The organism is Haloplanus vescus (genome assembly GCF_900107665.1).
Taxonomy (GTDB): domain Archaea; phylum Halobacteriota; class Halobacteria; order Halobacteriales; family Haloferacaceae; genus Haloplanus; species Haloplanus vescus.
This window is the reverse complement of sequence record NZ_FNQT01000001.1, coordinates 660,398-714,761: the sequence shown is the minus strand read 5'-3', so window position 1 is coordinate 714,761 and position 54,364 is coordinate 660,398. Positions and strand designations below refer to the sequence as shown.

55 protein-coding genes (1 of these 55 only partly in view) are annotated in these 54,364 nt (G+C 66.2%); 28 read left to right on the top strand and 27 right to left on the bottom strand.

What is annotated here, in order from left to right:
- The 6 genes from BLU18_RS03785 to BLU18_RS03760 form a co-directional block, all read right to left on the bottom strand.
- Positions 1-322 carry the start of a 5-methyltetrahydropteroyltriglutamate--homocysteine methyltransferase gene (locus tag BLU18_RS03785; RefSeq protein WP_092631691.1) on the bottom strand. The gene continues 665 nt to the left of window position 1, outside the view, so the window shows 322 of its 987 coding nt (coding positions 1-322); the start codon lies at positions 320-322; its stop codon lies off the left edge, out of view.
- Between the two features lie 59 nt (positions 323-381).
- Entirely contained in the window at positions 382-966 is a 585-nt protein-coding gene (locus BLU18_RS03780) for a HemK2/MTQ2 family protein methyltransferase (RefSeq protein ID WP_092631688.1), read from the bottom strand.
- Positions 959-2,062, bottom strand: a complete 1,104-nt coding sequence (locus BLU18_RS03775; RefSeq protein WP_092631684.1) for a mechanosensitive ion channel family protein — start codon at positions 2,060-2,062, stop codon at positions 959-961. The genes BLU18_RS03780 and BLU18_RS03775 overlap by 8 nt, the downstream gene beginning before the upstream one ends.
- Positions 2,055-2,906, bottom strand: coding sequence for a 16S ribosomal RNA methyltransferase A (locus BLU18_RS03770; RefSeq protein WP_092631681.1), 852 nt, complete (start codon positions 2,904-2,906; stop codon positions 2,055-2,057). The genes BLU18_RS03775 and BLU18_RS03770 overlap by 8 nt, the downstream gene beginning before the upstream one ends.
- A gap of 64 nt (positions 2,907-2,970) precedes the next feature.
- Entirely contained in the window at positions 2,971-3,579 is a 609-nt protein-coding gene (locus BLU18_RS03765) for a DUF655 domain-containing protein (RefSeq protein ID WP_092631677.1), read from the bottom strand.
- Positions 3,580-3,638: 59 nt separating this feature from the next.
- Complete coding sequence (locus tag BLU18_RS03760) at positions 3,639-4,511, bottom strand: hypothetical protein (RefSeq protein ID WP_092631674.1); 873 nt, start codon at positions 4,509-4,511, stop codon at positions 3,639-3,641.
- Positions 4,512-4,602: 91 nt separating this feature from the next.
- Between BLU18_RS03760 and mvaD the strand changes: the two genes are divergently transcribed.
- On the top strand, positions 4,603-5,571 hold the full coding sequence (gene mvaD / locus BLU18_RS03755; RefSeq protein WP_092631671.1) for a phosphomevalonate decarboxylase MvaD: 969 nt from the start codon (positions 4,603-4,605) through the stop codon (positions 5,569-5,571).
- On the opposite strand, the gene BLU18_RS03750 is transcribed toward mvaD, so the two are convergent.
- On the bottom strand, positions 5,568-6,095 hold the full coding sequence (locus BLU18_RS03750; protein ID WP_092631668.1) for a hypothetical protein: 528 nt from the start codon (positions 6,093-6,095) through the stop codon (positions 5,568-5,570). The two genes, mvaD and BLU18_RS03750, sit on opposite strands and share 4 nt — an antisense overlap.
- 74 nt (positions 6,096-6,169) lie before the next feature.
- Here BLU18_RS03750 and BLU18_RS03745 point away from each other — a divergent pair, with 74 nt between their 5' ends.
- Both BLU18_RS03745 and BLU18_RS03740 read left to right on the top strand, forming a co-directional pair.
- A complete protein-coding gene (locus BLU18_RS03745) occupies positions 6,170-7,297 on the top strand; it encodes an NAD(P)/FAD-dependent oxidoreductase (RefSeq protein ID WP_092631665.1) in 1,128 nt (375 codons plus the stop codon).
- A 162-nt stretch (positions 7,298-7,459) separates the two neighbouring features.
- The gene (locus tag BLU18_RS03740) at positions 7,460-8,125 is read left to right on the top strand and encodes an RAD55 family ATPase (RefSeq protein WP_092631661.1); all 666 of its coding nucleotides are present in this window, start codon (positions 7,460-7,462) and stop codon (positions 8,123-8,125) included.
- 2 nt (positions 8,126-8,127) lie between these two features.
- Here BLU18_RS03740 and BLU18_RS03735 read toward each other — a convergent pair whose 3' ends face one another.
- A complete protein-coding gene (locus BLU18_RS03735; protein ID WP_092631658.1) occupies positions 8,128-9,843 on the bottom strand; it encodes a hydantoinase B/oxoprolinase family protein in 1,716 nt (571 codons plus the stop codon).
- A complete protein-coding gene (locus BLU18_RS03730) occupies positions 9,840-11,873 on the bottom strand; it encodes a hydantoinase/oxoprolinase family protein (RefSeq protein WP_092631655.1) in 2,034 nt (677 codons plus the stop codon). Before BLU18_RS03730 ends, BLU18_RS03735 begins: the two co-directional genes overlap by 4 nt.
- Before the next feature lie 91 nt (positions 11,874-11,964).
- Between BLU18_RS03730 and BLU18_RS03725 the strand changes: the two genes are divergently transcribed.
- The 3 genes from BLU18_RS03725 to BLU18_RS03715 are packed head-to-tail and all read left to right on the top strand — an operon-like array spanning position 11,965 to position 13,638.
- Positions 11,965-12,339, top strand: coding sequence for a YlbF/YmcA family competence regulator (locus BLU18_RS03725; protein ID WP_092631652.1), 375 nt, complete (start codon positions 11,965-11,967; stop codon positions 12,337-12,339).
- Positions 12,340-12,370: 31 nt separating this feature from the next.
- Positions 12,371-12,994: a MinD/ParA family ATP-binding protein gene (locus BLU18_RS03720; RefSeq protein ID WP_092631649.1), complete on the top strand. Its 624-nt coding sequence runs from the start codon at positions 12,371-12,373 to the stop codon at positions 12,992-12,994.
- A 20-nt stretch (positions 12,995-13,014) separates the two neighbouring features.
- Positions 13,015-13,638, top strand: coding sequence for an RAD55 family ATPase (locus tag BLU18_RS03715; protein WP_092631646.1), 624 nt, complete (start codon positions 13,015-13,017; stop codon positions 13,636-13,638).
- Here BLU18_RS03715 and BLU18_RS03710 read toward each other — a convergent pair whose 3' ends face one another.
- Positions 13,639-13,899 carry a DUF8049 family protein gene (locus BLU18_RS03710; protein WP_092631643.1) on the bottom strand — a complete coding sequence of 87 codons (261 nt, stop codon included), beginning with the start codon at positions 13,897-13,899 and terminating at the stop codon, positions 13,639-13,641.
- Positions 13,900-13,942: 43 nt separating this feature from the next.
- Positions 13,943-14,929, bottom strand: a complete 987-nt coding sequence (locus BLU18_RS03705) for an FKBP-type peptidyl-prolyl cis-trans isomerase (RefSeq protein WP_092631640.1) — start codon at positions 14,927-14,929, stop codon at positions 13,943-13,945.
- Positions 14,930-15,021: 92 nt separating this feature from the next.
- Between BLU18_RS03705 and cyaB the strand changes: the two genes are divergently transcribed.
- The 4 genes from cyaB to BLU18_RS03685 are packed head-to-tail and all read left to right on the top strand — an operon-like array spanning position 15,022 to position 18,557.
- The gene (cyaB, locus tag BLU18_RS03700; protein ID WP_092631637.1) at positions 15,022-15,564 is read left to right on the top strand and encodes a class IV adenylate cyclase; all 543 of its coding nucleotides are present in this window, start codon (positions 15,022-15,024) and stop codon (positions 15,562-15,564) included.
- Positions 15,565-15,623: 59 nt separating this feature from the next.
- Positions 15,624-16,850 (top strand): methionine adenosyltransferase, encoded by a 1,227-nt coding sequence (locus tag BLU18_RS03695; protein ID WP_092631634.1) that lies wholly within the window; start codon positions 15,624-15,626, stop codon positions 16,848-16,850.
- A gap of 37 nt (positions 16,851-16,887) precedes the next feature.
- Positions 16,888-18,078, top strand: coding sequence for a tRNA sulfurtransferase (locus BLU18_RS03690; protein ID WP_245697873.1), 1,191 nt, complete (start codon positions 16,888-16,890; stop codon positions 18,076-18,078).
- A 23-nt stretch (positions 18,079-18,101) separates the two neighbouring features.
- Positions 18,102-18,557, top strand: coding sequence for a DUF5804 family protein (locus tag BLU18_RS03685; RefSeq protein ID WP_092631631.1), 456 nt, complete (start codon positions 18,102-18,104; stop codon positions 18,555-18,557).
- Here BLU18_RS03685 and BLU18_RS03680 read toward each other — a convergent pair whose 3' ends face one another.
- A complete protein-coding gene (locus tag BLU18_RS03680; protein ID WP_092631628.1) occupies positions 18,558-19,457 on the bottom strand; it encodes a PLP-dependent cysteine synthase family protein in 900 nt (299 codons plus the stop codon).
- 48 nt (positions 19,458-19,505) lie between these two features.
- Positions 19,506-21,545 carry an NAD-dependent DNA ligase LigA gene (gene ligA, locus BLU18_RS03675; protein ID WP_092631625.1) on the bottom strand — a complete coding sequence of 680 codons (2,040 nt, stop codon included), beginning with the start codon at positions 21,543-21,545 and terminating at the stop codon, positions 19,506-19,508.
- 97 nt (positions 21,546-21,642) lie between these two features.
- On the opposite strand from ligA, the gene BLU18_RS03670 reads away from it, so the two are divergent.
- A complete protein-coding gene (locus BLU18_RS03670; RefSeq protein ID WP_092631623.1) occupies positions 21,643-22,005 on the top strand; it encodes a thioredoxin family protein in 363 nt (120 codons plus the stop codon).
- On the opposite strand, the gene BLU18_RS03665 is transcribed toward BLU18_RS03670, so the two are convergent.
- Positions 22,002-24,170: a thioredoxin domain-containing protein gene (locus tag BLU18_RS03665; RefSeq protein WP_092631620.1), complete on the bottom strand. Its 2,169-nt coding sequence runs from the start codon at positions 24,168-24,170 to the stop codon at positions 22,002-22,004. The two genes, BLU18_RS03670 and BLU18_RS03665, sit on opposite strands and share 4 nt — an antisense overlap.
- A gap of 112 nt (positions 24,171-24,282) precedes the next feature.
- Between BLU18_RS03665 and BLU18_RS03660 the strand changes: the two genes are divergently transcribed.
- Positions 24,283-25,359, top strand: coding sequence for an ATP-binding protein (locus BLU18_RS03660; RefSeq protein ID WP_176791172.1), 1,077 nt, complete (start codon positions 24,283-24,285; stop codon positions 25,357-25,359).
- Between the two features lie 13 nt (positions 25,360-25,372).
- Here the strand turns inward: BLU18_RS03660 and BLU18_RS03655 are convergent, their stop codons facing one another.
- Positions 25,373-26,683: a hypothetical protein gene (locus BLU18_RS03655; RefSeq protein WP_092631614.1), complete on the bottom strand. Its 1,311-nt coding sequence runs from the start codon at positions 26,681-26,683 to the stop codon at positions 25,373-25,375.
- 52 nt (positions 26,684-26,735) lie between these two features.
- Complete coding sequence (locus BLU18_RS03650; RefSeq protein WP_092631611.1) at positions 26,736-26,981, bottom strand: hypothetical protein; 246 nt, start codon at positions 26,979-26,981, stop codon at positions 26,736-26,738.
- Between the two features lie 71 nt (positions 26,982-27,052).
- Here BLU18_RS03650 and BLU18_RS03645 point away from each other — a divergent pair, with 71 nt between their 5' ends.
- Positions 27,053-28,651: a phospholipase D-like domain-containing protein gene (locus tag BLU18_RS03645; protein ID WP_092631608.1), complete on the top strand. Its 1,599-nt coding sequence runs from the start codon at positions 27,053-27,055 to the stop codon at positions 28,649-28,651.
- Between the two features lie 21 nt (positions 28,652-28,672).
- Here the strand turns inward: BLU18_RS03645 and BLU18_RS03640 are convergent, their stop codons facing one another.
- Positions 28,673-30,592 (bottom strand): Hef-associated nuclease, encoded by a 1,920-nt coding sequence (locus BLU18_RS03640; RefSeq protein WP_092631606.1) that lies wholly within the window; start codon positions 30,590-30,592, stop codon positions 28,673-28,675.
- A 174-nt stretch (positions 30,593-30,766) separates the two neighbouring features.
- Here BLU18_RS03640 and BLU18_RS03635 point away from each other — a divergent pair, with 174 nt between their 5' ends.
- Positions 30,767-31,192 (top strand): FAD synthase family protein, encoded by a 426-nt coding sequence (locus BLU18_RS03635; protein ID WP_092631603.1) that lies wholly within the window; start codon positions 30,767-30,769, stop codon positions 31,190-31,192.
- Between the two features lie 21 nt (positions 31,193-31,213).
- Here BLU18_RS03635 and coxB read toward each other — a convergent pair whose 3' ends face one another.
- The gene (coxB, locus tag BLU18_RS03630) at positions 31,214-32,011 is read right to left on the bottom strand and encodes a cytochrome c oxidase subunit II (protein WP_092631600.1); all 798 of its coding nucleotides are present in this window, start codon (positions 32,009-32,011) and stop codon (positions 31,214-31,216) included.
- Positions 32,012-32,201: 190 nt separating this feature from the next.
- On the opposite strand from coxB, the gene BLU18_RS03625 reads away from it, so the two are divergent.
- From BLU18_RS03625 to BLU18_RS03610, 4 genes are all read left to right on the top strand, one after another.
- Positions 32,202-33,560, top strand: coding sequence for a heme o synthase (locus BLU18_RS03625; protein ID WP_092633609.1), 1,359 nt, complete (start codon positions 32,202-32,204; stop codon positions 33,558-33,560).
- A gap of 61 nt (positions 33,561-33,621) precedes the next feature.
- Positions 33,622-34,773, top strand: a complete 1,152-nt coding sequence (locus BLU18_RS03620; RefSeq protein ID WP_092631597.1) for a thiolase family protein — start codon at positions 33,622-33,624, stop codon at positions 34,771-34,773.
- 2 nt (positions 34,774-34,775) lie between these two features.
- Positions 34,776-35,129 (top strand): OB-fold domain-containing protein, encoded by a 354-nt coding sequence (locus tag BLU18_RS03615; RefSeq protein ID WP_092633608.1) that lies wholly within the window; start codon positions 34,776-34,778, stop codon positions 35,127-35,129.
- A gap of 115 nt (positions 35,130-35,244) precedes the next feature.
- Positions 35,245-35,730 carry a hypothetical protein gene (locus BLU18_RS03610; RefSeq protein WP_092631594.1) on the top strand — a complete coding sequence of 162 codons (486 nt, stop codon included), beginning with the start codon at positions 35,245-35,247 and terminating at the stop codon, positions 35,728-35,730.
- Here the strand turns inward: BLU18_RS03610 and BLU18_RS03605 are convergent, their stop codons facing one another.
- Positions 35,731-36,369: a MaoC family dehydratase gene (locus tag BLU18_RS03605; RefSeq protein ID WP_092631591.1), complete on the bottom strand. Its 639-nt coding sequence runs from the start codon at positions 36,367-36,369 to the stop codon at positions 35,731-35,733.
- A gap of 152 nt (positions 36,370-36,521) precedes the next feature.
- Here BLU18_RS03605 and BLU18_RS03600 point away from each other — a divergent pair, with 152 nt between their 5' ends.
- The 5 genes from BLU18_RS03600 to BLU18_RS03580 all read left to right on the top strand — a co-directional run bounded on the left by BLU18_RS03600 (position 36,522) and on the right by BLU18_RS03580 (position 39,653).
- Positions 36,522-36,845 (top strand): AbrB/MazE/SpoVT family DNA-binding domain-containing protein, encoded by a 324-nt coding sequence (locus BLU18_RS03600; RefSeq protein ID WP_092631588.1) that lies wholly within the window; start codon positions 36,522-36,524, stop codon positions 36,843-36,845.
- A 44-nt stretch (positions 36,846-36,889) separates the two neighbouring features.
- Positions 36,890-37,312 (top strand): hypothetical protein, encoded by a 423-nt coding sequence (locus BLU18_RS03595; RefSeq protein ID WP_092631585.1) that lies wholly within the window; start codon positions 36,890-36,892, stop codon positions 37,310-37,312.
- A gap of 40 nt (positions 37,313-37,352) precedes the next feature.
- Positions 37,353-37,895, top strand: coding sequence for a poly(R)-hydroxyalkanoic acid synthase subunit PhaE (locus BLU18_RS03590; RefSeq protein WP_092631582.1), 543 nt, complete (start codon positions 37,353-37,355; stop codon positions 37,893-37,895).
- The gene (gene phaC / locus BLU18_RS03585) at positions 37,892-39,259 is read left to right on the top strand and encodes a class III poly(R)-hydroxyalkanoic acid synthase subunit PhaC (RefSeq protein ID WP_092631579.1); all 1,368 of its coding nucleotides are present in this window, start codon (positions 37,892-37,894) and stop codon (positions 39,257-39,259) included. Before BLU18_RS03590 ends, phaC begins: the two co-directional genes overlap by 4 nt.
- 148 nt (positions 39,260-39,407) lie before the next feature.
- On the top strand, positions 39,408-39,653 hold the full coding sequence (locus tag BLU18_RS03580) for a helix-turn-helix domain-containing protein (RefSeq protein WP_092631575.1): 246 nt from the start codon (positions 39,408-39,410) through the stop codon (positions 39,651-39,653).
- Between the two features lies 1 nt (position 39,654).
- On the opposite strand, the gene BLU18_RS03575 is transcribed toward BLU18_RS03580, so the two are convergent.
- Entirely contained in the window at positions 39,655-40,254 is a 600-nt protein-coding gene (locus BLU18_RS03575; RefSeq protein ID WP_092631572.1) for a DUF7547 family protein, read from the bottom strand.
- Between the two features lie 42 nt (positions 40,255-40,296).
- Positions 40,297-41,229 carry a PGF-CTERM sorting domain-containing protein gene (locus BLU18_RS03570; protein WP_092631569.1) on the bottom strand — a complete coding sequence of 311 codons (933 nt, stop codon included), beginning with the start codon at positions 41,227-41,229 and terminating at the stop codon, positions 40,297-40,299.
- An 88-nt stretch (positions 41,230-41,317) separates the two neighbouring features.
- Here BLU18_RS03570 and BLU18_RS03565 point away from each other — a divergent pair, with 88 nt between their 5' ends.
- Positions 41,318-42,544 (top strand): HEAT repeat domain-containing protein, encoded by a 1,227-nt coding sequence (locus BLU18_RS03565; protein ID WP_092631566.1) that lies wholly within the window; start codon positions 41,318-41,320, stop codon positions 42,542-42,544.
- Positions 42,545-42,574: 30 nt separating this feature from the next.
- Here BLU18_RS03565 and BLU18_RS14485 read toward each other — a convergent pair whose 3' ends face one another.
- Genes BLU18_RS14485 through BLU18_RS03535 form a run of 5 tightly spaced genes read right to left on the bottom strand, consistent with a single transcriptional unit; the run spans position 42,575 to position 48,172 of the window.
- Entirely contained in the window at positions 42,575-43,543 is a 969-nt protein-coding gene (locus tag BLU18_RS14485) for an oligopeptide/dipeptide ABC transporter ATP-binding protein (protein ID WP_176791171.1), read from the bottom strand.
- Positions 43,540-44,607 carry an ABC transporter ATP-binding protein gene (locus tag BLU18_RS03550; protein WP_092631563.1) on the bottom strand — a complete coding sequence of 356 codons (1,068 nt, stop codon included), beginning with the start codon at positions 44,605-44,607 and terminating at the stop codon, positions 43,540-43,542. The genes BLU18_RS14485 and BLU18_RS03550 overlap by 4 nt, the downstream gene beginning before the upstream one ends.
- Positions 44,604-45,515, bottom strand: a complete 912-nt coding sequence (locus BLU18_RS03545) for an ABC transporter permease (RefSeq protein ID WP_218124052.1) — start codon at positions 45,513-45,515, stop codon at positions 44,604-44,606. Before BLU18_RS03545 ends, BLU18_RS03550 begins: the two co-directional genes overlap by 4 nt.
- 39 nt (positions 45,516-45,554) lie before the next feature.
- Positions 45,555-46,517: an ABC transporter permease gene (locus tag BLU18_RS03540; protein ID WP_092631557.1), complete on the bottom strand. Its 963-nt coding sequence runs from the start codon at positions 46,515-46,517 to the stop codon at positions 45,555-45,557.
- A gap of 2 nt (positions 46,518-46,519) precedes the next feature.
- Complete coding sequence (locus BLU18_RS03535; RefSeq protein WP_143025220.1) at positions 46,520-48,172, bottom strand: ABC transporter substrate-binding protein; 1,653 nt, start codon at positions 48,170-48,172, stop codon at positions 46,520-46,522.
- Between the two features lie 278 nt (positions 48,173-48,450).
- On the opposite strand from BLU18_RS03535, the gene BLU18_RS03530 reads away from it, so the two are divergent.
- Positions 48,451-49,440 carry an acetamidase/formamidase family protein gene (locus BLU18_RS03530; protein WP_092631551.1) on the top strand — a complete coding sequence of 330 codons (990 nt, stop codon included), beginning with the start codon at positions 48,451-48,453 and terminating at the stop codon, positions 49,438-49,440.
- Positions 49,441-49,452: 12 nt separating this feature from the next.
- On the opposite strand, the gene BLU18_RS03525 is transcribed toward BLU18_RS03530, so the two are convergent.
- Positions 49,453-50,064, bottom strand: coding sequence for a class I SAM-dependent methyltransferase (locus tag BLU18_RS03525; RefSeq protein WP_092631548.1), 612 nt, complete (start codon positions 50,062-50,064; stop codon positions 49,453-49,455).
- Positions 50,065-50,140: 76 nt separating this feature from the next.
- Here BLU18_RS03525 and BLU18_RS03520 point away from each other — a divergent pair, with 76 nt between their 5' ends.
- The 3 genes from BLU18_RS03520 (at position 50,141) to BLU18_RS03510 (ending at position 53,518) form a co-directional block, all read left to right on the top strand.
- Positions 50,141-51,052, top strand: a complete 912-nt coding sequence (locus tag BLU18_RS03520; RefSeq protein ID WP_092631545.1) for a DMT family transporter — start codon at positions 50,141-50,143, stop codon at positions 51,050-51,052.
- 470 nt (positions 51,053-51,522) lie between these two features.
- Positions 51,523-52,284 carry an MBL fold metallo-hydrolase gene (locus tag BLU18_RS03515; RefSeq protein WP_092631542.1) on the top strand — a complete coding sequence of 254 codons (762 nt, stop codon included), beginning with the start codon at positions 51,523-51,525 and terminating at the stop codon, positions 52,282-52,284.
- Positions 52,285-52,510: 226 nt separating this feature from the next.
- Positions 52,511-53,518, top strand: coding sequence for a tyrosine-type recombinase/integrase (locus BLU18_RS03510; protein ID WP_092631539.1), 1,008 nt, complete (start codon positions 52,511-52,513; stop codon positions 53,516-53,518).
- Positions 53,519-54,364 lie beyond the last annotated feature (846 nt).

The window sequence follows — 54,364 nt, the reverse complement described above, 5'->3', positions numbered from 1 at the left end:
CCTGCACCTGCGGGTCGCGATAGAAGTTGTTGTTGTCGTAATACCGGACGATGCCGCCCGTCTCGACGTTGTCGTGAACCGTCAGCGGATGGGCGAGCATGTCGTCCCAGCGGAGCTGCCCCTCGACGACGCGGTCGAGTCCGGCGTCGGTCTGTGCGTCGACGACGTCGTTCCGAGCGCGCTGGTACGCGTCGACGATTTCCGGCCCCTCGTCGCCGCTGATGAGGTCGCCCTTCTGATGCCCTTTCAGCTCCGAAAGTTCGTCTTTCGCCCAGTCGGGAAGCGGATAGAGCCCCGGCGTCGTGGCGATTAAATCGGTCATCACGTCAGCGTTCGTAATGCCGTCGCTTAATATTTGCTAAACCAAATTATTCCCTACAGTTATTCGAGACACAGAATCGACAGCGTCTCGAAGGGATATGACTCCTGTCGGACCGTCGAAACGGCGAAGCCGTTCGACTCCGCGCGGGCGACCACGTCGTCGAAGCCGGTGAGGCTACTCACCAGTAAGAGGACGATGCCGTCCGCGCTGAGGACGCGGCCGACTGTATCGAGGAAGGGATTGATGACTGCGCGCCCAGACTCGCCGCCAGACAGTGCGCGCTCCATCCGGTCGTCCCACTCGTTGTCGGGGTCGGTGGGGAGATAGGGTGGGTTGAACGCGACAGTGTCGAGCGCCGCATCGCGAAACGGCGCCACGAGGTCGGCGCGAACGACCGCCAGGCCGCGCTCGCGGGCCTGTCGGCAGGCTTCGAGGTTGTAGTCGCTCGCGACCACCGTCGCGTCCGTCTCTCGGGAAATCTGTTCCGCGACCCACCCCGAGCCAGTCCCCACCTCCAGCGTCCGCCCGCGGGCGTGTTCGACCGCCGCTTCGGCGAGGAGGCGCGAGTCCTCGGCCGGTTGGTACACGTCTCGCTCCAGTCCGCGGCGGTCCGCGAGGTCCTCGCGGGTATCCTCGTCAGTCACCGTCGCCTCCGGCGGGTGCGTCCCGCCTGCCGTCGGCGACGGCGAAGCCGCCCTCCTCCGTCCGGCCCATGAGTTCGCGCTGGGGGAACGGAATCTTGATGCCGGCCTCGTCGTAGGCGTCGGTGACGGCCTCGATGACCGCCGTCCGCGCGCGCCACATCCGGCGGGCGCTGGGGTTGTCTATCCAGACCCGAACCCCGAGGACGATGGCGGAGTCGCCGAAGCGCTTGCCGACGACCTGCGGCGTCGGCACCTGCAACACCTCGTCCAACTCCTTGACCGTCTCGCGTGCGAGTGCCGCCGCCTCCTCGGGGTCGTCGTCGTAGTCGATGCCGACCTCGACTTCGATGCGGAGGCGGCCCTTGCGCGTCCGGTTGATTATCGGCTGCCCGCTCACCTCGTCGTTCGGGAGCATCACGTACTCGCCGTCGAAGGTCTGGATTCGTGTGGTGAAGATGGTGATATCGGTGACGATGCCCTCCCGCTCACCGATTTCCACCCAGTCACCGATTTCGAAGGGACGCGAGAACATGAGGACGAAGCCCGCGAGGATGGCGCCAAGCGTCTGGCGTGCCGCCATCCCGACGACGATTCCGAGAAAGCCCGCCCCGACGAGCAGGCTGCCCAGGTCACGCGTGAACAGGCCGATAACGACCAGCAAGGCGAGCGTGTAGAGGCCGACCTGCGTGAGCCGATAGATAATCTCTCGCTGGTGTTCGCTGATGCTGGAGCGCTTGCCCGTGAACTCGCCGATGATGTGCCCCACGAATCCCGTCAGGGCGTAGGTCGTCGCGAGGATGACCACCGCGAGCAACACCCGTCCCGCCATGTCCTGGAGTCCGAGACTCTGATACGACCGCTGGAGCGGGCCGACCAGGTCCCACAGGAGGACGATGCCGACGATGCCCGCCGCGGTCGTCAGCGTCACGCCGCCCGACACGGCAAGGTTCGCTATCGAGCGCCCGGCGCCCGATTCGTGGCGACGCCGCCAGCGCCGTGCGGCGATCCGAATCCCGACGACGACGCCCACGACGACGAGTGTCGCGACCAGCCGTGTCAGCGTCGTCGCGTCCGCGACCGCCAGCGGGTCAGCCATTCCCGCCCTCCACGCCGTGTTCGGCCGCGAGACTCGCCAGTTCGGCGAAGTCGTCGGGCGCCAAATCGCCCGCTCGCTTCGAGAGGAGGGCCTCCGGCGCCGCGTCGACGACGGCGTCCGGGGTGTCCAGTCCCGAGATGTGGGCCGTGTTTCGAATCGCGTTACGGACCGTCTTCCGGCGCTGGGTGAAGACGGCCTTCACGAACCGCAGGAAGAAGTCCTCGTCGTCGACTTCGTAATCGGGGTCGCGCGGCGTCGTGCGGACGACGGCGCTGTCGACGGCCGGCGGCGGCGAGAACGCCGTCGGCGGCACGGGTTCGACTACCTCGACCGCCGCGTAATGCTGGGCGCTCACCGACAGCCGTCCGTACTCGCTCGTGCCCGACTCGGCGGCCATGCGCTCCGCGAACTCCTTCTGAAACATCAGGACGGTCGGAATCCCGAGCGGCAGAAGTCGGAACGTAATCTCGCTGGAGACGCCATACGGGAGGTTCGAGACACTCGCCGTCGCGTCGTCGGGCAAATCGACTTCGAGTGCGTCGCCGTGGACGACCGTCAACCGGTCGGCGTCGATTTCGGCTGCGAACTCCTCGCGGAGGAACGCGGCGAGGTCGGGGTCGCGTTCGATGACCGTCACTCGCTCGCTCGCAGCCAGCAGTCGGTCGGTGAGTGCGCCCGTCCCCCCGCCGATTTCGAGGACGTGGCTCCGGTCTGCGTCCTCGGGGAGGTACCCCGGGACTCGGTCGAGAACGCGCTCGTCGATCAGAAAGTGCTGATCGCGGTCGGGGTTGCCGCGGACCCCCGCCCGTTCGAGTAACCCTTCCGGTGAACGCGTCCCTGTCATCGTCCTCGATAGCGAGCGAGTCGGGGTAAATTTCCCGTTTTCCGGGGCCGCGCGGCGCGTGCCGTCACTCGACGAACGTCCGGTACTTCAGGTCCTCGTCCCGCAGTTCTTCGAGAATCCGCTCGACGAGGACGCCCTTCGGGTCGTGGAGCCCCGCGATGCGCTCCTCGAGTTCCTCGAAACTCTCGAAGGGCTGGCGCTTGCGTTCGTCCAGCACGTCGTTGCGGAGTTTCTTCCCGATGCCCGGCAGGAGGTTGAGCTGGTGGAGTCGGAGGGTGATGGGCTGTGCGTCGTTGTAGTAGTCCACGAACCGCCGTTCGTGGCGGTCGACGATCTCCTCGACGCCGTATTCGAGTTCCGAGTTGGCGGCGTTCGAGAGGTCGTCGTACTCGACTTCGCGGATGCGCGTGACCGCCTCGCGCTCCGAGTCGGGCGCGAGGACGATTCGGTCACCGATGCTCACGTCTGCGTCGTCGTCGAGGGTGAGTTCGAGCAGTCGGAACTCCGACTCCCCGAGTGCGTACGCCAGCGGCGACTTCTTGTACTGGGGGCGGTCGTCGCCCGGCCGCCCGTGGGGCAGGTGGTCGAGTACGACCGCGTAGGTCCGCTCTGCTTCCTCCGCGGCGTCGACGCCCTGGTCGTCGCTGGCCTCTCCGCTCTCGGAGGTCGTCATACTACACGTGTACGGCGACGGGATATTTAAACGGTCGGCCGGCCCGCGTCGCGACGCCGTCAGCCGAAGTCCTCGCCGAAATCCGTCGCGCGGAGCTCGCCCGCAATCTGCGTCCGGAAGCGACGCTCGACACGCTCCCACGACGGCGACTCGCGGTTCGTCCCGTACTGCAACACGCCGACCGGGTAGCGATACGCGCCGTAATCGACCGCGATGCCCGCCGCGTAGTCGCCCGGCACCGACCGCTGGACGACGCGGTAGTTCCCCGACTCCTGTGCAGCTCGGGACACCGCCTCCCGGTCGACGGCGTCGAGGTGGTCGACGAGCGGGTCGGTCTCGGTCGCCGCCACCAGTTGCTCGACCAGCGTCAGCGCCGGGTCGCTCACGATAATCCACTGCCGGTCGCCGACTGCCGCCCCGTAGCCACCGCCCGTGAGTAGGTCGTACCCGTCCACAGTGCCCTCCTGTCCCCACCCGTCGCCGACCATCCCCTCGACCGCCGCGGTTGCGTCGTAGTCCCCGCGCCCGAACGTCACGTTCGAGAGGCCGCCCGGTTGGACGTGGACGAGTTCGAAGGCGTCGCTGTCGGCGTACTTCGGCGGCCCCGCGCCGAGCCATCCGTTGCGGAGGCGGCTCTCGATGTTCTCGTCCTCGACGCTCGCGAACACGCCCGCGGAGTTCAGGTAGCGCGCCCAGACGTACGACTCGTCTGCCATCTCGGGATGTGTCGGGGTTCGCTCCAGCATCGCGGCGAATCCAATCGTCTCGTCGGGGGCGGCCCGTGGCGTCGCTGTCGCCGTGGCTGTCGGCGTCGCTGTCGTCGTTCCCATTTGCGTCGCCGTCGTCTCGCCGTCGGTCGAACAGCCCGCGAGCGCGGCACCGCCGACGGCGCCCATCGCCGCGAGCAACTGCCGGCGCGAGACGTGTGACATACCTCTCGCTGGGACTGGGGCGATTTATAATCTCGGCTGCCCGCTCGCCCGTTCCGGGACGTTTATCCGCCCGTCCGACGCCCGTTCAGGCATGAAAGCGACCGCGACGGCCCACCCAATTCAGGGGTTGGTGAAGTACCACGGGATGCGCGACCCGGAGCTTCGGCTCCCGTATCACGACAGCATCAGCGTCTGTACGGCACCCAGTCGCACGACCACCACCGTCGAGTTCGGCGCGACCGACGAGGACGTCTACGTCGTCGACGGCGACTCCGTCGAGGGGCGCGGCGCCGAGCGAATCGACGCCGTCGTCGACCACGTCCGAACCCTCGCCGACATCGACGACCCCGTCCGCCTGGAGAGTGAGAACTCCTTCCAGTCGAACGTTGGCTTCGGCTCCTCGTCGTCTGGCTTCGCCGCCGCGGCGATGGCGCTCTGTGCCGCCGCCGACCTCGACATGACGCGCCCCGAAATCTCGACCGTCGCTCGCCGTGGCTCCTCCTCGGCCGCCCGCGCCGTCACCGGCGCGTTCTCGCAGCTCTACACCGGCCTCAACGACGAGGACTGTCGCTCCGAGCGCATCGAGACGGACCTCGAAGACGACCTGCGCATCGTTGCCGGCCTCGTCCCGTCCTACAAGGAGACGGAACAGGCCCACGAGGAGGCCGCGGACAGCCACATGTTCCAGGCACGCCTCGCCCACATCCACGAACAGATTGCCGAGATGCGTGACGCGCTCCGCGCGGGCGACTTCCAGCGGACGTTCGAACTCGCCGAACACGACTCGCTCTCCCTCGCCGCGACGACGATGACCGGGCCCGCGGGCTGGGTGTACTGGCAGCCACGCACGCTCGCCGTGTTCAACGCCGTCCGCGCGCTCCGCAAGGAGGACGTGCCCGTCTACTTCTCGACCGACACCGGCGCCAGCGTCTACGTCAACACGACCGAGGAGTACGTCGACCGCGTCGAATCCGCCGTCGCCGACTGCGGCGTCGAAACCGAGGTGTGGGAGGTCGGCGGCCCCGCCGAGGTGCGCCCCGAGAGCGACGCGCTCTTCTAACGCTCTTCCCACTCGGTGTGGTGTTCGTAGGCGGCGTCCGTCCCGCGGAGCCACAGGATGCCGTTGGAGACGTTCGGCTTTCGCTCCTCGCCGTGACTCGGGTCCCGCGAGCGGTAGTTGAGTTCGACCGTTGCCCCCGAGGGGTACTCCTTGGCGACGTTGACCGTGTGATACGAGCGGTCGTAGCGGTCTATCGAGGGCGTAATCGACTCGAACCCCTCGGGAATGGCGTCGGGTTCGAACCGTCGTCCCTCTTCGGCCGCCGTGTCGAGTCCGTCGAGCAGCGCCGTGAAGTCGGCGATGGCGTCGGTCGGTCCCGACATCGGGAGGCCGCTCTGTTCGGCGAACTCGTGGGCCGCAGCCAGTCCCGGCGCGCGGAGTCGCGTCCCCTCCAGCAGTCCCGCGCTCTGTGCGTCGGCGACGGCGCGGCTCCCCGCCGGCAACTGGGCGTCAAGGACGCGCCGCAACTCCGCCGAGTCGTCGACTGCGTGCGCCGTCCAGCAGACGAAGCCGTCGATAGCCATTAGTTCGGTCCTGACGCCGGCCGCACATAAACCCCGCTCCGACCCTTCTTTGCCCTGCGGTCCAAGCGTCCAGTATGCGCGTTGTCGTCCTCGGTGCCGGATATGCCGGCCTCACGCTCGCTCGTCGCCTCGAACGCCGCCTCCCCGAGACGGCCGACATCGTCATTGTCGACGAATCCGACAGCCACCTCGTCCAGCACGAACTCCACCGCGTCGTCCGATACCCGTCCGTCGCCGACGCCATCACCGTCCCCCTCGACGAAGTACTGGACCGCGCGACGATTCGAACCGCTCGCGTCGAGCGACTGGACCGCGACGAACGACGGGTCCACCTCGCCGGTGGAGACGCCATCGACTACGACTACGCCGCGGTCTGTCTCGGCGCCGAAACCGCCTTCTACGACCTGCCGGGCGTCGCCGAACACGGACTGCCGCTCAAGCGCCTCGACCACGCTCGCGCCGTCCGCGACGCGGCCCTCGACGCCTGTGACGCCGACGGCCGGGCAGTCGTCGGTGGCGCCGGCCTCTCGGGCGTCCAGGTCGCCGGCGAACTCGCGGCCCTTGCCGACGACGAGGACGCCGCCCTCGACGTGACGTTGCTCGAACAGCAACCGACGGTCGCGCCGGCCTTCCCCGAGGCGTTCCAGACGGCCGTCCGCGACGCTCTCGACGCCGCCGGGGTCACCGTCCGCACGGGCACGAGCGTCAGCGGCGCCACGGCAGAGGCCGTCGAACTCGGCGACGAGACGATACCCTACGACGTCTTCGTGTGGACCGGCGGCATCCGCGGCCCGGACGCCACCGACGGCGACCGGCCGGTCGTCCGGCGTGACCTCCGTCTCGACGACCACACCTTTGCCGTCGGCGACGCAGCCCGCGTCGTCGACGCCGACGGCGAGGCCGTCCCCGCGAGCGCCGCCGCCGCCATCCGCGAGGCACGCGTCGCTGCGACGAACATCGACCGTCTCGTGCGCGCGTCGCTGGCCGACGCCGACGGCTTCGAGCCACGACTCGACCCCTTCCGGTTCGACGCGCCGGGATGGATTGCGTCCGTCGGCGACGACGCCGTGGCCACCGTCGGCCCGAAGGTGTTCACTGGCGCGGCGGCGCGCGCGATGAAAGCCTCCGTTGGCGCCGGCCACCTCTCCTCTATCGGTGCTGTCAGCCGTGCGGCCGAACTCGTTACGGAGGAGCTCGGCTGACGCCACCGCATGCCCGTTCCGACCTCCCTGGTGGCAAGAGGGTTTAATTGTGCGCGTCCCGCCTAGAGTGGTAGGTGCCGAACATGAATTGGACAGAGGGTGGGACTGTTCGGGGGGCTGACGACCGGCAGGTATCAGCGGCGGCGCTACGGGGGCCGCGCGATGGCTGACGGCGACGCCCAGCCCGGTCCCTACCCGGTTTCCGACGCCCTCCCGGCCGGCGTCGACGAACTCGACCCTGGCTTGAACGTGCTGGTGTCCGGCCCGTCAATGTCCGGGAAGCGACAGCTCGTCTTCGACTTGCTCGCCCCCGACTCCGACGCGATGGACCCTGTCGTCGTGATGACGACGGACGACCCCGCCCAGCGCATCCAGACGCAGCTCGGCGACCGCGGAGTCTCGTTCGCCCCCGACGCCGTCCGCGTCGTCGACGCCACGGGCGCGCCGGGCGACGACGACCCCGCGATTCACCGCGTCAACTCGCCCGCCGACCTCACCGGCATGGGCGTCGCGTTCACCCAAGCGGTCGAGCAGATGGGGACGCCGGACCGCCTTCGACTGGGGTTTCTCTCCATCTCGACGCTCCTCCAGTACGTCGATAGCGAGCGCACGTTCTCGTTCATGCACGTCCTCTCTCGTCGGACGAGCGCGGCCGGCTATCTCGGCGTCTTCACGCTCGACCCCAGCACACACGACGAACAGTTCGTCAACGTCGTCACCTCGATTTTCGATGTCGTTATCGAGCTTCGAGAGACCGACGGCGACCGCGAACTCCGCGTCCGCGGGCTACCGGGCGTCGACACCAGTTGGACCGACTTCCCGCACTGAGTTCACTCCGACCCTGCGGCGTCGAACTCCGCCGGGTCCAGCCCGTACGCCGTTCGAACCGTTTCCGCGGACACGACGCCCAGCCGATAGTCTCGCGCCACCGCCTCGGGGTCGCGGTCCGCCGGGTCGCCGTACCCGCCGCCGCCGGGCGTCCGCACGCTCACCACGTCCCCGGCGTCGAGGTCGTGTGTCGATTTGGCCAGGATGCGCTCGGTCTCGCCAGAAGCCTTCTGCAGGTAGTCCTCGCCCGGAGCGCCGTCGCCCCCACCCGCGAGGCCGTACGGCGAGTGGCGCCGCCGGTCGGCGAGGAGGCTGAACGCCACGTCGTCGACGAGGGCCTCGATATCTCGACGCAGGCCGAGGCCGCCCCGGAACTCGCCATCGCCGCCGGAGTCCTCGCGGAACGCGTACGCTCGGACCCGGACGGGATAGGTGGTTTCGAGCACCTCCGCGGGCGTGTTGAGCGTGTTGCTCATGTGAGCGTGGACGCCGTCCATCCCGTCCCCACTTGCTCGGCCGCCGTAGCCGCCGCCGATGGTCTCGTAGAAGGCGAACGTCTCGCCGTCGCGGTCCGTCCCGCCGAAGGTGACGCTGTTCATCGTCCCCTGCGCGGCGGCGACGGAGCGCTCCGGGGCCTCCTCGCCGAACGCGCCCAGTAACGCGTCCGTCACGCGCTGAGAGACTTCGAGGTTGCCGCCGACGACGGCAGCGGGCGGCGTCGCGTTGACGACGGTGCCCGCCGGCGCCCGAATCTCGACGGGGCGATACGTCCCCGCGTTCGGCGGCACGTCGGGGTCGGTCACACAGCGCACCGCGTAGTACGTCGCACTCGCCGTGACGGCCAGTGGCGCGTTGACGGCGCCCCGAACCTGCTCGCTCGTCCCCTCGAAATCCACGACGAGCTCGTCGCCATCGACGGTCACCGCGACGGCGATGCGCACGTTCTCGGTCCCCTGCCCGTCGTCGTCGAGGCAGTCCTCGAAGGTGACGGTGCCGTCGGGGAGCGCGTCGATTTCGGCGCGCATCCGTCGCTCGCCGTACTCTTTGATTTCGTCCGTCGCCGCGCGGACCGTCTCGAGGCCGTGACGTGAGACGATATCCCGGATGCGACGGACCGCCGTCTGGTTGGCCGCTCGCTGGGCGCGGAAGTCGCCCCGGCGCTCGTCGGGCGTCCGCACGTTCGTCAGGAGGAGGTCGAACACGTCCTCGACGGGGTCGCCGCCCTCGTACAGTTTCACGGGCGGCACGCGAAGCCCCTCCTGATAGATTTCGGTCGAGTCGGCGGCGACGCTGCCGGCGCGCCCCCCGCCCACGTCCGCGTGGTGGGCGCGGTTGGCCGCGACGGCGACCAGCTCGCCGTCGACGAAGACTGGCGTCACGAGCGTCATGTCTGGCAGGTGGGCGCCGCCGTGGAAGGGATCGTTCAGGAGGATGGCGTCGCCGGCGTGCAGTTCTTCCGGCGGGAACGCCTCGATGGCCGCGGCGACGGAGTAGGGCATCGCCCCGAGGTGGACCGGGATGTTCTCGGCCTGGCTTATCATCTCGGCGGCCGGCCCGTCGCCGTCGTCCACCACGTCGAACAGCGCACACGAGCAGTCCTTGCGGTCCTTGATGTTCGGCGAGTAACTCGTCCGCACGAGCGTCGCGTTCATCTCCTCGGCGACGGCGACGCAGGCGTTGCGAAGTACCTCCAGCGTCACGGGGTCGACGGCCGTCATGGCTCCACCACCACGTTCCCCCAGTCGTCGACGTGTGCGCTCGCCGCTGGCGGCACGACGACGGTCGTCTCGCCGCCCTCGACGACTGCCGGCCCGTCGAGGGTCGCACCGGGTGCGAGCGTCCCGCGGTCGTACACCGGCGTCTCGATTGCGTCGCCGTCGAACCTCGCCGTCCGCGTCGTCCCCGGGTCGGGCTCTGTCTCACCGTCTCCCGTCACCGCCAACTCCGGGGGGTCGACGACGCCCCGCGAGCGCAGGCGGACCGTCACGAGTTCGACGGGTTCGTCCGGCGAGGCGTGCCCGTACCGTCGCTCGTGGCGCTCGTGGAAGCGGTCGGCGACGGTCGAGAGCGCGTCGGCGTCGAGTCGGCCCTCGGGCACCGGCACCCGAAGGTCGAAGGACTGGCCGCGGTACCGAAGGTCGACCGCGCGCTCGAAGCGCCGCCGGTCGGGCGGATACCCCTCCGCAGCCAGACGCTCCCGTCCTTCCGCTGCCATCGACTCGAAGCGTTCCGTCAGGTCGGCAGGGTCGACCTCACTCCACGGGCGGACCGCGGAGACGCCCTCCTCGTAGACGGCGTCGCTGATGAGGAGGCCGTGCGCGGAGAGGACGCCCGCCGTCTGCGGAACGACGACCCGCGGCACGTCGAGTTCGGCCGCGAGTTCTGCGGCGTGAAGCGGGCCCGCGCCGCCGTAGGCGACGAGGGAGAGGTCCCGCGGGTCGTGGCCGCGTTCGACCGACACCACCCGCAGAGCGCGTTCCATGTTCGCGTTGGCGATGTCGACGATACCCTGGGCCGCCTCCGCGACGCTCAGGCCGAGGGGGTCGGCCACCTGCGCCGCCACTGCGTCGCGGACCGCCGCCTCGTCGGCGCTCCCCTCGAAGAAGGCGTCGGGGTCGATGCGCCCGAGGAGGCAGTGGGCGTCCGTGACTGTCGGCTCCGTCCCGCCCCGACCGTAACAGACCGGGCCGGGGTCGGCGCCCGCGGACTTCGGCCCGACGCGGAGGCTCCCGCCTTCGTCGACCCACGCGACCGAGCCACCGCCCGCACCGATGGTGTGCACGTCGACCATTGGGACGGTGACGGGGTAGTCGCCCACCTGCCCCTCCGTCGTGACGACGGGGTCGCCGTCCCGAACCAGCGACACGTCACACGAGGTGCCGCCCATGTCCATCGTGAGTACGTCGTCGAACCCCGCCGCGCCGGCGACGTGGGCGGCGCCCCGGACGCCCGCTGCCGGCCCCGAGAGCAACGTGTTCACCGGGCGATCTCGCGTGGCCGCCGCCGAAGCGACGCCGCCGTTCGACTGCATCACCTTCACCGGCGCGGGCACGCCAGCGTCGGCGACGCCCTCCTCCAGTCGGCCGAGATAGCGGTTCATCACCGGCTTGAGCGCCGCGTTGATGGCCGTCGCGAGCGTGCGTTCGTACTCCCGAATCTCGGGGAGCACCTCACTCGACAGCGATATCTCGCCCTCGACGCCCGCCTCGACCAGCAGGTCGCGCATCCGTCGCTCGTGGGCGTCGTCCTCGAACGCGAAGAGGAAGGCGACGGCGACGCTTTCGGCGTCGCCCTCGGCAATCCGCTCCGCTACCTCGCGGGCCGCCGACTCGTCGAATGGCGTGACGACTTCGCCCCGTCGGTCGAGGCGTTCTGGCACCTCGTGTCGGCGGTGGCGTTCGACGATTGGCGCCGGTTTCTCCGCGTTGAGGTCGTAGAGACTCGGTCGAGTCTGGCGGCCGATTTCGACCGCGTCGCGAAAGCCCTCGGTCGTCACGAGCGCCGTCTCGGCCCACTCGCGTTCCAAGAGCGCGTTGGTGGCGACGGTGGTTCCGTGACCGAAGAAGGTCACGTCCGACGGGTCGACGCCGGTGGTGTCGCGCGCGGCGTCGAGGCCGTCGAGGACGCCGCGGTCCGGGGCGGCCGGCGTCGACGGCACCTTCAGCATCGAGAGGCCCGACTCGGTGGCGACGACGACGTCCGTGAACGTCCCGCCGACGTCGACCCCGATTCGAGTGTCGGCTTCCATATCGAGGGGCCACGGCAGTGGGGCTGATAAATCCGGCTTCCCCGGCCAGCGAGGCGGCAAATTGAAGCGACTGGCGCGACGAGAGAGAGACATGAGCACGAACGTCTCGAAGCTCGAGGACCTCGGTCACGAACTCGGCGAGGAAATCGCCGACACGCCCGCGTACCAGCGATTCGAGGAGGCGAAGGCAGCCGTCGAGAACGACGACGAAGCCCAAGAGAAGATTGCAGAGGTCGAGCGACTCCGCGACGAATTCGTCGCCGCCCGCGAGACGGGCGAGGCGACCCAATCCGACATCGGCAAACTCCAGCAGGCCCAGAACGAACTCCACACCATGCCTGTGATGGAGGAGTACCTGAACGCACAGGAGGCGCTCCAGAACCAGCTCGAAGCCGTCAACCGCGCCATCTCCGAGCCGCTGGCGGTCGACTTCGGCGGCGAGGCCGGCGGCTGCTGTCACGACTAGCTTCTTATCCGGTCGGGCGGCCACCCGCCCCATGCTCGCTATCGCCGGTGGCAAGGGCGGCGTGGGGAAGACGACGACGGTACTCGGCCTGTCGACGGCGCTTGACGCGCCGGTCGTCGCCGCGGACGCCGATCCCGACATGCCGGATCTGCACGCGCTCGCGGGCGTCGACCGCACGCCGACGCTCGCCGCCGTCCGCGAGCACGACGTTCCGACCGTCGCCCAGCCACACCCCGACGACTCGGCCGTCACGCTCCTGCCGGCGCCGCGACTCGGCGATGCCGACGCAGTCGACCAGTCGCTCGACCGGTTGGCCCGGAGCGACCGGCGGGCCATCGTCGACTGTCCGGCGGGCGCCGGCCCGGACGCCGCGGCACCGCTTCGCCGGGCCGACGCGACGCTTCTCGTCAGCACGCTCTGTGCGCCCGCGCTTCGCGACGCCGCGAAGACGGCGGCCATGGCCCGCACGCTCGACGCGCCACCAGTCGGGGTGGTGTTGACGCGCACGCGGGCGTCGCCCGAGGCCGTCACCGAGTTGCTCGGCTGTCCGGTCGTGGCGTCCGTTCCGTCCGCCGAACCGCCGATTCTCGACGACGAGGCCGCTCGGGCGGCGTATCGGCAGCTCGCAACCTCCTTTGGCGAAGACATATTATGATGCCGTCCGTATGAGGAATGATGGCTGACCGTCTTCCGACGGGTATCTCCGTTCTCGACCGGCAGCTCGACGGCGGCATCCCGCCGGGGAGCATCTTGCTTCTGACTGCCGACCCGGCCAGCCAATCCGAATCCCTGCTCTATGAAATCGCCGCCACGCGCGGGACGCTGTACGTGACGACGGTCCGCTCCGAGCAGGCGGTCCGCGACGCCGTCGACCGCTACAGCGGCGGCCTCGACCGCCTGACGATTCGCGACGCGGGCGACTACCCGCCCATCGACAACGCCACCCGTCTCGTCAAGGACCTCCCCGAGAGTTCGAACTTGCTCGTCGACGTGGTCGACCCCCTCGAAGAGGCCGACCCCACCCGATACCGGGCGTTCCTCAACGAACTCCAGACCCACATGGTCAACACGGGGTCGATAGCGGTGTTGCACGCGATGCATCGCGACGCACCGGAGAATCGGGCGCTCACCGAGCACATGGCCGACGTGGTGTTCGACCTCAAGACCGACACCGACGGGTCTCAAATCGTCAACCGACTGGCTGTCCCGAAGTTCCGTGGCGGTGGCTCGCTCGAAGAGACGATCAAGCTCAAACTCACCGACGGCGTCACCATCGACACCAGCCGCGACATCGCCTGATTACGTCGCGAGGTAGGCACCGGTCGCAACCGTCACGACGGCGGTCAGCACCATCCAGAGCCGCGGGTTCTCGAACGCGCTTCCGGTCGACCCCTTGCCCAGAAACAGGTAGCCGAAGTAGACGGCGATGGGCGAGAGACGAAGGAGGGGGCTAGCGGCGATACCGAGTCCGTACCGAAGCACGAGGGAGAGCGCGACGGTACAGCCCGCCGCGACCGCCGCGACGCGGAGGTCCGCCGCCACGTCCGCTGAGATATTCATGGTCGACCGTCGGTCGGCCGATACAAGAACGCGCTGATGTCGACTACTCGTCGAGGTCTTCTTCGAGTTCGTCGACGATTTCGTCGGCGTCGACATCGACGTCTTCGAGGGCTTCCTCGACGTCAGCGCCGCCGGCGCCGCCCATACCGCCCATCATACCGCCCATGCCGCCCATCATGCCGCCCGTGCCGTCGATGGTCTCCTGGACGATGACGCGGTCGAGGCCGAGTCGGTCCATGACCTGTTGGGCGATCTGCTGTTTCTGGAAGAGCCACTGCTGGTTCATCGTCATCTGCGGCGTGGCTTCGATGTACAGCGTCTCTTTCTCGACCGTCTGGGTCTCGGTCTCGTACTCGGGCTCTGCGTCCTCGTCGTCGCTCTCGACTTCGACCTGAACCTCCTCTTCGACCTCGTCGGTCTCGATCCAGACCTCGGGCGCGTGGTCGAGGTGCATGCCGAGCAGGCCCTGCGCCTGTTCCTCGGGGTCGTCGACGACGTCGACGATTTCGTACTCGTATTCGAGGTCCTCGCCGGCGAGGGGGTGGTTGAAGTCGACGCGGGCGCGCCCGCCGATGATGGTCTCGACGTGGCCCTGCTGGCCGTCGACGTTGACGTGGGCGCCGGGGTAACGGTCGTCCTCGTCGATCTTGTTGGCGCTGACGGTGCGCACGTCGTCGGGGTCGAACTCGCCGAAGGCGTCGACGGCGTCGATGTGGACGGAGCCGGTGTCACCGACGTCCTTCCCGATGAGGTCCTCGTTGACGTCTTCGAAGACGTGGCCGGCGCCGACGACGATGATGCGCGGACTGAACTCGTGGTCCTCGTCGTCGATACCGGCTTCTTCCGCGACGTCCTCGTAGGTCGTGTCGACCACGGTGTCGTCGTCGACCGTGCGGACGGTGTAGTCGATACGGACGAAATCGCCGTCCTGAAGGCCGGACTCCGCGGCCTCGGGTTCGGTCTCCGTCGCTGTCTCCTCGGGGTCATCGGCCGCGTCGGAATCGACCGATTCGGCCTGTTCGTCACTCATACTGGCTACAACTCCCGTGCGACCCTTAAGAATCACGTTTCCTGTCGGGCGCTCGTCGCGGGGCTTTTGTCGCCCGCCAACGACCCCCGGGTATGTACGAAGTCGAGTTGAAGGTCCGAGCGAGTCACGACGCGGTCCGCGACCGACTCGCGGCGCTCGGAGCCGACGCCGTCGAAACCGTCGTCCAAGTCGACACCTACTACGACGCCCCCCACCGCAACTTCGCGGCGACAGACGAGGCGCTCCGCATCCGCCGCGAGACCCACGACGACGAGTCGACGACCCGCGTCACGTACAAGGGACCGCTCGTCGAGGAAGCTTCGAAGACGCGCCGCGAGATAGAGACGGGCGTCGACGACGCCGACCGACTCGACGACATCTTCGAAGCGCTCGGCTTCTCGCCCGCCGCGGTGGTCGAAAAGGAGCGGGAGCGCTACGCGCTCGACGAGTTCACGGTCACGCTCGACACTATCGACGACCTCGGTGAGTTCGTCGAAATCGAACGCGAAGTGCCCGAAGACGCGGTCGAGACCGTCCGCAACGAGGCCATCGACCGCCTCCGTGACCTGAATCTCGACCCCGACGACCAGATTCGCACGTCGTACCTCGGACTACTATTAAATTCCTCTGAGTAATACTTCTGCGTCGAAAGGTTTCCGCAAGTTATAGCACCCGGTGGCGCGAAGTACCGTCGATGAGCGATCGGAACATTCGTATCGAGTCCGTCGACCGCCGTGCGGTCGAGGACCAAGAGGTGGAAATCGTCGAGCGGAAGGGAATCGGACATCCCGACTCTCTCTGTGACGGCATCGCTGAGAACGTCTCGCGTGCCCTTTCGAAACTCTATCTCGACCGTGTCGACAAGGTACTGCACTACAACACGGACGAGACGCAGTTGGCTGCGGGGAGCGCCACGCCCGCCTTCGGTGGCGGCGAAGTCGTCGAACCGATTCACGTCCTCATCGTCGGGCGCGCGACCCGACACTACGTGGACGAGGACGGCACGGAACACACCCTGCCCGTCGACTCGGTGGCCCTCTCGGCCGCCCGTGACTACCTCGCCGAAACCGTCCCGGAACTGGACTTCGGCACCGACGTGGTGGTCGACGTCCGACTCGGCGAGGGGAGCGGCGACCTCCAGACCGTCTTCGGCGAGGAGGGCGCCGCCGTCCCGATGGCCAACGACACGAGTTTCGGCGTCGGACACGCCCCCCTGACCGAGACGGAACAGATAGTCCTCGAAGCCGAGGAACACCTCAACGGCCCCTACGCCGAGGACCACCCCGAACTCGGCCCCGACGTGAAGATTATGGGCAAGCGCGAGGGCGACCACATCGACCTCACCGTCGCGGCAGCGATGGTCGACCGCTACCTCGACGACGCCGACGACTACCACGACGCGGTGGCGTCCGTCCGCGAAGCGGTCACGGACCTCGCGGAAGCCTCGACCGACCGCACGGTCGGCGTCGAGGTCAACACCGCCGACAATCCCGACAAGGGGAAAGACGGCCTCTACCTGACGACGACCGGCACCAGCGCCGAACAGGGCGACGACGGCTCCGTCGGCCGCGGCAACCGCGCGAACGGCCTCATCACCCCCAATCGACCGATGAGCATGGAGGCCACGAGCGGTAAGAACCCCGTCAACCACATCGGCAAAATCTACAACCTGCTCAGCACGCGCATCGCCGAGGCCGTCGTCGAAGAGGTGGACGGCATCCGCGATTTCCGCGTGCGCCTCCTCAGCCAAATCGGCCGCCCTATCGACCGCCCGCACGTCGCCGACGGCTTCGTCGTCACCGACGACAGCGTCACCCTCGCCGACATCGAAGCCGACGTCGAGGCCATCGTCGACCGCGAACTCGCCGCCGTGACGGACGTGACCCGCGACGTCATCGAGGGCGACATCCGCACCTTCTAATCGAACCAGTCTAGTACGCCCGCGGTCTACACGGTTCGTGACCGTGGCCGACACCCACCCGACGACCGTCCTCGCCAGTTTCGGCGAACTCGCCACGAAGAGCCGCGAGGTCCGCGGGAAGATGACGCGCCGCCTCCGGGACAACGTGGCCGCCCTCCTCGACGCCCGCGGCGTCGACGCGACGGTCGAGCGAGAGTGGGCCCGCATCGTCGTCCACCCCGCCGACCCCGCCGACACCGACCGCGCCGCCCGGGTCACCGCCGACGCGATGGGCGTCGTCTGGGCCCGCCCCGTCGTCCACCGCCCCGCGCGTCTCGACGCCATCCGCGAGACGCTCGCCGCTCTCGCCCGGGACGCCTCACCCGTCGACACCTACGCCGTCCGCGCCACCCGCGCCGGCGAAGCCGACGAACACGACTTCTCCAGTCGCGATGTCGAACGCGAGGCGGGCAGCGCTGTCGGCGACGCCACCGACGCGACCGTCGATTTGGACGCCCCCGACCGAACCTACTACGCCGAGGTGCGCGACGGCGACGCCTACCTCGCGGCGACGAGCTACGAGGGGCCGGGCGGCCTCCCCCTCGGCACGCAGGACCCCCTTGTCGCCCTCGTCAGCGGCGGGCACGACTCCCCCGTCGCCGCCTACGAGATGATGCGCCGCGGGGCGCCAATCGTCCCCGTGTACGTCGACCTCGGCGTTTACGGCGGCCCCGACCACGAGGCGCGGGCCGTCGCCACCGTCGGTCGCCTCGCCGCGTACGCGCCGAACTTCGACTTCCGGGTACACGTCGTCCCCGGCGGCCCCCTCGCCGAGACGCTGGTCGAGTCAGTCAACGACACGCGGATGCTCTCGTGGCGGCGGGCGCTCCTCCGCATCGCCGAAACCGTCGCCGAACGCGAGGGCGCCGTCGGCATCGTCACGGGTGAGGCGCTGGGACAGAAGTCGAGTCAGACGGCCGCCAACCTCGCCGCGACCGACGCGGCGGTCGACCTGCCCGTGCATCGCCCGCTAATCGCGTGGGACAAGCCCGACGTTCTCGAACGGGCGCGGGCCATCGGGACCCACGAGGACTCGTCGGTCCCCGTCGGCTGTGAACGCCTCGACCCGCCCTTCCCCGAGACGGGCGCGACGCTGGAGGCCGTCGAAGCAGCCGAACCGGACGACTTCCTCGACCGTGCGGCCGCCGCCGTCGACGACCGGCGACTCGTCGACCCCGAATCGCTTTAGGCCCCCGCGCCGACTGTGTACCCGTGACGCAGGTGTGTCTCGTCGGTGACGACGCCGTCGACCTCCGGTACGAACTCCTCTCGCGGGAGACGGCGCGGGCGGCGCTCGCCACCTACGACCTCCACGAGCCGTTCGCCAATTCTGTGGCCGTCGACACCGTCAGCCTCGGCGCGGCCGTCTCCCTCCTGAACGACCTGAACTGGTATCTGGTCCGCTTCGCCGACTACGCGCTCGTCCGCGAGCCGAGCGTCTCGACCGAGGAGTGGCTCTCCCGTGACCTCGCGGAGCGGATTCGCGACGGCGACTGCGACCCCGAGGCGACCGACGCCTATCTCCGCATCCACGGCATCGACGGCGACGACCTCGTCGAGCCGATGTACGCCACGCGCGTCGAGGGCACCATCCCGGAGTACGACCTCCGCGACGTGGACGACACGCTCGTCGTCCGCGTGACGGAAGCCGAATTCGGCGGCGCGTAACTACTCGTCGTCGAACAGCCCCGTCGACATGTAGCGCTCGCCGCTGTCCCAGAAGACGGTCACGACAAGCGGGTCGTCGAGCGTCTCGGTCAGGCGCTCCGCGACGCGTTTCGCGCCGAGACTCGACGCGCCGCTCGACTGCCCGACGAGGATGCCCTCCTCGCGAGCGAGGCGCCGACACTCCGCTTCGGCGTCGGCGAGCGTGACGTTCTCCACGTCGTCGAGCAGGTCCATGTCGACGTTGTCAGCGATGAACTCCGGACCCATCCCCTGGAAGTCGTTCTCGCCCGGATTCCCGGTCAGGAACTGGTTGGATTCGGGCTGGACGCCGACGACCGAGAGGTCGGGATATTCCTCTGTCAGCCGTCGCCCCGTCCCCGAGATGGTACCGCCGGTGCCGACGCCACAGACCAGCGCGTCGACGGGGCGGTCGGTCTGCTCTATAATCTCGGCGCCCGTCGTCTCGTAGTGAGCCTGCGGGTTCGCGGGGTTCTCGAACTGGTGCATCTGGACCATCCCCTCCGCTTCGAATTCGTCCGCTCGCGCCTTCGCCTCATTCATCTCGCCGTCGACGAGTTCGAGTTCGGCGCCGTACGCTTTCATAATCTGTCGGCGCTCCGGCGACTTCGAGGCCGGCATCACGATTCGCACGTCGTAGCCCTTGGCGGCGCCGACGACGGCCAACCCGATGCCCGTGTTCCCGCTCGTGGGTTCGACGATGGTGTCGCCGGGTTCGAGTTCGCCCGCTTCCTCGGCGGCTTCGACCATCGCCAGCGCCGGGCGGTCCTTCGCGGACCCGCCCGGATTCTTCGACTCGATTTTCGCTGCGACGGTCGCGCCCGCCGGCGACTCGATTTGCACCAGCGGCGAGCCGATGGCGTCGAGAACGCTGTCGTACATGGAACCTGATTCGCGGCGGGCGCCTAAATCGGTGGTGAATGTTTGGAGCTACAGCTGCGAGAGAATCCGCTCCTCGAACGCGTCGGGGTCGAGCGTCGCCACGCCCTCCTCGGCCGCCTGCGACTGCTTTCGTGCCCCCGGATTCTCGCCGACGACGAGGTAGTCCGTCTCGCCGCTGACCGACGACGTGACGTTCGCGCCGTGGGTTTCGAGGAGCTCTGTCAACTCGGCGCGGGTGTAGCCGGGGACGCTCCCCGTGAACACGAGCGTCAGTCCCTCCAGTTCCTCCCCCCTGTCGCGGCGCTCGGGGGTGACGCCCGCATCGAGGAGTCGCTCGACCATCTCGACGTTCGACTCGATGTCGAAGAAGGAGACGACGGCCTCGGCCACCTCGGGGCCAACGTCCTCGACGGCCTGCAGGTCCTCGACGCTCGCGTCCAGCAACGCGTCGAGCGAGAACGCGCCCGCGAGCGCCCGCGCTCGCTCGGTGCCGACGTGCCGAATGCCGAGGGCGTAGACGAACGTCGCCAGCGCCACGTCCGTGCTCGCGTCGAGTTCATCGAGGAGGTTCCCCGCGGAGCGTTCGCCCCACCCCTCAAGCGCGACCAACTCGTCACGGTTGAGGTCGTAGAGGTCCGCGGGCGACTCGACCAGTCCGGCGTCGACCAACTGGTCGGCGGCCTCCGCCCCGAGTCCCTCGATATCCATCGCGTCGCGCGAGCAGAAGTGTTCGAGCGAGCGCCGCAACTGCGCGGGACACGACGCGTTCGTACAGAAGTGGTGTTCGCCCTCTTGCACCACCTCGCTGTCACAGACGGGGCAGGTGTCGGGCATCTCGAAAGCGCCAACCTCGCCGCCCTCGACCACCTCGACGACTTCGGGAATCACGTCGCCCGCTCGCTCGATTTCGACGCTCGCACCCTCGGTGACGCCCAGTTCGCGGGCTTGGCCGGCGTTGTGGAGCGTCGCCCGACTGATGGTCACGCCCTGTACGTCCACGGGTTCGAGGAGGACGACCGGCGTCAGCTTCCCCGTTCGCCCGACTTGGACGACGATTCGCTCCACGGTCGTTCGTCCCGTCCGCGCGGGGAACTTGTACGCGAACGCCCACCGGGGGTGGCGGGCGGTCGACCCCAACTGCTCGCGCGCGTCGAAGTCGACCACCTTGGCGACGATGCCGTCGATTTCGTACTCCAAGTCGTCGCGCTCGGCCATGAGGCGGTCGCGGTAGTCGAGGACGGCGTCCACGTCGTCGACGACGGTCGTCTCGTCGTTGACGCGAAAGCCCAAGTCACGGAGTAAGTCGAACGCTTCCGTCTGCGAGCCGAGGTCGGCGGACGTGTCGATGACGTCGTAGAAGAAGGCGTCGAGCGGTCGGTCGGCGACCGTCTCGGGATCGAGCAGGCGGACCGTCCCCGCCGCCGCGTTGCGGGGGTTGGCGAAGGGGTCGTCGCCGCGTTGGACACGGCGCTCGTTCAGTTCCTGAAAGCCCGTCCGGGGCATGTACACCTCGCCCCGGACGGCGAGGGAGTCCGGCGCCGACGCCGGCAGGTGGAGTGGGACGCTCCCGATGGTCCGGACGTTCGCGGAGACGTCTTCACCTTGCTGGCCGTCGCCGCGGGTGACCGCTCGCTCGAAGGCGCCGTCTTCGTACACCACCTCGACGGAGAACCCGTCGAACTTCGGCTCCGCGGAGTAGTCCACGTCGCCCACCGCCTCGCGGATGCGACGGTCGAACTCTCGAATCTCCTCGCGCTCGCCCGACGACTGTAGGCTCAGGAGGGGCGCGACGTGGTCGACCGTCTCCAGTTCGTCCAGCGGTTCGCCGCCCACACGCTGGGTCGGCGAGTTCTCGTCGTGCAGGTCGAAGGCGTCTTCGAGGCGGTCCAACCGCGCGAACAGCGCGTCGTAGGCGGCGTCCGAGACGACGGGGTCGTTCTCGACGTAGTAGCGGTAGTCGTGATACTCGACCGCCGCGCGCAACTGCGACACCTGCTCGCGGGCCGCCGACGCGTCCAGTTCCTCGACCGGCGTGAATGACGTGTCCGGGGCGTGTACGTACGGGTTGTCCGCTGGTTCCTCGACCATCTCGCTGTCGGGAGAGGGGGCGCCGGGTAGGAATAGCCAGCGACTCGGTAGCCGCGCGAACGCGAGGGTTAAACCCCCGGGCGTGGTAGTGACGCGCATGTCTCTGGAAACGATGGAGCCGACTGGCGAGTGGAGCGGCAGCGACGACGTTCTCGACGCCCTCGGGCGCGAGGGCCTGACCTACCTCGTCTGGGGTGGCGACTGGTGCGGTGACTGCCAAGACCAGCTCCCGACGTTCGCGGCCGCTCTCGACGCCGCGGGCGTCCCCGACGACCGAATCGAGGAATTCGCGCTCGACGAGGACAAACAGGGCGAGGGCGTCGAGGCGTACGGCATCGAGTTCATCCCCACCGTCGTTGTCGAGCGAGACGGCGAGGAGATTGCCCGATTCGTCGAGGAGGAACCGGAGGGCATCGCCGCCCACCTCGCCGACAAGATTGCCGCCGAGTCGACGGCCTAATTAAACCAGTCGAGCGCCGCGTCCAGGTCCGTCTGGGGCGGCGAACACGTGAAGTCACGGCAGACGTAGGCCGTCGGCTGTCCGTCTTCTGCGTCGCGATTCGCCCAGATGGGCGGCGCCTCGTCCAGTCCGAGTTCGTCCAGCCACGCCGTCAGGTCGTCGTCACTCGCCGGACGAGGTGCGACGACGCCCGTCGGGAGCGGTGTATCGGCCAGCGTCTCTCGCCACGACGCCGGAATCTCGTCGGCGGCGAGCGTCAGTTCGACCGGGCCGCGAGTGTGGGCGTCGGCCGCGAGGACGAGCGACGCGTGTTCGAGCGGGCCGCTCCGAATCCGGTCGGCGTGGGTCGCCAGTAGGTCCTCGGCTATCTCGTCGAATCCCTCGTCCGGGGCGAAGAGCGCGAGTTCGTCGAACAGTTCCGCGGCGGCGCCGAGACTCGACGGCGTCGACTGGTCGGTCAACTCCTGTGGTCGCGTCACCAGTCCCTCGCCGCTCGCTGGCGTGTAGTAGAGCGTCCCCGCCTCCGCGTCCCAGAACTCCTCCCGAATCACCCGCGCCAAGTCGAGCGCGAACGCGAGATGGCTCACCTCGCCCGTCACCTGATAGCAGTCGAAGGCGCCTCGCGCGAGGAAGGCGTAGTCGTCGAGGTAGCCGTCCACCTGCACGTCGCCGCCCTTGAACCGTCGGAACAGCCGTTCATCCTCCGCGTCCCAGAGGGTGTCGCGGACGAAGGAGAGTGCGTCCGTCGCGGTGTCGACGAGCGCCGGGTCGAGCGTGCGCGCCCCCGTGGCGATGGCGGAGATGGCGAGGCCGTTCCACCCCGCGAGTATCTTCTCGTCGCGGGCGGGGCGCGGGCGCGACGACCGGGCGTCGAACGCTCGCGTCCGGGCGGTCATCAGCGTGCGTTCGACCGTCTCGACCGACAAGTCGTGCGCCTCGGCGAGTTCGTCGTACCCCATCGCGACGGTGAGGACCGTCGTGCCCCCCTCGAAGTTGCCGCCGGTCTCGACGCCGTAGCGGTCACAGAACAGGTCCGCCGCCGTCTCGGCGTCGACGCCGTCGATTGGCTCCTCGCCCATCGCCTCGCGCACCTCCTCGGGCGTCCAGACGTAGAACGCGCCCTCCTCGTCTTCGGGGTCGTCGCCCTCGTTGAGGCGGGACGGCGGCGTCTCGCTCTGGGCGTCGAGCGTGCTGTAGAAGCCACCCTCTGGGTGCTGGAGTTCGCGTTCGAGGAAGGCCACCGTCTCCGTGGCGACGCGGGCGTAGCGGTCCGCGTCCATCATTTGGGCCGCCTCGAAGTAGACGCGCGGAATCTCCGCGTTGTCGTAGAGCATCTTCTCGAAGTGCGGGACCGTCCATTCCTGGTCAGTGGCGTAGCGATGGAAGCCGCCGCCGACGTGGTCGTAGAGGCCGCCGGTGGCCATGGCGTCTAACGTCTCGCCCGCCACCGTCGCGGACGTGTCGTCGCCGTCGAGCGTCGCCGCCCGAAGCAAGAGGTCGAGGCGTCGGGGCTGGGGGAACTTCGGGCCGCCGCCGGTGCCGAACCCGCCGTGCGTGCGGTCGGCGCTCCGCACCACCGCCGCCGTCGCCGACTCCAAGAGGTCGGACTCGGGTGGCTCGCCCACCGACTCCGGCGTCGATTCGAGTTCGTCCGTGATGGCCTTGGTCCACTCGTCCGCCCGAGTCTCTATCTCCTCGCGGTCCGTCTGCCACGACTTCGTGATGTCTTTCAGCAACTGCAGGAAGCCGGGGCGGCCACGCTGTGGCTCTCGCGGGAAGTACGTCCCGACGTAGAAGGGTTTGCCCTCGGGCGTGAGGAAGACGGAGAGGGGCCACCCGCCGCCGCCGGAGACGAGTTGGCAGATGGTCTGGTAGACGCTGTCGACGTCCGGTCGCTCCTCGCGGTCGACCTTGATGGGGACGAACTGCTCGTTGAGAACGGTCGCCACCTCCTCGTCTTGGAAGCTCTCGGACTCCATGACGTGACACCAGTGACAGGCGGCGTAGCCGACAGAGAGGAAGATGGGCACGTCGTGTTCGCGCGCGGCCTGGAGCGCTGTCTCGTCCCACGGCTGCCAGTTGACGGGGTTGTCGGCGTGCTGTTCGAGATAGGGGCTGGCCTCCTCGTTGAGGCGATTGCGGTCCGTCGGCGTCGGCGCGGTCATAGTCGCGAGTCGGCCCCCAGACAGGTATACTCTCGGCTCTCGACTCGCCCTCCCGTCACCGAATAGAAACGATATGGCCAACCGTTTTGTAGGAGCTTACCGATTTCGGGGCATGGACGTACCGGCGTGGGAACGACGACTCGCCGGTCACGCACCGTCGCTGATTGCCGTCCTCGGTGGGTTGGTGGCCGTCGTCGCCGTCGCGCAGTTCCTTCGCGATATCGAAACGTTGGGCGTCGGCGTCTTCCCCGTCGTCGCTCTCGGCCTCTGTCTCTCGCTCTCGGCCGGCCTGTTCGGACTGGGTCGCTGGCTCGCAAACAGCGACCTCCCCGTTGCCGACACGTGGACCGTCGCCCGCTGGTGTCTCGGCGGGATGGCCGGATTCGGCGCGCTCGCCGCGCTGACGATAGGTATCCGCCTCGCCGAGGGACAGGTCGTCGACGGCGCGGCGCTGACCCTCGTCGTCATGGCGTCGGGTGGGGGCATCGGCGGCGGCGTCGCCGGGATTTACTACGCTCGAGCGACACTCGCGGCACGAGAAGCCGACCACCGCCGCGACGCCCTCGTCTTCCTGAACAGCCACCTCCGACACAACGTGTTGAACGCTGCGCAGGTGATTCAGGGCTACACGGACCTGCTTGCCGACCGCACTGACGAGTCGAGGTATCTCGACCCCATCGAACGCCGGAGCGCCGCCATCGCGTCGCTCATCGACGACATGAAAGAACTGGCCGACCTCTTCTCGGGCGAGCACACGCCGACGGCGCTCGACATCTCGACCGTCATCCTCCGCGAAGTCGAACACGCCCGCGAAACCCACGAGTCGGCGACGTTCGACGTGGATATCCCTCCGGAACTGTACGTGCAGGCGACCGGCGCCGTCTCTGCCGTCTTCGCGAACCTCATCCAGAACGCCGTCGAACACAACGACGCCGAGTCGCCGTCCGTCACCATCCGCGCCGACCGCCACCCGCGGACGGTGTCGGTCCACATCGTCGACGACGGCCCTGGCATGCGCGACGAGGTGAAGGCGACCCTCTTCGACTCGGCCATCGAATCCGGCGAGGGCCGGGGCATCGCACTCGTGAAGACGGTGATGAACCACTACGGCGGCGACGTCCGCGCTCGCGACAACGACCCGCGGGGCACGGAAGTCGTCGTGGAGTTCCGCCGGCCGCCATCGCGCTGACGCCGTGGTGGCTTCAGGGACCCAGATACCCCCACGCGAGCAAGCGGTCGCCGTCGCCGTCGATCCATCGCTCGCCGATGTCGTCGCGGTAGTACAGGTTCGGCATCACGATGTCGTCGAGTCGGCCGTACGCCTGCTCTCGGGCGGCCTGCATCGTCTCGCCCTTCCCGGTCACGACGACTGGCATCCCGTTCTCGCCGGCGACGCGCCACTGGTCGTCGACTCGCTTCGCGTCTTCGAGGTGGATTCCCTCGCGGCTCTCTGTCTGGAACACGACGGCTGCGTTGCGAGAGTTCTCGTCGTACGTCTTCTCGTCGTCGAACGGGAACGGCGGGAGCACGACACGGACCCCGATCTGGTAGCCGTCGTGGGTCTCCAACTCAGGGTCGTTGCCGTGGGCGAGATCGTGGAAGAACTCGGCCGTCGAGGACTCGAAGGACTCCTCTTGGAGCGCGATGGTCGGATAGCCAAAGCGTGGCGTGAACTCCAGCGGATAGATACCGCTCTCGTTGACGATGCAGTTGAGGTCGATGCTGCCGACGTAGCCCTCCTCGGCCAGCCATCCCTCCAACTCCCCGAGTGTCTCCTCGAACAGGTCGTTCCGGCCCGCCCAGAACATCGAGGTGCCCATCTCGCCCGTCGAGGGTCCGATGTTGCCCGGGAACAGCTTCTTGTGCTCGAAGTTGAAGTTGACCTGATCGACGAATCGCTCGCCGTCGAAGAAGCCACAGACCGCGACTTCGACGCCCTCGACTTTCCGCTGGAGTTGGAAACCCTTCATCCGGTGGCCCCACGCTTTCTCGTACGCGCGAAGGACGTCCACCACGTCGCTCCCGTCGTCCTCGTTGCCGACGTAGAGCAGGCGCTTCACGTTCTGGACCTCACCGAGCGGTTTGATGACGTACGGTGCCGGGTGCTCCCGAACGTGCTGGATTCCCGCCTCGAAGTCGTGGAAGACGTGATGTTCGACGGTGTTGACGCCGTGTTCTTCGAGCACGTCCATCGCGTAGCCGCGGTCCTCTTCGAGGCGGTCGGTGTTCGGCGTGCCACCGACCACGGCCTTCCCTCGCTCCCGGAGCTCGTCGGCGATGGCTCCCGTGCCGATATCTGACCCGACCCAGATGTCGTCGAAGATTATCACGTCGGCCCACTCCACCTCCGCGCGCCAGTCGTCCGTCTTGGGTACGAACCCGTCGCCGATTTCCTGGTCGGTGTCGGCTTCGATGTAGTATCGCACCTCGTGGCCCTCGCGGTGGACTTGCCACGCGAGGTCGGTTATCAGGGCCGCGTCCAGCGAAACGAAGAGGAACCGTCGGGTCTCCATACGTCACCGACACGCGGCGGCGACAAAATCTCTCCGCCGGCTTTCGTCGTGCCTATCGACCCAGAAACGTCGCGACGAACAGGAGCGCGAACCCCAGCGAGACGCAGAGACCGCCGATGCGTCCGAGCCACGTGTGTTCGCGGATTCCGGCGTCGCTCGCGTCGAGGCGGTAGTCCTGAAACTCCGGACTGTACTGCACGTAGCTCGGATACTGGAAGAACTCGACGAAGACGAGCGCACCGCCGAGGGTTCCGAGCGCGGTTCCGAGCAGTCGAAGCGTGTTCGCGACTGCGACCATACTCGTAGGGCGGGCCGAGTGACGGCAAAAACCCACCGACGTTTATCCGTGGTGACGCGGCCACCACGCCCGTGTCCCGAGCGCGCTCACTCGCCGCGTTCGTCTGCGTGCTGTTGCTCGTCGTCCCCGTCGCGAGCGGCGTCGGGGGCGCAGCGTCCCAGACAGACCCCGCCATCGTCGCCGCCGTCCCCAACCCCGTCGCCGACGGCGACGCCGGCGAATTCGTCGTCCTCGACGTGCCGAAGACGGGAGGCAACTGGACGCTCGGCGACGGCGAACGCATCGTCTCCCTGCCCGCCGACCGCCCAGCGACCAGAGTCGCCGTCACCGCCGACCCGAACGCGACACGGCGACTCACCGACGAGCCGGTCGTCGCCGTCCCCCACCTCGCACTGGCGAACGGTGGCGAGCGTCTCCGCCTCCGGCGTAACGGGACCGTCGTCGCGTCGCTTGACTACCGGGACGCCCCCGACGGCGAGCGACTCGTCCGCACCGACGACGGGACTCGGTGGCGCCCCGCCGGCTACCAGCCACGCGACGTGACTCGTCACGGCCCCGCATGTGTCACCGGCTTCGTCCTGCCGGACTCCCCGGACGTTCCCCTACAGACGCTCCGCGACGCCGAGCGTCGCCTCTATCTCGCCGGCTACACGTTCTCCAGCGAGCGGGCCACCGACGCCCTCGTCGCCGCGGAGCGACGCGGCGTCGACGTTCGCGTCCTCGTGGACGCCGACCCTGTCGGTGGCCGGACGGCCCGCGGCGCCAAGGCACTCGACCGCCTCGCCGCCGCCGGCGTCGACGTGGCGGTGCTTGGCGGGCCGCGCGCCCGCTTCGATTACCACCACCCGAAGTACGCCGTCGTCGACGACCGGGCGCTCGTCTTGACGGAAAACTGGAAACCCGCCGGCGTGGGCGGGCAGAGTAGTCGCGGGTGGGGCGCGCTCGTCGACTCGCCCACCGTCGCCACCGACCTCGCCGGCCTGTTCCGCGGCGATTCCGGGTGGGTCGACGCCGTGCCGTGGCGCCAGTACCGACAGGGCCGGACCTTCGAATCCGGCGCGGCCGCCCAGGGGTCCTACCCCTCGCGGTTCGACCCGACGACTGCGACGGCCAGCGAGGTTCGCGTCCTGACTGCGCCCGGCAACGCCGGGTCGGCCCTCGTCGGTGTCATCGACAGCGCCGACGAACGGGTGGACGTGATTCAGCCCACCGTCGGCGGACGACAGGAACCACTCTTGCGCGCGACGATTCGTGCGGCCGAACGCGGCGTCGACGTGCGTGTCCTCCTCTCGGGGGCGTGGTACGCCGCCGAGGAGAACGCCGCACTCGTCGAGTGGTTGAACGACCTCGCCGAGCGTCGCGGCCTCCCGCTCACGGCCCGCGTCGCCGAGCCAGACGGTCGCTTCGAGAAGATTCACGCGAAAGGCGTCGTCGCCGACGACGTGGTGGTCGTGGGGAGCCTCAACTGGAACGCGAACGCGCGCACGGAGAACCGCGAAGTCGCACTCGCGATTCGGAGCGAGACGCTGGCGACGTACTTCCGCGAGACGTTCGTCGCGGACTGGCGCGGCGGCGGTGGCGGCCGCTCGGTCTGGCTGGTGGTCGCGGGCGCACTCGCGGCGCTGGTGCTCGCCGTCGTCGTCGCCCGCAAAACGATTCGATTCGACTGACGGTGATGACTACAACCCGTCTCAGTCGGAGCCGTGCGCGTCGAGCGCCGAGGCACTCGACAGGGCTTCGTCGAGTTCCGCGTCGGCCATCTTCTCCACGAGGCGGTCGATGACCTCGCTTCGCATCCCCTTCACGAACTTGATGGAGCCGACGACGAGGTGGCCGCCGCCGGAGACGCCGCCGCCGACGACTTCCTCGTCGAGTTCGGCGACCATCTCCGGGATGTCGAGGCGCACGCCGTCGGAGCGAAGGACGGCGAAGTCAGGCCCGTAGCCGATGGTGATGACGGGGTCGCCCGTCTCCTCGACCTTCCGGTCGTGGAGGTTGCCCGTCGTCTTGCCCGGCGCGGGGTAGGTGAATCGGTGTGCGAAATCGTCGAGGTCGACCCGGTAGAGGTGGGCGTCGTTCGACAGTCGCTCGTGTTCGACGTGGGGGTCGAGTGCGGCGAGCTGGCGGTCGATGTCACGCTCCGCGCGGTCGGCGAGGAAGTCGACGAGTTCCTCGTGGCGCCCCGCCTCGTCGCAGTCGACGTTGAGCACGTCGCTCACGAGCGTCTTGCCCTCGCTGTAGCGGAGCCAGTGAGCGGCGTAGTCGAGGGCCTCGCCGATGCGGACGAGCGCCGAGCGGTCGTAGCCGGCCTCGTTCGCTAGGTCGACGAACTCGGACATCGCCTCGGCTTTCGACCGGTCGGCCAGTCCCGCGACGGCGGGGACGTGCCGCAGTTCGTCGGTCATCTCGGGGTCGATCATCCGCGCGAGTTCGACACACATCATGCCCGTCGTGATGCGGTAGTCCTCGTCGCGGAGGTAGGGGTTGACGTGGGCGTCGAGGAGGTGGTCGACCGCATCCGGGTCGGGGTGGTGGTGGTCGACGACGACGATGGGCACGTCGTAGTGAGCGAGGTTCTCGTAGGCGGGCACGTCCTCCTCCGTGCTGCCGTTGTCGAGCATGAGCAGGAGGGGAAGCTTCTGCCCGTGTCGCTCGCGGCCTTCGAGCGCGAAGTTAAGGTCGCGAGTCACGTCCTCCATCTCGTAGTACGGCGCCTTGCTCGGCAGGCGCTTGATGAGGTGACGGGGGGCGTCCTCGTCGTCGTGGACCGAGCGGATGAAGCGCTCGAGTGCGACCTGGACCGGCAGCGAGGCACACATGCCGTCGCCGTCGGCGTGGTGACGGACACGAATCGGGCGCCCTTCGAGGACGGTCCGGCGGAGCTGTCGGGCCACCTCACGGAGGTCCGGCCGGAGCTTGTCGAAGGCCTCCCACTCGACGATGGGGTCGACCTCGTGGGGGGTGGCTCGCTCGGCCAGTCCGGCATCGATTCGCTCGCGCACCTCGTCGGCCGTCTCGCCGTCGAGCGGGGTGAGCGACGACACTTCTATCTGCGGACTTCCTTCGTGTTCCTCGACGGTCCCCGAGATTCGGACGGGGTCGTCGAGTTCCACGTCGGGGTAGGCGCGGACGCCCGCGTCTTCGAAGGCAGTACAGGCGACGATGCCCGTCTCGTCACAGCACCGGAACACGGTCGGGCCGGCGGTCTGTTTGATCTGGCTCACGGTCGCCTCGATGGTGGCTGTCTCGCCGATTTCGAGTTCTTCGATGGGCGTAATGCTCGGCTGGTGGTCGACTGCTACCGTGCGGTAGTCGTCGAGCGTTGCCTCTTCGAAGGCCATATCGCCGTTGTCTCGAATCTCGTCGAGGCGGACGAGCAAGCGGTCGCCGACGTCGTACTCGCCGGACAGATTCGACTCGTGGACGAGGCCGGACACCTCGTCGGAGAGGTCGACGAAGACGCCGTAGGCGACGACGCCGTTGACGACGGCGTGGTAATACTCGCCGACCTCGACGTCGTCGGCCGTGCAATCGGGCGCGAGATCGTAAACGACGGGACGGGAATCCTCGTCCGCGTCGATGCCGGAATCCCCGGCAGTCCCTGCGGTCATACCTCTGTGTGACGGGCGCCCGAAGTTAAGCCTTGCAGAATCCGTGTCTGTCCACGCTCGCCAGCGCGTATCCGGAACCCTTAGAAGGCGACGCGACCGACTCGGAGCCATGCGGCTCCGCCGGTCGACACGCTCTGTCGGCACCGTCGAACGACTGCGTCTGGGGGCCGACCGATGACGACGGTCGTCGCACAGGGGACCTTCGACCTCCTCCACCCCGGCCACGTCCACTACCTCTCCGACGCCGCGGCCATGGGCGACGAACTGCACGTCATCGTCGCTCGCGGACAGAACGTCACCCACAAACCCCAGCCAATCCTGCCCGACCGACAGCGTCGAGAGATGGTCGGCGCCCTCGCCGTCGTCGACGAGGCCCACCTCGGCCACCCCGACGACATCTTCGTTCCGATAGAGCGCATCGACCCGGACATCATCGCCCTCGGCTACGACCAGCACCACGACGAGGAGAAACTGGAGCGAGCGCTCGATGCACGCGACATCGACTGTGAGGTGCGGCGGGCCTCAGCGCGAGAAAGCGAGGCCGAGGAACTCTGCTCGACCGGACGGATAGTCGAACGAATTCTGGAACGGCGCAGTTAACGAAACGGTCGAAAACGAACCTTACGCGCCGGCCGACAGCGTTTCGTCGTGTGCGGTGACGAGTTCGGTGTCCGGTTCGAGGTCACTCGACGATTCGCTTCCGCCACTCTGCTGTTCCTCGATGTACTGCTCGTACTCCGATTGCGAGACGACCTTGATTTCGAAGTACATCTGGGAGTGGGCCACGCCACAGAACTCCGCGCAGTAGCCTTGGTAGGTGCCCTCTTCGAGCGCCTCGGTCTTGATGACGTTCGACTGACCGGGCATGGCGTCCTGCTTCAGGCCGAGTTGGGGCACGTGGAACGCGTGCAACACGTCACTCGACGTGATGTTGAAGTAGATGTCTTGGTCTTTCGGTATCACCACCGTTGGCTCCGTACTCGAAATCTGAACGTCTTCCTGGGGGTAACTCGCTTGCCAGCCCCACTGGAAGGCATCCATGTGGACGACCACGTCGTCACCGTCCGGCGCAACTTTCTGCTCGTCCTGTTCGAAGCTGACGTTCTCGTTCGCCAGCACGCCGTAGGAGGCGACGCCGACGAACAGCAGGATGACAGCCGTGGCGACGGTCCACGTGATTTCGAGCCGTCGGTTCTCTCGGGTCGGCTTGGCATCGTCGGCGTCCTTGAACCGGTACACGGTGTAGATGAGAATCCCCTCGACGAGGAGGGTGATGGGGACGGCGACGAGAAGCAACTTCTCGTTGAGGTTGTTGATGAGCCCTGCGGACACTGACGTCTGGGCCGCCACGGGGTCGGCAGCGAGTGAGAAAACCACTGCCGAGAGCAGCGACGCCAGCACGAGGCGCGACCGTTTCATAGTCTATCGGCCGTTAGAATCACCTCCGTAAATAACTACTGATAGGGTCGGGGATGGCACTCGTACCGCCGCCTCGTCAGTCGGTGGGAAGAAGCGGGGCACATAAATAGGCGGGTTTCCAAACGCCGCCAGTGATCGATTCGTGCGAGACGTGATCGACCGTGTTCCCGGCTTGCTCGCCGCGAGTGCGATGGGTGTGTACCTCCTCTTGCTCGTGGGGACCACCGTCGCCGTGACCGACGCGGTCGAAACCTGTTCCGCGTGGCCGCTGTGTGGGAACGGCGCGACGGTGCCGACCACCACCGCCGGCGCACTCGTCGTCGGCCACCGGGTCGCCGCCGTCGCCGTCGGATTCCTCGTCCTCACCGCGGGGCTTGCGGCGTGGCGCGCCGACCTGCCCCGCCGGGTCGAAGTCGCGCTCGGCGTCTCGCTCGTCTGTTATCCCGTCCAGGCCGGCCTCGGTGCCGTCGTCGCCACGTCCGGCGCGGCGGGGTCGCTGCCCGCCATCCACCTGTTCGTCGGCATGCTCATCTTCGGCGGCCTCGTCGCCGCGCTCGCGTGGACGCTCGAAATCGAGACCGGCGACCCGGACGACGGTCCCGTGACCGACCCGGACGCACTCTCGCCGCCCGAGGCGCCGTCCGACCCGGTCGAACGGCCGTCGCTTCCCGACGCCCCCGTCGCCAGGGTCCGGACGCTGCTCTCAGCGTACTTCCGGCTGATGAAACCGCGGCTGATGTGGCTGCTCTGTCTCGTCGCCTCCGCGGGCATGGCGCTCGCCGTGGGGACGAATCTCGCCCCCCGAACCGTCGTCCTGACGCTCCTCGGTGGCGTCCTCTCCATCGGCGCCAGCGGAACGTTCAATCACGTCCTCGAACGCGACGTGGACCGGCGGATGTCCCGCACGAACGACCGACCCATCGCGACGGACGTGGTGTCGGTTCGCAACGCCCTCGCGTTCGGCGGCCTGTTGACGCTCGCCTCGCTCGCGGCCTTCGCCGCCGTCAACTACCTCGTCGCCGTCCTCGGCCTCGCCGCCATCGTCTTCTACAGCGTCATCTACACGCTGATTCTGAAGCCGAACACGGTCCAGAATACGGTCATCGGGGGCGCGGCGGGCGCGCTCCCGGCGCTCATCGGGTGGGCGGCCGCGACGGGCGAAATCGGCCTCGGCGGCCTCGTCCTCGCCGGTGTCATCTTCCTCTGGACGCCGGCTCACTTCTACAATCTCGCGCTCGCGTACAAGGACGACTACGCCCGCGGCGGGTTCCCGATGATGCCCGTCGTGCGCGGCGAGACGGAGACGCGAAAGCACATCCTCTGGTGGCTCGGCGCGACGTTCGTCGGTGCCGGCGTGCTCGCGACGTGGAGTTCGCTCGGCTGGCTCTACGTGGCGACGGCGGTGGTCCTCGGGGCGGTGTTCCTGTGGGCGGTCGTCCGCCTCCACGTCGACCGCACCGAATCCGCGGCGTTCCGGGCGTTCCACGCCTCGAACGCCTACCTCGGTGCGCTGTTGCTCGCCGTCGTCGTCGACGCGCTGGCGTTCTGAGCTGGCGTCGGAAATCGCGACAAGAGTAAACGGTAAGCCGGTGGCTCACGCGAACGGGTGTATGGAGAACGTAGCGATAATCGGCGCCTCGATGACCCAGTTCGGTCAGCGGGACGGCTGGGTTCGCGACTTGCTTGCCGAGGCCGGGACGGCGTGTCTCGACGACGCCGGCGTCTCGCCCGACGCGGTCGACCACCTCTACGTCTCGAACATGGCGAGCGGCGAGTTCGAGGGGCAGACGGGTGTGGTGAACGCGCTGGTCCACGACCTCGCCGCGATGCCGGCGTACACCGCCCGCATCGACCAGACGAGTTCGAGCGGTGGCGCGGGCGTCAAACACGCGTGGCAGTCGGTCGCCAGCGGCGCCAGCGACATGACGCTCCTCGTCGGCGGCGAGAAGATGACTCACCGGACGACGGCGGAGGCGACGGACGTCATCGCCTCGCTCACCCACCCCGTCGAGTACAAACACGGCGTCACCCTCCCGAGTTTCGCCGGGCTGACGGCGCGGCTCTACCTCGACACCTACGACGCGCCCCGCGAGAGTCTGGGCAAGGTGGCGGTCAAGAACCACCGCCACGGCGTCGACAACCCCCACGCACAGTTCCAGAAGGAGGTGGACTTGGAGACTGTCTTGGAGTCGCCCATCGTCGCCGACCCCCTCCGGCTGTACGACTTCTGTCCCATCACCGACGGGAGCGCGGCGCTCATGTTCTGCCCCGAGTCGGTGGCGCGGGAGTACACCGACGACTACGTCGTCATCCCGGGCATCGGCGGCGCGACGGACACGCACGTCGTCCACGAACGCGCCGACCCGACGACGATGCGCGGCGTCGTCGAATCGAGTCGAATCGCGTACGACATGGCCGACATGGGTCCCGAAGACGTCGACGTGGCCGAACTCCACGACATGTTCACCATCCTCGAGTTCCTCCAGAGCGAGGACCTCGGCTTCTTCGAGAAGGGCAAAGGGTGGAAAGCGGTCGAAGAGGGGCGCACGGAACGCGGCGGCGACCTGCCCATCAACACCTCGGGTGGCCTGAAGTCGAAGGGCCATCCTCTCGGCGCCAGCGGCGTCGCGCAGGTGTACGAAATCTACCAGCAACTGATGGGCGACGCCGGGAAGCGACAGGTCGACGCTGACACGGGACTGGCCTGTAACGTCGGCGGGTTCGGCAACTGCGTCATCACCACGCTCATGGAGGCAAACTAATGATGGAAGCACATCGCTACCCCGACGGCAGCATCACGTACCCCGGCCACCCAATCGGTCCGGGCGGCGAAGAACCGGTCGACACGGTCGACCTCAGCGAGTACACCGCAGAGGTCATCACGTGGACGACGAGTACCGCGACGCCACCGGGCGTTCGCGAACCGAACACGCTGGCCATCGTTGAGTTCGACGTGGACGGCGAACCCGTCCGCGCAATCGGTGGCGTGACGACCGAAGACGTCGAAATCGGCGACGAGGTGCGCCCCGTCTACGTCGAGGAACTCCGCGAACCGGGCGCGGGCATCCGCGAACCGGACAGTCAGGAGTGGGACGGCTATCGGTTCGAACCGGTCTGATACGGTTTATTGTAAGTCATTGCCGGCGGTTCGCCGAGACAGGCCGGTGAACCACCGGAAAACAGTTACAATAACCGTATGATATTTTTACAATTCGGGCGCCTCGGTTCGCCCGATGCCCTCCTTTCGAACCAAGCGCGGTCGCTGTGTCCTTGACGACGACACGCTCAGCCTGCAGTCGAGTCTCCGCGGTCAGTGGCGTCGGTATCGCGAAGGTGGACGGTGGCCCGCGCTCCTGATGGCCGGCGGGATGATCGGCGCTGTCGTCACTGTCGTCGTCCAAGTTCTGTCGGGGAACTGGCGACCGCTCCTGATCGGCGGCGGCGCCTTTCTCATCCTGTGGGGGGTCGGCCGAGTGAGCAACGTCGTTCGCGGATTCACCGACGACGAGGAGATTCCGCTCGAGGCGATTAGCCACGTCACGGCCGTGCCGGGGACCTCCGGGCTCACCCGCCCGCGGTTCGTCGTCTACGAGCGAGACGGGGCGACGAAAAAGCGGTACGTCATGATGCCGTCCCGGTGGCTCTCGTACGGTGACGAGGAGTTCGACCGCGCGAAAGACGCGTTCCGGGCTGTGGGCCTCGCCGTCGAAACGGACTGATTACGCTTCGTCCTCGGGCACGTCGTCGATGAGGACGACGGCCTCGCCGTCGATGACCGTCTCGCCGTCCTCGTCCTCGACGACGGTCGTCACGCGGTAGCGGTCGTCGCCGAGGTCCTCGACGACTTCGCAGATGGCGGTGACTTCCTCGCCGATGTGGACCGGGCCGCGGAACTCGAGCTCCTGTGAGAGATAGATGGTCAGGCCGGGCAGGCGCGCGAGTGCGGCGCTGATGACGCCCGAGACGAGCGTCCCGTGGGCGATTCGGCGTCCGAAGCGCGTCTTTTCGGCGAACTCGCTGTCGAGGTGGAGCCGATTCGTGTCGCCGCTGGCGTCCGCGAAGGTCTGGACCTCCGCGTCGGTCAGGCGCTTCGTGAACCGAACCCGGTCGCCGACGCTGACGCCGTCGCCGTCGTCGGAGCTTTCGAACGTCCAGTCGGGCTTGGTGTAGGTGATTTCCAGCGACGGGGCCGGTTGTCGGTCGTCCGCGTCTGCGTCGTCGCCGGCGTTCAGACCGGGAATCATTGCCCGGTTAGCGGCCAGGACGCTGCTATAGAGGTGTCCGGCGCTGTTCGAGAGGTGTTTCTGTGACTCGCGCCACGCGTTGTCGTCCGTCGATGAGTGTGTGCGTTCCGACATGGTGATGGGTGCGCATTCGGGGTGCGCGCGTAAAGACTGGTCGTCTGCTGAACCGGGCCCCGACCCGATGTGACCATTGAATGTCTTTGAGTGGTATAGAATGGTAAGAGAAGTAAACCTTATGCCTCTCGCGCCCCTCTGGAGAGATACGGATGACGCAAGACGAGGATGACGGGTCGCCGACGTGGCCCCCGATGCCGTTCGCCCAGCAGTTTCAGGACGCGAGCGAAGACGCCGTCGAACAGCAGATGCAACTGTTCAAGCAGTTCATGTCTGCCGGTTCCGGTGGCGGTTTCGACGGCTTCTCGCAACTCGGTGCGATGAGCATGGGCACCGCGATGTTCAAGACGCGCGTGCAGAGCGGCGGACGCATCAGCATCCCCGACGCCGAGCGCGAGACGCTCGACATCGAGGACGGCGACATCGTCCAGACTATCGTCATCCCCGTCAAACGAAACTCAAACGATTCACAATGAGCGCTAACAACCCCTTCAGTTCGGCTTTCGAGCTGCAACGTACGATGATTGACCAGAGCCGCCGCGCGGCAGAGACGACCCTCGACGCCCAGCGAACCGCCGTCGAGACGTGGTTCGACGCCGCCGAGTCGACCAAGTCCTTCCAGGAGAGTGGCGTCTCCCTCTCGAAGACGGCCATTCAGGCCTACCTCGACGGTCTGAGCTCGGTGCTTCCCGAGGAGTCCGTCGACGAGCTCGAAGCCGCCGTGGACGAGCAGTTCGAAGCCGTCGACGAGATTCACGCGGAAGCGTGGGAGTCCTTCCTCGAGAGCGTCGAAGAGGCCGACGCGGCCTACGACGAGCTGACCGAGACCCAGCGCGAACTACTCGCCGAGAGCTTCGACGCCGTCGAACAGATTCAGGCTGACGCCGAATCGTCCGCCGAAGAGGTCGCCGAGTCCGCCGAAGAACTGGCGGAGTCGGCCTGACCGGAGCGTTTTCACGCCACCCGCCCATTATTTGCATACCATGACAAACGACGCTAGCGGCACGTTCGACGGCGAGATGGACGCGTTCTTGGAGCGCATGACTGAGACGTACATGAACGCACTCGACAGAAATCTCGACGCACAGTCGGCCTTCCTCGAATCGTGGATGGATTCGATGGAGGACAACCTGTCGGAGGAACGCATCCAGGAGGGGTACGAGGGGTCGATGCACGCCTACGAGGCGTGGATGGACGCCGCCGAGACGTCGTTCGAACGCATGGGGAGTGCGTTCCAGGGCGAAGACGTCGACCCCGACGAGTTTCAGGATATCTGGCTCTCGGCCGCCAACGAGGCGTTCAAGGAGATGATGACGACGACGGCCTTCGCAGCGGCGACGGGTCAGAGCATCGAGGAGGCGATGAACATGCGCCAGCAGATAGACGAAGCCTCCGAGGAGACGCTCCACGCACTCAACTTCGCCACCGTCGGCGACGTGCGCGAAGTCGGTGAGCGACTGGTCGAACTCGAGCGTCGCCAACACGCCATCGAGCAGAAGCTCGACCAGGTGCTCGACGAGCTATGAACCCCTTCACCTTCCCGCTGGACGCCCAGCGCGAACTCTGGGAGCGCGCCGCGGACGACACGGCCTCCGTCGGTGCCATCCCCGACGGACTTGAGACCATGGCCGACGTGGAGGTCGGTGAGACGCCCAGCGACGTGGTCTACCGCGAGAACAAGCTCGAACTCCTCCACTACGAACCGCTCGTGCCCGAGGAGGAGCGCCACGACGTGCCGATTCTGTTCGTCTACGCGCTCATCAACCGGCCGTACATCCTCGACCTCCAACCAGACCGGAGCGTCGTCCGCCGCTTGCTCGAAGCCGGCTTCGACGTCTATCTCATTGACTGGGGGGAGCCGTCCCAACTCGACACCTCGCTCTCCCTGCACGACTACGTGAACCGCTACATCGACAACTGCGTCGACGAGGTTCGCGAGCGCTCGGGACAGGACGCCATCAACCTCCTCGGCTACTGCATGGGCGGCACGATGAGCGTGATGTACGCTGCACTCAATCCGGAGAAGGTCCGGAACCTCGGCTTGATGGCCGCGGGGCTGTGTTTCGACGACACCGGCGGCATCCTCGAACTGTGGGGCGACGAGGACGTGTTCAATCCCCGCGCAATCGCGGAGACGTTCGGCAACGTCCCCGCCGAGTTCCTCGACGTGGGCTTCGCGCTGATGGACCCCGTCCACAACTACGTCACGAAGTACGGCAATCTCTACGACAACATCGACGACGACGAGTTCGTCGAGAACTTCGCGCGCATGGAGAAGTGGCTCAACGACCCCATCGACGTCGCGGGCGCCGCCTACTGCGAGTTCCTCGAAGACATCTACCAGGAAAACAAGCTCTACCGGAACGAACTCGAACTGAACGGGGAACGGGTCGACCTCGATGCCATCACCATGCCCGTGATTCAGGTCATCGGCGAGTACGACCACCTCATCCCGCCGGAGGCGAGCAAGCCGTTCAACGAACAGGTCGCCAGCGACGACACCGAAATCATGGAGTTCTCCACGGGCCACATCGGCCTCTCGGTATCGGGGTCGAGCCACGAGAACCTCTGGCCCGCCGTGGCCGAGTGGTTCGCCGAGCGCTCGGGTGATGTGGCCGCCGAGGAGCCGTCCGCCGTCGACACGGGGGAAGCGACGCCCGACGCCGCCGTCACCGAAGACGTAGAGACGACGGCCGAGGACGTTTCGGTCACGAACCTACAGGAACTCGACGGGGTCGGTCCCGCCTACGCCTCGCGACTCGAAGGCGCTGGCATCGTCTCCGTCGAGGACCTCGCCGACGCCGAACCTGCCGTCCTCTCACAGGAAGCCGGTATCGACGAGGGTCGCATCCGCCGCTGGATCGAGGCCGCGACCGAGCGAACGTCATAGCCGTCGCGCTCTTTTCGGTGCTCGCAGGCGTGGCCTTCGAACATACGCAGTATCTGTATGAGGCATTCTAGCACATACTAGGTATTTCGATAGTATAGGTTATATATTGAAAGCGTTTATTGCATATGCGATTGACAATTCAGACGAGATGCCCGAGACACAGACGATACGCGGTCGACCCCCCACTTCCTTCGACGTTCCGAACGAGCTGACCGCTAGCGAGTCCAAACTCGTGTACCTGTTCGTCGCCGTCTCGGACGGCGCGACCGTCGACGACCTACACGCGAGCCTCGACATGTCGAAGCTCACCCTGTTCCCCGTGCTGGAGACGCTGTCGGAGCGCGGACTGGTCGACCACGTCGACGGCGAGTACGTCCCCGCGTCGGCCTCGTAGGCTACTGGTCGTTTTCGTCTTCGACCGACTCCCGTATCGATTCGAGTTCCGCGTCGATATCGCTGTCGTCGGCCTCGCTGTCGTCGATATCGTCGATATCGCTGTCGACGTCGATGTCGACACCCCGTGACTCGGCTTCTGTCGCGTCGTCCGCGGCGCGTTCGTCCTCCATCTCACGCAGTCGTTCCTCGATGGTCGCGGTCAACTCCCGAGCGTCGGCGACGACCGACGACGCCGCCGAATCCTCTGGGAGGTCTGCCCCCGTCAGTGCGTCACGCAAGTCCGTGACTGCCGCCCTGAGCGTCGCATCGGTCGGGCCACGCTCTCGCGTCGACAGTTGGTCGCGGAGTCGCTCGCCCGTCCGTTCCGGGTCGGAGAGGCGCAACACGGCCCGAAGGAGTTCGAGCGACTGCACCGTGGCTTCGAGGAGCGCGATTATCGTCGGGAGCGTGTACTCCTCGGTGAGACGGAGCATCTCGCGGGGCGTCGGCGGACGGCGCTGCCGCCGGACGTCGTCGTCGACGGCGGCCCGGAGGTCGGTCAGCGTCCGCTCCAGTTCGGCGAGTAGGTCTGCCAGGTCCTCGTCGTCACGGTTCGGCATGGACGGCCGTACGGTCTGGCTTCGGATTAGACTGCCGGGCAGTCAGTCGCGGCGGCGGATTGCCGCGAGCGCCGCGCCGACGAGTGCTACCACCGCGACGACGGGGCCGAAGCCGGGACCATCACTGGTGGTCGTGGTCGGGGTGGCTGTCGCCGTCGCGGTGGGGGTCACCGTCGCCGTCGCGGTCGGCTCGGGTGTGGGGGTCGGAGTCGCTGTCGACGTGGCGGTCGCCGTCGCGGTCGGTTCCGGCGTCGGGCGTTCGGTCGCGGTGGCGGTCGGTCTCGGCGTCGCCGTCGGCTTCGGTGTCGCCGTCGACTCTGCCCCGCCGGCGACGGTCACCGTCGTCGACGCCGCGCCGGCCTCGATGTCGCCGCCTTCGACGCTGATGCGGTAGGTGCCGGCTTCGGCACCGCTCGTGTCGATGGTGACACTCCCACCGCTGGAGGTGATTCGGCGATTGCCGGCGAGGTCGACGCCGCCGGGTGTCTCGACGGTCACTTCGAGGTAGTCCGCGTCGGCGAAGTTATACTCCACGGTAAGGCGGACCTCTTCGAAGTCGGTGGCGCTGACGGTGTCGCCAGCGATGTCGACGCCGCGTTCGTTGCGCACGTCGAAGTCACTGATTCGTGGCTGGATGACGCGCAGGTCGGCCCGACTGTCGTTGTCGCTCTCGGCGTCGTACGACCCCGGAGAGATACCGTCGAAGTCGGCATCCTCCGGGTCGACGGTGAACACGTCGTCGCCGGACGCCGAGACGAACGTCGTCTGCTCAGTGCCGACCGTGCCGCCGCCGGAGAGCTGGGCGTCGGAGATGTCGAGTGATTCGCTCACGTACACGCGAACGGGTGAGCTGGTGTCTGACGGGGCGTCGCGCGAGTCGTCGAGGGCGACCCCGACGCCCGCCGCACTCACGACGAGCGCGAGGACCACGGCGGTGACGGCGAGCGATCGAGTCGGGAGGGACGAAAGTCGCATCACCCTCCCTACGCGGTGAGCGGTAATGGTTGTTGTCTGTCGGGAGTAATGGAAACGCTCTTTGGACAGTCACACCGAGTGTACGCGTATGACTGACGGGGACGACGAGACCGACCTCCCAGCCGAGACCCTCGACTCGCGCCTCGACGAGGCGGCCGAGGCCCTCGACGCCGCCGAGACCGAAGCCGACCTCGACGACGTCGAGGCACAGCTGGACGACATCGCCGCCGACCTGGAGGACGCCAACCTCCCCAGCCCCGAGGACGACGACGAGGACGACCCCGCCGAGGAGTTACAGGACCGCCTCGACGGCCTCCGTGACGACCTCGACGAGGCTCGTGGGCCCTACGACACCGACGTGGTCGACGCCATCGAGGACGCGACGGCGACGCTCACCGACACGCGCTGGACCGAGGACGGCGAAGGCGAGACGGCCGCCGCCGTCGAATCGTTCGTCGCGGACGTGGCCGAGACGCTCGGCGTCGACCTCACCGGCGACGACGCCGACGCCCTCGACGCTGCGGCCGAGGCCGTCGCCGAGGCGGGACTCGACCCCGACGACGACGCCGACACTATCGCGACGCTGCTTGACCACACCGACGCACTCGCCAGCGGACTGGAGGACGCCGAGGAGTGGGACGACCTGGAGACTCACGAGCAGCTCCGCGCGGAGGGGTTCTACGACGTGCTCGGCCACTACAAGGACTACCCGCCCGAGTGGGCCGCGCTCAAGGAGTGGGAACAGCAGGGTAACGTCGAGATGGTCCTGCTCGCGCTCGACAGTTTCCAGTCCGACTTCATGGAGCGCCACTGCCTCGAAGCCCTCACGCGGATGAACGACGAAGCGGCCTTCGACGAGATGAACCAGCGCGCGGGCAAGCGCGACGAACCCGGCATCCGTGCGCTCGGTAAGATGGCCGCGACCGACGCCGTCGACACGCTCGTCGAGTACGTCGACGCTGACTCCGATCCCGGCCTCCAGAAGGTGACGTTCAAGGCGCTCGGCGAAATCGGCAGCGAGGAGGCTACCGGCCCCATCGCCAACAAACTCGTCGCCGAGAACGAGCAGATTCGGCCCCACGCTGCGCGCGCACTCGGCCTCATCGGCGACACGCGGGCCATCGACCCGCTGGCCGACACGCTCGCCGACGACGAGGACGACGAGACCCGCGCCGCCGCGGCGTGGGCGCTCCGACAGATCGGCACCGAGCGCGCACTCGACGCCGCCGCCGAGTACACCGACGACCGGGCCTACCTCGTCCAGCACGAGGCCGAACAGGCCGCGGATGCCCTCTCGGTCGAACAGCCGGCGTAATATCCGGCCGCTGCTCTTTCTGTACAGCGACTACCGGTGGATGCAGTCCACCAGATGACCCTCGTCGTCCTCGAACGGTTCCAGACCCATCTCGGCCGTCTCGCACTCCTCGGTCGCCTCCGGACACCGTGGTGCGAACGCACAGCCGTGTTCGTCCACGTCTATCGGGTCTGGCATATCGCCTTGGAGGACGATTCGTTCCCGGTCTGCAGTGGGGTCGGGAATCGGATTCGCGGAGAGCAACGCCTGCGTGTACGGGTGCTGTGGGTCTTCGAAAATATCGTCCACGTCGCCGTACTCGACTATCTGTCCGAGATACATCACCCCGATCGTATCGCTGATCTTTCGAGCGATGCCGAGGTTGTGGGTGACGTAGATGAGCCCGAGCCCGAACTCCTCTTGCAGGTCCATAAGCCGATTGAGTATCTGGGCCTGGACGGATACGTCCAACCCAGATACCGGTTCGTCGGCGACGAGCAGCGACGGCTCGACCGCCAGCGCCCGCGCGATGGCGATACGCTGTTTCTGGCCGCCGCTGAACGCCGAGGGACGCTGGTGTTTGTCGCTGGGCGCGATACCCACGCGTTCGAGCAGTTCGTCGACGCGCGCGTCTACCTCGTCGTCGGGAACGATGTCGTGGACGCGGATGGCCTCCGCGATAGCCTCACCGACGGACATCGTCGGGTTGAGGGTGTCCTGCTGGTCCTGATAGATGAGTTGCGCCTCGCTGCGAAGCGCTTTCTTGTTGTACGTAGCGATGTCTTTGCCCTTGAACCGCACCAGTCCGTCGGTGGGGTCCTGGTGACGAAGCGCCGAAAGGACCGACGTGGTCTTGCCGCAGCCAGATTCACCGACGAGGGTGAGCGCTTCGCCGGCATCGACGCTGAAGTCGACGCCGTCGACGGCCTTCACCGCACGGTCGTCGCCCAGCAACCCGCTCAGTAGCCCCTCTTCGAGGGGGAAGTGCTTTTTGAGCCCTTGGACTTCGAGCAGCGTCATCGTTCTCCCTCCGGGTCCGTCAGCTGTCCACCGTCTGCAGTGACGTCGTCGAGGGCGGTCGGGTCGGGGGCACTCGGCGACGACGGACGGGTCGAACAGCCCTCGTGTAGGAAGCATTTCGACAGGCGTTCCTCGCTGAGTTCGTAGTACGGCGGTCGTCGCGCGCTGCACGCCTCCATCTCGTCCGGGCAGCGCTCCCTGAAGACACAGCCGTCGGGAAGATTTTGGAGGTCTGGTGGTGAGCCCTCGATGGTGTCGAACCGGGGCTCGGTGTCGAGGTGGCTCGGGACCGTCCGAAGCAACGCCTCGGTGTAGGGGTGGCTCGGCTCCGCGAACACCGACTCGACCGGTCCGTACTCGACGACGTTGCCCGCGTACATGACAGCCATCGTGTCACAGGTTTCGGCTACGACGCCCATGTCGTGGGTTACCCACAGAATCGACAGGCCGAGGTCCTCCTGCAGGTCGGACAGAAGGTCGATAATCTGGGCCTGGATGGTCACGTCGAGCGCCGATGTCGGTTCGTCCGCGAGCAACAGGTCGGGGTCACAGGCCAGCGCCATCGCGATGCAGACGCGCTGGGCCATCCCGCCGCTGAATTCGTGCGGATACGCCTCGGCGCGCTCACGAGGCGAGGGAATGCCCAGCCGACCGAGCAGGTCGTAGACCCGCTCCCACCGTTCGTCGGAATCGAGGTCAGTGTGGGCCTCGAGTACGTCCGTAATCTGGTCGCCGACGGTGTACGCTGGATTGAGGTGTGCCGTCGGTTCCTGGAAGATGAAGCTGATATCGTTGCCCCGGAGTTTCCGAAGCTCGGCGTCCGACATCGTCGTCAGCTCGCGTCCGCGGTACTCGACGCTTCCCTCGACGATTTCGCCGGGGTCTTCGACCAGCCCCATCACCGAGCGCAGCAACGTCGATTTTCCGGACCCCGATTCGCCGACGACGCCGAGCACTTCGCCCTCCTCGAGAGTGAGTGAGTTGTCCTCGACAGCCTTGACCGGCCCCGTAGGCGTCTGATAATGCGTGCTGAGACGGTCGACGTCGAGCAACGGTGCCGTCATTCGACCACCTCGTCGCGGTCCTCGCCGTACAACAGCGTTTCACGCAGTCCCATGCCGAGGAGGTTGAACCCCAGCACCGCGATGGCGATAGCGAGTGTCGGGAAGACGATTGGCCACGGCGTGACGAGGATATACTCGCGGGCGGCGTTGGCCATCGCGCCCCACGAGGGTTTGGGTGGTTGGATGCCGAGGCCAAGGAAGCTCAGCGTCGCCACGTCGATGAGGGCGTACGCCACGTCGGTCGTCCCGAGGACGACGATGGGCGGCACCGCGTTGGGGAGCATGTGTTTCAGCATGACTCGCTTGCTGTCGTAGCCCAGTCCCTCTGCGGCGCGGACGTACGTCTCCTCTCGTATCGACAGCGCCGACGACCTGACCGTTCGCGACATCATCGGGACGTAGACGATGCCGATGGCGAGCATCGCGTTCCAGATGTTGATGCCGAACGTGGTGACGATGACCATCGCCAACAACAGTGGCGGGATCGACACCAGTACGTCGAGGCCGCGCATCACCGTCTCGTCGACGCGTCCCCTGTAATATCCGGCGACGAGGCCGAGACTGACGCCGACGACCGTTTCGAGTGTGACGACGACCACCGCGATTGCGATGGCGTATCGCGTCCCGAAGACGATGCGCGAGAAGATATCGCGCCCCGTATTGTCGGTGCCGAAGGGATGGTCGGCACTCGGTGGCGCGAGCGTGTCGTCGAGGTCCTGCGCGCTCGGTGAGTACGGGGCCAGCACCGGGGCGAAGATGGCCACGAATATCAGCCCGAGCACGATGCAAAATCCGACCGTCGAGAGCGGGTTGGCTCTGATCATGCGCCACCCGTTGGTCACGCCACCGATGACGCGAGAGCGGCGTGCGCTGCCGGTGACAGCGACGTCTGTTGACTCCTGGCTCATGTCGATTCCTCCTGCGAGTGAGTGCTCCGATGGCTCATGTCAGGTCTGTCCTCCGATGGTGATCCGCGGGTCGATCTTCGTATAGAGGAAGTCGACGACGATGTTCGAGACGACGAACACGACCGCGGTGATGATGGTTCCCGCCAGCACGACTGGCGCGTCCTGTGCTTGGACGGCATGGATGATGAGACGGCCCAATCCACCCATGCCGAACACGTACTCGACGACCATCGCGTAGACGATGAGAAAGCCGATCCACAGCCCCGACACCGTCAGTACCGGGGCGAGCGCGTTGATGGTCGCGTGCTTCAGGACTATCCTCCGGGTCGGCAGTCCCATCGCGACGCAGGTCTCCATGTAGTCTTTCTCGAGTACGTCCCGCATTCCCGACCGCATCATCCGAAACATCAGGGCGCCGATTGTCCCCCCCAACAGCAGCGAAGGGACGAACAGATGTGTGAGGCGCCCGACGACGCCGGAGCCGGCACCGCTCGACGGGAGCACGTTCAGGTGGAACGAGAAGACCAGAATCGCCAGCACGCCGCTGACGAACACCGGAACGCTGACGCCGACGATGGCGAGGACGGTCAGCACGCGGTCCAGCCGCGAGCCGTGTTTGTAGCCGGCAACGATGCCCGTCGGAATGGACAGCAGCGTCGCGAGTACCATGCTCAGCGTCACGATTTGGGCCGTGATCGCCCACCGTTCGGCGATGAGCGCCGCAACCGGGCGCTGCTGGGCGAACGAGTAGCCCAAGTCGCCCGTCAGGACGTCTTTCAGCCATAGAAGGTACTGGACGTGCCACGGCTCGTTGAGATTGTACTGCTGGATGACGGTCTGGCGCATCTCCTCGGTGACGACGCCACCTGCCAGTAGGATGTCGGCAGGCGAGCCGGGAGCGATCTGGAGCAGGCCGAACACGAGGAACGTCACCGCCCATACGATGAACACGCCGACTCCGAGTCGCTTGACTAGATACCTGAGCGCGTGACTCGACACCATTGTTATTCCGAGACGTACATGTCACGAAGGAAGCTGGTGAAGTACGTGACGAACGCCGGGACCTGTCCGTCGTACCCCTCGAATTTCGTGTTGAACGCCTTGGTGGTGTCCGGGTGGAAGACCCAGACGCCGGGCGCGTCGTCGACGACGATTTGATTGGCCTGCTTCGCGTACTGGGCCCGTTCTTCGGGGTCGGTCGTCGTCTTGAACTGCTGGAGGAGTTGGTCGACTTCCTCGTTCTGGTAGCCGAACCAGTTGTTACTCGGCGGCAGTTGCTCCGAGTCGAACAGCGGGCGGATGATGGCGTCCGGCGAGGGGTAGTCGGAGGCCCAGAGCGTCATCTGCATGTCTGGCCGCTCGGAGAAGTCCTCCTCTCCCCAGATGGTGTCGACGTACGTCGATTGGGAGACTTTGTTGACGCTTACGTCGATGCCGACCTCGCTGAGATACTGCTGGATGGCGATTGCTGGCTTCTGTGTGACGGTATTCTGCGTCGTCATCAGCGTCGTCTCGAGCCGAGGACTCCCCGTCAGCCCGGCGTCGTCGAGGAGCTGTTTCGCCTTCTCGGGGTCGTACGGAAACCCGTCGTACTCCAGGTCCTCGGGCGTGACGTGTCCCATCATCCCCTCGGGCAGCATGCTGTGCGCGTGGGAGCCGTAGTCACCGACCGTACTCTGGGTGATGGCCTCCGTATCGATGGCGTAACTCACCGCGCGCCGAACCTGCGCGTCGCTAAACGGCCCTTCCATACAGTTGAACACCAGATGGCTCGTCTGGAAGGACGTCGTGGTGTAGAGGTCGACGTTGTCGAGCTGGTCGAGCACCGACAACTGGTCGATGGGAATACCACTCGTCCCGCCGAACTCGCCGTTTCGCATCCCCGTGATGCGCGAGGTGCCGTTGGGGACGATCTGGAACGTCGCCTCGTCGAGGTACGGGAGGTCACCGTCCCAGTAGTCGTCGTGACGAGTGAGACGGACGTGGTTACCGCTCTGCCACTCCTCCAGTTGGAACGGTCCGGCACCGACCGGTTCCTGTGCGAGGTCGGTCCCTTTCTCCTCTATCTGTGACGCTGGCGCGACTCCCCACGCCGTTGTGGCGGGGACGTACTTGAACGAGGCGTCGACCTCGCTCATGTTCACCTGTACGGTGTAGTCGTCGATTTTCTCGAAGTCGTCGACGGCTCCGAACATCCACGCCAGCGGCGATTTCGCTTCGTCGCGGAGGGTCAGTTCGGCGCTCGCGATGACGTCGCCCGCGGTCATCTCACTCCCGTCGTGGAACGTCACACCCTCCCGGAGTTCGTACACGTACGTCGTGTCGTCCGGGGACTCCCAGCTGGTCGCGAGCGCGGGCTTGAGTTCCATCTCCGGTTCGCTGTACTCCAAGAGACTGTCCCAGATCTGTGTCGTGAGATTGTTGGTGACCGTGTCGTAGGACTGCCAGTACGAGAGGTTAGCCGGCGACCCACCGAGGGCGAACGTCATGCTGCCGCCGTGCTTGCCGTCGCCCGACCCGCTTCCGGTCTCCGTACTGCCGTCCCCGCCCGAATCGCCACCGGTACAGCCAGCCAGCACTGTCGACCCCGCGGCGACCGACGCTGCTTGCAGTATCCGTCGGCGTCGATAGCTATCGTCGTCTGGTTGTTCCGTCATGTCCACTGCATACGAGCGAATGTCCCCACATATATCTTGGGATAGAATTGGATATTCTAACACTCATTCGAAAAAATAGCCATCAAATAGAGTGTTAATTCTAGAAAATAGTTATAAATTTAGTTGAAATGCGCTTTCCAGTTTATTATCTAATTCCCAAATAACTGCCACTGGCGGCCGTCTTCCCTGTGTTCGGTGGTGCCGAGCATATATTCTGTTTCTAAACCAAATTTAGCCTACACAAACTATTTGTATTGATATATCCGAAATAGATTTGAATGACAGAATTAAATCGCGAAGAATCTGGACACTACGAATTCGGGAGTGGCATGGAGCCGGCTCTTCGCGTCGAACCGGGCGAATCTTTCACTGTCGAAGTGTGGGACTCGTTCAAAGACCAACTGTTCGACCACGGAATGGGGGAGTTCGACGCGTCGGACGTGCCGACGATGAACGCCCCCCCACCGGGATTCGACGCCAACCCTGTGAGTGGCCCTGTGTACGTCGAGGGCGTCGACCCCGGAGACACGCTCGCCGTCCACGTCGAGGAAATCGTGCCCGAACGCGGGTACACCACCACGTTGGAGGGACACGGCAATCTCGCGGGCAAGGAGGGGTGGGATTCGTGCAAGACGAACTACGCTCACGAGGTCACGCTCGAACCGGGACCGAGTGGCACGACGGCGGACGGCACCGCGCGTATGGAACTCGGCGGCCGCGAGTGGGAGTGGGAGCTCAACCCCCACATCGGAACCATCGCCACTGCACCCGGTCGGACTGTCCAAGACCCACTCACGACGCAGGGACCGTGGGGTGGGAACATGGACGTCCGCGACCTCCAGCAAGGGAGTACCGTCTGTCTCACATCGTTCACCGAGGGAGGCCAACTATTCCTTGGCGACGTGCACGCGTCACAGAGCGATTCCGAATACACTGGCTTCGCCGTCGAAACCCGGGCGACGGTCACCCTCCGCGTCGAAGTCGTCGATCACGACGTGCCTGGTGTCTTCCGCATCGAAACCGAGGACTCGATTATCCACGTCGATTCCTCGAAAAATGCCGGCACGCCCGCGGCAGCACTCGACGGTTGTTTCGAGGCGATGATGGCCGAACTGATAGAGGAGCACGGATTCAGCGAGCGGGAAGCGTACATCCAGATGAGCGTCAATCCCAACGTCACCGTGCGGACGTATCAGTTCATCCGTCCCGACTACTTCACCGTCGGCGTCAAACTCGATACGGCGATGCTGGACGGCGTTTCCGGGTAGCCTCTGCAATCCTCACTCGTCCAATCGCGGATACGACTGCTTCCCGCCCGTCGAATTTCGAGCGACGAGCGTCGCGACCGCTTGGGTCTGTCCCTCGTGGTCCGCTCGCGTCCGCTCCTCGTAGTGGAGTATCGTCAGGTCGAGACAGGCGTGGAGAAGGTGGTTCGTGGGGTAGCGATAGCGGTCGCTCGACGGCCCGATGTCGATGTCGTCGCTCGACCGCAGGTGGTGTTCGTAGACGAGGACGCCACCCGGCGCGAGCGCCGTCGTGAGGTCGGGGAGGCGCTCCAGCATCGCGAAGAAACTCACCGTAATCACGTCGTAGGCGTTCGGTTCGAACTCGAAGTCGTCGATGTCGGCGCGAATCCAGTTCACGTCGACGCCGGCTTCCTCGGCGGCCCGCCGCGCTCGGTCGAGTGCTTCGTCGGAGACGTCGACGGCGTCGACGTCGTACCCCTCGGCGGCGAGGAAGCGAGCGTTGCGGCCGGTCCCCGTCGCCACGTCGAGTGCGCGACCCGACGGGAGCGTGTCGATTCGACGCGCCAGTTCGGGAATCGGGTCGTCCGGCAGCCTAAACGAGTCGTCGTTGTACTTCTCGTTCCAGCGGTCGCGGTCGTCGGTCACGGGGTCAGGGAGGAACGCTGGCGGGTTAAGTATCCGCAATCGACACACCCATCAGCGACCACGCGATACGGCTGCTGTGTCCTCCACTCGATACCGAAATCTCGGTCTGTTTGTCCTCTTGGGGGTGTTGTTCGGCAGTTCCTTCGTCGCCATCAAGGCCGGTCTCGACGCGTTGCCACCGGTGTTTTTCGCCGCGCTCAGATTCGATATCGCGGCGCCCATCCTCCTCGCGTACGCCGCGTGGCGATACGACTCGTGGCTGCCTCGAACCCGGGCCGACGTGGTCGCGCTCCTCGTGGGCGCCGTGACCATCATCGCCGCGAACAACGGCCTCCTCTTTCTTGGACAGCAGCAGATTACGCCCGCCGCGGCGTCGGTGATGTACGGCCTGAATCCCATTCTCTCGCCCGTCTTCGCGCTCTTCGTCCTCGATTCGCGACTCGACTTTCGGGGCGCGGTGGGCATCCTCCTCGGTCTCCTCGGCGTCGTCATCATCGTCCAACCCACGCCCGAGACGCTCACGTCGAGTTCGACGATTGGCCAGTTGTACGTCCTCGCCGCCGCGGCGGGCATCGCCCTCGGGAGCGTGCTCACCCGGCGCATCGAGTCGACGATTCCCAGCATCTCCCTGACCGCGTGGGCGATGGCAGTCGGGGCCGTTCTCCTCCACGTCTGGAGCGTCGGCATGGGCGAACACGCCACGACGGCGGCGCTGACGCCGACGGTTCTGCTCGCCATCCTCGCCGTCGCCATCCCGTCGACGGCCGCCGCGTACCCCATCTACTTCACACTCATCCGCCGCATCGGGCCCGTCCGCACGAATCTGGTGGCGTACGTCGTCCCCATCGTCGCTGCGCTCACCGGCTGGCTCCTCCTCGGCGAATCGGTCACGCTGGCGACGGCGGTCGGTTTCTGCGTCGTCGTCGCCGGCGTCGCCCTCCTCGAACGCCACGTCGTCGCCGAGGAATTCGCACGCCTCACTGGCTGACACCCAGCGTCTCTTTCACGCGGTGAAATTGACACCAAGATTTACTATTCTGTGTGATATATGTTATCACGCTCGGATTTCACGTATCGCTATCCACGCCAGCGTGTAGCGCCGGTTCGTGTGACCCACATCCGAGCAGCGTGCGACATGCCACCGCATGCGACGCGAGACGGCGTCGACCGTCGGCGCCGTCACCGACCGCTGTGAGCCCGTTCGCGAAAACTGACGAATCCAACATCATTTTTAATTATGTTTACGAACTAAGGGTGGGCCCTGCGCTCCGAAGGACGCGCCCCGCCTTTCGGACCATCGCCGACGAACGGGTCTCTGCCGCGTCCGTCGGCGAGGGCTCACTCCTCTCCGAACACGGACGGCGTGGGGCGAGGACGTGGAACTCTCTCGGTGAGGCGTTCCCACTCGGAATCGGCCAACGTAACTCGTAATCCGCCTCCTCGCCAAGGTAGTCGTACATGACGGACGACTCCGATATCAGCGTTCGACTCGTTCGAAACGCGACGCTCCTCGCGACGGTTGACGACACGACGTTCCTCGTTGACCCGATGTTCACGCCACAGGGCGAGATGCCGACGGTGACGGATAGCCCGGGCGTCCCTGACTTTCTCACCACCGCGAACCAGAAACGGAATCCGCTCGTGGCGCTCCCGGACGTCGACTTCGACCACGACGCCGTCGTCGTCACGCACCGACACCCCGACCACTGGGACGAGGCCGCCAGAGAGCAACTCGACGCCGACGTTCCCCTCTTCTGTCAGCGAGCGGACGAAGCCGCCTTGACTGACGAGGGGTTCACCGACGTGCGGCCCGTCGACGACGAAACCACCTTCGACGGCGTCACGATTCACCGGACGCCCGGCCGACACGGCCACGGCGAGTTAGCGGAGGGGATGGGCCCCGTCTCCGGGTTCGTCTTCGAGGGCGACGATACGCTGTACGTCGCCGGCGATACAATCTGGTACGACCCCGTCAAGGAAACGCTCGACCGATTCGACCCCGAGATGGTCGTCCTCAACGGCGGGGCAGCGCAGTTCGACCAAGACGAACCGATTACGATGGGCATCGAGGACGTCCGCGCCGTCCGTGCGGCCACGGATGCGACTGTCGCCGTCGTCCACATGGAAGCCATCAATCACTGCCTGCTCTCGCGGGCGGACCTGCAAGCGCAGACGGAGGGCGTACTCGTGCCCGAAGACGGTGAGCGGATTTCGCTGTAGCGGGGGTCGCTGGACGGGCGTTCGGTATCGGCGTAACGGGGTCGAATTCCTCTATCGAAAACGAGAGAAGCAGCGCCGCTATCTGGTCATTTGAGACGTTTCGGGAGAAGAAGCCGGAGGAGGGATTTGAACCCTCGGCCACGCCGTCGGGCGATTACGCACGACTCGCCCGCCGTCGGTCGTCTCCGAAGATAATCTCCTGCCAGTATGAGCGTGGAAATCCACTATGGAACTCAAACCCACGCCCCCACAAGACGCCAAGAAGCGTTACCTCAAGAAAAAGAAATCACACGTCTCCAAAAAGACAATCTACAACTACGACACCGCCCTCAAACGGTTCCTCGAATTCCTCGACAAGCGCGGCATCAAAGATATGAACAACGTGGACAGCGACGAAATCGTTCGGTTTGAATCGTGGAGGCTGGACAGTGTGAAACCAATCACCTGCCGAAACGATATGCGAACAGTGAGCAACTTCATCCAATTCTGTGAAACCATCCAAGCCGTCCCAGTCGGCCTACACGAACTCGTAGTCCCCACCAAGGTCTCCGAAGACGAGGAAATCTGCGAAGACATTCTGACCAAGCAGGAAGCCAATGACATACTGGCCCACCTCGGGAAATACGAATACGCCAGCAACCGTCACGTCATCACGCTCATCCTCTGGAAAACCGGAATGAGAATCGGAGGCCTTCGGGCGCTCGACCTCAAAGACGTCGACAAAAGCCGTCCGGCGCTGGAAATCAGACACCGGCCCGAAACAGGAACGCCCCTCAAACGCAAACAGAAAGGCCAACGAGACGTCCTGCTCAATTGGGAGACCTCCGACGTAATAGAAGACTACATCAACGACACTCGGCCCAACGTGAAAGACGACAATGGGAGAGAACCACTTCTCGCGTCAAGATACGGCCGACTAGCCGAGACAACCATCCAGAAGAATATCTACACTGCGACCCGGCCGTGTACCTATAACGGCGGGAAGTGTCCATTCGGCGAAGACACAGACTCCTGTGAAGCCCTTGCATTCGACCAAGCAAACAAATGCCCCGGTTCAGTTAGCCCGCACGCCCTTCGACGGGGATACGTCACAGCCGCTCGAAACGCCGGCCAGCCCAAAGACGTGACCGGAGAACGAGTCAATATGGGCGGGAAGGTCCTCGAAAAGCACTACGACCACGGGAGTTACGACGAAAAAGCAGAGCGAAGGAGTGAATATCTGAGAGAGATATAGAGTTGGCACAAAATATCCAATAAGAAAACTTCTCTTGAATTTATTTGGAGATAATGAAATATGGGGACTGAGGATAAATAATGGATTCGGTCACTTTTCTTCATTATTTGTGGGGTAATCGCTTTTGCTTTTGGTATGCTGTATAGTCCATTAACGGCGGGAATGGGATAATTAGTATCACGGACCAATCAAACCACATCCACTCTAATCATCAACTACATCTTCTCAATTATCAACTTTCTTACTAATATGTGAATTCTGACTAGTGCGCGAGAGTTCTACTAAGCACGACCACCCTGCTCTGCGTGAATTTGAGATTGAGACGATGAATGTCCCTTACAAACTATCGGATGCTTCAGATACGTGTCTCAGTCACTCTCACGCACTCTGTAAGCCGACTCTCACCAGACCTCGACCGACGCGAACAGTCGGGAGGACTATAGTGAGAATCATAGGTCAATTCGAGATGGCCAGCACCGGGGCATATCTCTGGCCATTCTGAGAGCCAACAAGGGGGTCCGGTTCCATTTGTGGGGGGTCAGCGCAGCCAACATCGTTCAGATTTACTATCGCTTGTAGACCCCTTCACGTTCCTTAGAATTAACTGTGGCTTTGAATAAAATTAGATACGAATTGATTGTAGACTACTGAGAGAACGCTAAAGGACCATTAACGGCGGGAAGTGGTGCTGTACGGTGCTATAGCAGTATAGATGGGAACTCGTAGTCGACTACTAAGAGACCCATTAATGTAAAACCATAACGGCGGGAATGGGAGAGATAAGGTCAGCGGCTTACAGTACCGTACCGTTACAGCATACTGCTACAGTACCGTACCGTTACAGCA

What these genes read in the sequence shown, in the direction of transcription:
- BLU18_RS03775 (WP_092631684.1), bottom strand. Translation starts at nt 2,062, where the DNA reads ATGGCTGACCCGCTGGCGGTCGCGGACGCGACGACGCTGACACGGCTG.
- BLU18_RS03770 (WP_092631681.1), bottom strand. Translation starts at nt 2,906, where the DNA reads ATGACAGGGACGCGTTCACCGGAAGGGTTACTCGAACGGGCGGGGGTC.
- BLU18_RS03765 (WP_092631677.1), bottom strand. Translation starts at nt 3,579, where the DNA reads ATGACGACCTCCGAGAGCGGAGAGGCCAGCGACGACCAGGGCGTCGAC.
- BLU18_RS03760 (WP_092631674.1), bottom strand. Translation starts at nt 4,511, where the DNA reads ATGTCACACGTCTCGCGCCGGCAGTTGCTCGCGGCGATGGGCGCCGTC.
- mvaD (WP_092631671.1), top strand. Translation starts at nt 4,603, where the DNA reads ATGAAAGCGACCGCGACGGCCCACCCAATTCAGGGGTTGGTGAAGTAC.
- BLU18_RS03750 (WP_092631668.1), bottom strand. Translation starts at nt 6,095, where the DNA reads ATGGCTATCGACGGCTTCGTCTGCTGGACGGCGCACGCAGTCGACGAC.
- BLU18_RS03745 (WP_092631665.1), top strand. Translation starts at nt 6,170, where the DNA reads ATGCGCGTTGTCGTCCTCGGTGCCGGATATGCCGGCCTCACGCTCGCT.
- BLU18_RS03740 (WP_092631661.1), top strand. Translation starts at nt 7,460, where the DNA reads ATGGCTGACGGCGACGCCCAGCCCGGTCCCTACCCGGTTTCCGACGCC.
- BLU18_RS03735 (WP_092631658.1), bottom strand. Translation starts at nt 9,843, where the DNA reads ATGACGGCCGTCGACCCCGTGACGCTGGAGGTACTTCGCAACGCCTGC.
- BLU18_RS03730 (WP_092631655.1), bottom strand. Translation starts at nt 11,873, where the DNA reads ATGGAAGCCGACACTCGAATCGGGGTCGACGTCGGCGGGACGTTCACG.
- BLU18_RS03725 (WP_092631652.1), top strand. Translation starts at nt 11,965, where the DNA reads ATGAGCACGAACGTCTCGAAGCTCGAGGACCTCGGTCACGAACTCGGC.
- BLU18_RS03720 (WP_092631649.1), top strand. Translation starts at nt 12,371, where the DNA reads ATGCTCGCTATCGCCGGTGGCAAGGGCGGCGTGGGGAAGACGACGACG.
- BLU18_RS03715 (WP_092631646.1), top strand. Translation starts at nt 13,015, where the DNA reads ATGGCTGACCGTCTTCCGACGGGTATCTCCGTTCTCGACCGGCAGCTC.
- BLU18_RS03710 (WP_092631643.1), bottom strand. Translation starts at nt 13,899, where the DNA reads ATGAATATCTCAGCGGACGTGGCGGCGGACCTCCGCGTCGCGGCGGTC.
- BLU18_RS03705 (WP_092631640.1), bottom strand. Translation starts at nt 14,929, where the DNA reads ATGAGTGACGAACAGGCCGAATCGGTCGATTCCGACGCGGCCGATGAC.
- cyaB (WP_092631637.1), top strand. Translation starts at nt 15,022, where the DNA reads ATGTACGAAGTCGAGTTGAAGGTCCGAGCGAGTCACGACGCGGTCCGC.
- BLU18_RS03695 (WP_092631634.1), top strand. Translation starts at nt 15,624, where the DNA reads ATGAGCGATCGGAACATTCGTATCGAGTCCGTCGACCGCCGTGCGGTC.
- BLU18_RS03680 (WP_092631628.1), bottom strand. Translation starts at nt 19,457, where the DNA reads ATGTACGACAGCGTTCTCGACGCCATCGGCTCGCCGCTGGTGCAAATC.
- ligA (WP_092631625.1), bottom strand. Translation starts at nt 21,545, where the DNA reads ATGGTCGAGGAACCAGCGGACAACCCGTACGTACACGCCCCGGACACG.
- BLU18_RS03670 (WP_092631623.1), top strand. Translation starts at nt 21,643, where the DNA reads ATGTCTCTGGAAACGATGGAGCCGACTGGCGAGTGGAGCGGCAGCGAC.
- BLU18_RS03665 (WP_092631620.1), bottom strand. Translation starts at nt 24,170, where the DNA reads ATGACCGCGCCGACGCCGACGGACCGCAATCGCCTCAACGAGGAGGCC.
- BLU18_RS03660 (WP_176791172.1), top strand. Translation starts at nt 24,283, where the DNA reads ATGGACGTACCGGCGTGGGAACGACGACTCGCCGGTCACGCACCGTCG.
- BLU18_RS03655 (WP_092631614.1), bottom strand. Translation starts at nt 26,683, where the DNA reads ATGGAGACCCGACGGTTCCTCTTCGTTTCGCTGGACGCGGCCCTGATA.
- BLU18_RS03650 (WP_092631611.1), bottom strand. Translation starts at nt 26,981, where the DNA reads ATGGTCGCAGTCGCGAACACGCTTCGACTGCTCGGAACCGCGCTCGGA.
- BLU18_RS03640 (WP_092631606.1), bottom strand. Translation starts at nt 30,592, where the DNA reads ATGACCGCAGGGACTGCCGGGGATTCCGGCATCGACGCGGACGAGGAT.
- BLU18_RS03635 (WP_092631603.1), top strand. Translation starts at nt 30,767, where the DNA reads ATGACGACGGTCGTCGCACAGGGGACCTTCGACCTCCTCCACCCCGGC.
- coxB (WP_092631600.1), bottom strand. Translation starts at nt 32,011, where the DNA reads ATGAAACGGTCGCGCCTCGTGCTGGCGTCGCTGCTCTCGGCAGTGGTT.
- BLU18_RS03625 (WP_092633609.1), top strand. Translation starts at nt 32,202, where the DNA reads ATGGGTGTGTACCTCCTCTTGCTCGTGGGGACCACCGTCGCCGTGACC.
- BLU18_RS03620 (WP_092631597.1), top strand. Translation starts at nt 33,622, where the DNA reads ATGGAGAACGTAGCGATAATCGGCGCCTCGATGACCCAGTTCGGTCAG.
- BLU18_RS03615 (WP_092633608.1), top strand. Translation starts at nt 34,776, where the DNA reads ATGGAAGCACATCGCTACCCCGACGGCAGCATCACGTACCCCGGCCAC.
- BLU18_RS03610 (WP_092631594.1), top strand. Translation starts at nt 35,245, where the DNA reads ATGCCCTCCTTTCGAACCAAGCGCGGTCGCTGTGTCCTTGACGACGAC.
- BLU18_RS03605 (WP_092631591.1), bottom strand. Translation starts at nt 36,369, where the DNA reads ATGTCGGAACGCACACACTCATCGACGGACGACAACGCGTGGCGCGAG.
- BLU18_RS03600 (WP_092631588.1), top strand. Translation starts at nt 36,522, where the DNA reads ATGACGCAAGACGAGGATGACGGGTCGCCGACGTGGCCCCCGATGCCG.
- BLU18_RS03595 (WP_092631585.1), top strand. Translation starts at nt 36,890, where the DNA reads ATGATTGACCAGAGCCGCCGCGCGGCAGAGACGACCCTCGACGCCCAG.
- BLU18_RS03590 (WP_092631582.1), top strand. Translation starts at nt 37,353, where the DNA reads ATGACAAACGACGCTAGCGGCACGTTCGACGGCGAGATGGACGCGTTC.
- phaC (WP_092631579.1), top strand. Translation starts at nt 37,892, where the DNA reads ATGAACCCCTTCACCTTCCCGCTGGACGCCCAGCGCGAACTCTGGGAG.
- BLU18_RS03580 (WP_092631575.1), top strand. Translation starts at nt 39,408, where the DNA reads ATGCCCGAGACACAGACGATACGCGGTCGACCCCCCACTTCCTTCGAC.
- BLU18_RS03575 (WP_092631572.1), bottom strand. Translation starts at nt 40,254, where the DNA reads ATGCCGAACCGTGACGACGAGGACCTGGCAGACCTACTCGCCGAACTG.
- BLU18_RS03570 (WP_092631569.1), bottom strand. Translation starts at nt 41,229, where the DNA reads ATGCGACTTTCGTCCCTCCCGACTCGATCGCTCGCCGTCACCGCCGTG.
- BLU18_RS03565 (WP_092631566.1), top strand. Translation starts at nt 41,318, where the DNA reads ATGACTGACGGGGACGACGAGACCGACCTCCCAGCCGAGACCCTCGAC.
- BLU18_RS14485 (WP_176791171.1), bottom strand. Translation starts at nt 43,543, where the DNA reads ATGACGCTGCTCGAAGTCCAAGGGCTCAAAAAGCACTTCCCCCTCGAA.
- BLU18_RS03550 (WP_092631563.1), bottom strand. Translation starts at nt 44,607, where the DNA reads ATGACGGCACCGTTGCTCGACGTCGACCGTCTCAGCACGCATTATCAG.
- BLU18_RS03545 (WP_218124052.1), bottom strand. Translation starts at nt 45,515, where the DNA reads ATGAGCCAGGAGTCAACAGACGTCGCTGTCACCGGCAGCGCACGCCGC.
- BLU18_RS03540 (WP_092631557.1), bottom strand. Translation starts at nt 46,517, where the DNA reads ATGGTGTCGAGTCACGCGCTCAGGTATCTAGTCAAGCGACTCGGAGTC.
- BLU18_RS03535 (WP_143025220.1), bottom strand. Translation starts at nt 48,172, where the DNA reads ATGACGGAACAACCAGACGACGATAGCTATCGACGCCGACGGATACTG.
- BLU18_RS03530 (WP_092631551.1), top strand. Translation starts at nt 48,451, where the DNA reads ATGACAGAATTAAATCGCGAAGAATCTGGACACTACGAATTCGGGAGT.
- BLU18_RS03515 (WP_092631542.1), top strand. Translation starts at nt 51,523, where the DNA reads ATGACGGACGACTCCGATATCAGCGTTCGACTCGTTCGAAACGCGACG.
- BLU18_RS03510 (WP_092631539.1), top strand. Translation starts at nt 52,511, where the DNA reads ATGGAACTCAAACCCACGCCCCCACAAGACGCCAAGAAGCGTTACCTC.